Below are 55,295 nucleotides of genomic sequence, written 5' to 3' on the forward strand. Positions count from 1 at the left end.
GGCACGCTGGACGGGACCCCCGCCGGGACCGCCGCCGACCGTGCCGAACGGACCGTCGAACGTGCCGTAAATGTCACGCGCGTCAGGCGGGGACTCGGTCCTCCACCGGCGGGCCGACGATCGCCGGCACGGGGGTGCGCCGCGCAGTCAACCCGGCAAAGCAGCCGATGATCACGATGGCGCCACCGATAATTTCCCAGGGACTCGGTGTTTCGCCGAGGAACATCCAGGCGGCCGTGATCCCGACAACCGGCACCAGCAGGGAAAACGGTGCGACCCGGGATGCGGGGTATCGGGACATCAGATACGTCCACAGCCCCGAGCCGGCCGCGGTTCCGAGGACGATCACATACGCCAGACCGGCGAGTGCGACAAGGCCGGTGTGTGAACCCACGGTGGCGATCGCGTCGAATCCGGCTGCCGGTCCTTCGACCGCCAGGCTGAGCACGTACAGCGGAATCGGCGGGATCACGCACATCCACAGCGTCATGTGCAGGGCGTTGTCCGGGCGTGCCAGACGCGAACCGATGTTGCCGAACGCCCAGCCGAGTCCGGCGACGAGGGTCAGCAGCACCGGCAGCAGAGCAGCGCTGGCGCCGTGGGTGGCCCGATCGGCGCCGATGACGACCATGCCGGCGATCGCAACACTGATGCCGATCACTTGACGCCGGTTCATCTTCTCGCCGAGCAGCAGCACGCAGAGCAGCACGGTGAACGGCGCCGACGACTGCAGGACCAGCGACGCGAGCCCGGTGGGCATCCCCTGGTCCATCGCGAGGAACAGGAACGCGAATTGGACTGTGCCGAAACCGATTCCGTAGAGCAGCAGCCATCGCAACGGAACGTTCGGACGTGGGACGAACAAGATCACCGGCACGGCCATCACGGCAAAGCGCAGGGCGGCGAAGAACAGCGGTGGGAAGTGTTCGAGTCCGGCGTGGATCGCAATGAAATTCAGTCCCCACAGCAGCACCACGGTCAGGCCAAGCATGCGGTCGCGAGTAGTCACTCGTCTATGTTCACGGCAACAACAGTTCAGTTCAATCTAATTATTGTGGATCGATAATGTAGAAGAACTTCACCTTTGCTCAGGCGATCCGCACCGCCCGCAGCACGGTGTCGTTGACATGGCCAAATCCGGCCGACGACGGATCGACGCGACGCGGTTGTGTCCGGTCGACGAGGACCTTCCAGTTGTCGCCGAGGAACGCCGCGAACTCGTGGGAGGTGTAGTAGTCGAGCGGGTTGAAGTCCGGATCTCCCGGATGTGATTGCGCGTGCTTCCTGATGTGATCCTCGGTCATATCGTGACTGACCACGAACAGGGTGCCGCCTGGAGCGACGGCTCCGACGAACGCTCGGGCGGCGACGTCGCCGGGGGTGCGAACCAGCGGGAAGTAGTGCATCGACACCAGATCGAAGGTTGATGGCTCCGGCGGATTCTGAACCGGATCAGCATGCGTCCAGCTGATCGACGGGTGATCGTTCAGCTCCTTCGCCCGGGCGAGCGCGGCGGACGAGATGTCGACAGCGGTCACCTTCCATCCGCGATCGGCCAGCCAGCGTGCATCGGCGCCTTCGCCACACCCGACATCGAGTGCGGTGCCGGGAGTGAGGTCAGTGAGTTCGCCTTCGAGTGCGTGGTTCGGGTTGTTGCTCCAGACGCGGTCAGTGCGTGTGTACCGGGCGTCCCAATCTGCTTCATTCATGGTCTTCAGTGTTCCCGGAGGCGTCGCATCTTGGCAATGTTCCTTGCTGGTTCAGCAATGAGTCTCTTACTATGAGGGACCTAGCAGTGCAAAGCACGCCCGCAATGCGGTGTCTTCGATGTCGGCGACGGGGCGACCGTTCTCGACCGCGTTTGCGGTCAGCTCGTGGAGGCCACCGAGCAGCATGATGGCCATTTCTGTGGTCACCGGGTCGATACCCGCGGCCCGCATCTGGGGCGTGTCGGTGAGGGTGACGAGGGTGTGGACGAAGTCGTTGATGGCTTGCTGCTGGACCGGGCGCGCGCCTTCGCCGAGTGCGGGCAGTTCGCGGATCCAGCACAGCGTCATCGCCGGGTGCGAATCCATCGACCGGACGTAGGCGCCGATGGCCTGACGGATCTGATCGGCCCAATCGGCATCGGGATCCACCGCGGCCACAATGGCCTCGATGCTCTGGTCGTTGGTGACGTGCAGCAGTTCGACGAAGCAACTCTCTTTCGATGCGAACTCTTGGTAGAAGGTTCGCCGCGAGGTCTTTGCGTGCCGCACGATGTCGGCGACCGTCGTTGCGCGGTATCCGCGTTCGACGATGGACTCGCCGAGCGCTTCGAGAAGCCGGAGTCGGAACTCGCTGTTGCCTGGCGGGCGCGTCGGGGCCGGGGTCGGGGCGGGGTTCGGCACACCGCCACGATACGACGCCGCAACCCCTTGTGATGCGTGGTACGTCAGCGTACCGTCGGGATTGATCGAGTGACTCAGAACACTGGCGGGGAGTGGTTCGGCATGAGTGCAGTCAGACATCAGGCAACCGTCGAACACGATCGCGCCGAAGTGCCCGATCTCCCACCCCGCGTTCCGTTGCCACGTGCGCTGCAGGGTTTGCCGTTCATGATCGCCAGAAAGCAGACAATGGCCATGGCGGCCAAGCGTTTTGGTTCGGTGTTCACCCTCAACATTCCGGTATTCGGGACGTCTGTGGTGGTTGCCGATCCGCAATTGGCCAAGCAGGTGTTCACGACACCCTCGGACGTCCTGTGCAACATCCAGCCGAATCTCAGCCGGGTACTGGGCGAAGGCTCGATGTTCTCTCTGGAAGGCGACGAGCATCGCGACCGGCGCAAACTACTGACACCTCCATTGCACGGCAAGGCAATCAAGGTCTACGAGCAGATCGTGGCCGAGGAATTCGCGAGGGAAGCCGCAACCTGGCCGGTGGGGAAGAAGTTCGCGACGGTCGAACCGATGATGCGGGTCACGCTGAATGTGATCCTGCGGACCGTCTTCGGCGCGCAGGGAGAGTACTTCGACTCCCTCCGCCGGGTGATTCCGCCGATGGTCGAAACCGGGTCCCGGTGTGCGACGATTCCCGACTCCGTGCAGAAAGGGCCGATCGGGCCCTGGGCCCGGCACCGTCGACTGCGGACCGAGTACGACGCGATCATCGAGGACATGGTTGCCACGGCCCGGCGGGACCCGAACCTCGAAAATCGCACGGACATCATGGCATTGATGTTGCAGAGTTCGTACGACGACGGCTCGGCGATGACAACCAAGGAGGTTGCCGACGAACTGGCGACCCTGCTCGCCGCCGGACACGAGACCACCGCCAACACGCTGGCCTGGGCGTTTGAACGACTCAGTCGGCACCCGGAGTTGTTGGCGCGCTTGGCAGCCGAGGTCGACCAGGGTGGTTCCGAACTGCGCCAGGCGACCATCCTGGAAGTGCAGCGCAGCCGCCCCGTGATCGACTTCGCCGGCCGGCATGTGCTGTCGTCGATGTATGAACTGGGTCAGTGGCGAATTCCCAAGGGCAGCACCATTCTCGTCGCCATCTCACTGATGCACGACGACAGCGACCAGTTCCGGAATCCGGCGATCTTCGATCCCGGGCGGTTTGTGGGCAACCGGCCGTCGGCCGCGTGGCTGCCGTTCGGGGGTGGCACGAGGCGCTGTATCGGTGCGGCGTTCGCGAACATGGAGATGGACGTGGTGCTGCGCGAGTGCCTGCGGGAGTTCGAGATCGTCGGCACCGATGCCCGCCCAGAACGCTGGCACGGACGGGGCGTCGCGTATTCACCACGGCGCGGTGGGCGAATGGTGATCCATCGCCGTTAGTGTGACGGGTATGGACTTGCAGCGTTTACGGATACTGCGAGAGTTTGCCGACCGCGGCACGATCGGTGCCGTCGCGCAGGCGTTGAACATGACACCGTCGGCGGTGTCGCAGCAGCTCAAGGTCCTCGGCAAAGAGGCGGGCATTGCGTTGCTCGAGCAGGACGGACGCCGAGTGCGACTCACCGATGCTGGTCGGGCCCTGGTGTTGCGGGCAGATGAGGTTGTCTCCGCAGTCGATCGGGCGGCCGAGGAGATGGCGTCCTACCGCGACGATGCGGTCGGTTCCGTGCGGATCGCAATGTTCCCCTCGGGTGCCGCGGTGCTCCTGCCAGGACTCATGGAGCGGATGAGCGAGGCCGGGATCGCACTGATCTCACGTGACGAAGACGTGCGCTATCAGGAGGCCCCGGCGTTGTTGTCGGACTCCGACGTAGTCCTGACGCATCGTGACGAGCGGGCACCGCAGGTCGTCTCGGCCCGGGTGGCCGCGACCTTCGTGATGCGCGAACCCATCGATCTGGTGGTCGGTGCCAATCATCGCCATGCCGGGCGCACCGACGTCACCCTCGGTGAACTCGCCGACGAGGACTGGATCAGTGTGCGCGACGGGTTCCCGATCGACGACGTCCTGCTGTCGCTGGCTGCCGTCACCGGTGTGCAGCCCCGGGTGACACACCGTATCAACGACTTTCGGACCATCGAGGCGCTGGTGGCACGCGGCCACGGGATAGCGTTGATACCCCGCTATTCTGTCTGCGACCCCAATGTGATCCGGCTCGTGCTCACCGGAGTGCGGGCGGCCCGGGTGTACGAGGCGCTCAGTCGCCCGGGGGCGCAGGATCGCGGCGCCGTCCGTCAGCTGGTGAGCGCACTGGTTGCCGAGGCAGGCGCCATCGAAAGCTTATCTCTCCCAGGGGGATTCACCGCAGGATCTTGACTGTCTCCGCTGGAATCGGCTGGGGTGCACCGGAATCGCCGATCAACACGTAGACGGTGTCGACCGCGCAACACAGCTTGCCTGCGACCTTCACCTGGAAACTCACCGTCAAGCTGGTCGTCCCGATCCGAGTGCACGACGCGTACACATCGACGACGTCGCCGTGGCGCACCGGGGCATCCCAGGTCAGAGTGGAACTCTTCAGCCGCACCCGCTCCGCAAAAGAATCGAGTCCGCGGGACGCGCAGAACGCGCCCATGGCCTCATCGCAATAAGTCAGGTAGTGCGCGTTGAATACGATGCCTTGCTGGTCGGCCTCGGCAAAACGCACCGGGGCCGACCAGGTCGGTTGTGTCACTTCGAGGATCGATCCGCCACTAGGGTGCCCAGGTCCGAGGTGCCTGTTCGCCGGCCTCGGGAGCGTCGCCCTCGCTGGCGGCGCGCGCTGCACGGTTCACGGCGGAGACCACGGCCCGCAGTGACGCAGTGGTGATCGATGGCGCGATCCCGCAGCCCCACACGGTCTCACCGTTGATCTCGACCTCTACATATGCGGCGGCGTTCGAATCGTCACCCGAGGTGAGTGCATGCTCCGAGTAATCCAGGACCTGGATCGGGTAACCGACGGTCGACAGGGCATCGACGAACGCGGCCAGCGGCCCGTTGCCGGTACCGGAGATCTCCTTCTCCTTGCCGTCGATCTTGACCGTTGCGGTGATCTGGTCTTCCCCACCGTCGATCTCGGCCGCGTCGACTCGTTGCTTCATGCGCTCGAGCGGACGGATCGGCTGCAGGTATTCCGCGGCGAAGACGTCCCACATCTCCTTGGGCGACACTTCGCCACCCTCGCCGTCGGTGATCTTCTGGATCTCACGGCTGAACTCGATCTGCAGGCGCCGGGGCAGCTGCAGGCCGTGGTCGGCCTTCATGATGTAGGTGACGCCGCCCTTGCCGGACTGGCTGTTCACGCGGATGACGGCCTCGTAGCTGCGCCCCACGTCCTTCGGGTCGATCGGCAGGTACGGAACCGCCCAGAGGATGTCGTCGACGTCGGAATCTGCTGCGTCCGCGTCGATCTTCATCTGATCCAGGCCCTTGTTGATGGCGTCCTGATGGCTTCCGGAGAAAGCCGTGTATACCAGGTCGCCGCCGTACGGGTGCCGTTCGTGCACGCCCAGCTGGTTGCAGTACTCAACTGTCCGGCGGATCTCGTCGATGTCGGAGAAGTTGATCTGCGGGTCGATGCCGCGGCTGAAGAGGTTCATGCCCAGGGTCACCAGGCAGACATTGCCGGTGCGCTCGCCGTTACCGAACAGGCAACCCTCGATCCGGTCGGCGCCGGCCTGGAAGCCCAGTTCTGCTGCGGCGACGCCGGTTCCGCGATCGTTGTGCGGGTGCAGACTCAGGATGACCGAATCGCGGCGGGCCAGGTTGCGGTGCATCCACTCGATCGAGTCGGCGTACACATTGGGTGTCGCCATCTCGACGGTGGCCGGCAGGTTGAGGATGATCGGCTTCTGCGGTGTGGGATCGATGACCTCGGTGACCGCGTCGCAGACCTCTTTGGCAAACGAGAGCTCGGTGCCGGTGTACGACTCCGGTGAGTACTCGTACCGCCAGTTGGTGTCCGGGTACTTCAGCTCTTCGGCGCGGGCCTTGTGGGCGGCGTCGGTGGCGATTTTCTTGATCGCCTCCTTGTCGGCCCGGAAGACCACTCGACGCTGCAGGACAGACGTCGAATTGTAAAAGTGCACAATCACATTCGCGGCACCGCGGCAGGAATCGAAGGTGCGCTCGATGAGCTCGGGACGGCTCTGCGTCAGCACCTGGATCGTGACGTCGGCAGGGATGGCGCCGTCTTCGATGATCTCGCGGACGAAGTCGTAGTCGGTCTGGCTGGCCGAGGGGAAGCCGACCTCGATCTCCTTGTAACCCATCCGCACCAGCAGGTCGAACATGCGGCGCTTGCGGGCCGGGCTCATCGGGTCGATCAGCGCCTGGTTGCCGTCGCGGAGATCCACGGCGCACCACATCGGTGCACGGTCGATGACCTTGTCGGGCCAGGTGCGGTCGGGGAGCGAAATGGTCTCGACCTCGTCGGCGAACGAACGATATCGGTGCGCGGGCATCGCTGAATTGCGCTGGGGGTTCCAAGCGGGCTGATCAGCGGGAATGGGTCCGGCCGGTTCTACGATTCGGCTGGCATTGGAAGTGAAAGCATCTGCGGCAGGCATTGGTCAATCTCCGGGTTGGTGGGGCAAGACCGGCGCGTCACAAAACCCGCGACGGGAAGCCGGTCTGGATCAGACCCCGCCGCGGCAGAGGAGAAGGAGCACGCGCTGCATGTTTGCGACTCTACTCCCGTCGTTCGCGAACTCCAAAGTGGGTCTCGTCAGGGCTCTGACGTGTATGAACTGCCCCACGAGTCGCTGAAGGCGACCTGGTGCAGCGGCAACCGGGTGCGCTCGCGGCTGTCACGTTCTGCGATCTCGGGTGTCAGCGAGGCCGGGTCGGAGAGCCTGCCGATGGCCACCATGAGAAGTGGTCGACGGCCGGGCGGTATCGCAAATCTCTCGATCATCGCCTCGGCCCGGAACCCGCCCATCGGATGAGCATTCCAGCCGTCGACCTGTGCTTGCGTGATCATCTGCGAGGCCGCGAGACCGACGTCCATGGTTGCGTAGTCCTGCATCTTCGGTTCGTCCGGAACGTCGGCGGTGCACAACAGGATCAGCGCCGCCGCGGCCGGCGCCCAGGATTGGTTGCCGCGCTTGAGGCCGTCGACAAGCCCGTCGAAGGTGTTGTCGCCGCGCACCCCGACCACAAAACGGACCGGCTGGTTGCCGCCGCCGGTGGGCGCCCATCGACCGGCCTCGAGAATGTCGCCGAGGTGTTCGCCGGAGATCGTGGCGGTCGCGTCGTAGCCGCGGGCGCTCCACCGCCCGGACAGGATCGGGTGTAAGGGCACGGTGAAACTCCTTTGGGGGCAACGCCTTGTGGTGGAGCCCTTTTGGCTTACTGGGCCGGTTGCTTGACCGACGTCCGGGTGCGCAGCAAGACCGCGACGATGACGGCCATCGCAGCCAAGAGTGCCACGTTGACGGTGGCCGTGACGTGCAGGCCGTCGACAAACGCGTCGCGCGCGGTATCGGCCAATGTGCTCTGCGCGGCCGGGTCGAGGTCCTGTGCGTGATGGAGCGTCTCCGACAACGTTTCCTGGGCCCCGGACCCTTCGGTGTTCTTGCGGAACACCATCGTTGCCACCGAACCGAGGATGGCGAGGCCGAACGCGGTCCCCAACTCGAAACTGGTTTCGGAGATGCCCACGGCCGCACCGCTCCGTTCGACCGGCACCGACGACACCGCGACGTCGGACACCAGCGAGAAGATCATGCCGTAACCGATGCCGGCGATCGCCGAACTGACCAGGTACACCCCGACACCCTGGTCGACGCCGAGGAAGATCATACCTGCGTTTCCGGCGGCGGCGAACACCATGCCCAGGACAAACGCCCAGCGCACCGAGACGTATGCCGCGATCCGGGAGGCGCTCATCGAGAAGGCGGCAACGGCGATGGCCATCGGCAGGCCGAGGAGGGCGGCTGTCATCACGTCTCGTCCGAGGACGGACTGCAGGTAGATGCCGGTGAGGTAGCTCAATGCGCCGAGCGTCATCATGCCCGTCAGTGCGCTGCCGATCGCTGCCGAGAAACGCGCGTTGCCAAACAGTTTCAGCTCCAGCAGCGGGAACGGGGTGCGGCGTTCGTGGCGGATGAACAGCCACATGCCGACGATTCCGATCGCCGCAAAGGTTAGCGTGGTGGTGTCGAGGCCTTCTGCCGCACCATGTTTGATCGCGTACACCAGTGGCAGGATGCCGAGCATCGACAGCGCGATACCGAGTACGTCGAACGGATCGGTGATGCCGGAACGATATTCCGGGACCAGACGCGGTGCGAGAACCAGCAGGACCAGTAGGACCGGAACGTTGATGAGGAACACCGAACCCCACCAGAAGTGGTGCAGCAGAACGCCGCCGATGACCGGTCCCAGTGCTGAACCGCCGGCGAAGGCAGCCGTCCAGACGCCGATAGCCTTGGCCCGGGTCACAACGTCGGGGAACATGTTGCCGATCAGCGACAGGCTCGACGGGAGCAGGGTTGCGCCGCCGATACCCATGATGGCGCGCGCGGCGATCAATGCCGAGGCGTCCGGTGCAAAGGCTGCGAGGACGGACGCGACACCGAACAGCGTCGCGCCGATCAGGAGAAGCCGGCGCCGGCCGAAACGATCGCCGAGGTTGCCCATCGTGATGAGCAGGCCCGCGATCAGGAAGCCGTAGATGTCGACGATCCAGAGTTGTTCGGCCGCTGATGGGGCCAATTCGGCACTCAGGGTCGGGATGGCGAGGTACAGGACCGAGAAGTCCATCGAGACCAGGAAGACAGGGAGGGTGAGGACGGCCAGTCCGAGCCATGCCCGGCGGCCAGAGCGATGTTCTTTCGCCCCGGATCCGCTGTTGGCCGGTCGGTCGATGATGCTCACTGCACTACTCCTGGTCGATGCTATTGGGTACAACGTACGCATATGGGTACGTTGTACGCAAAGCGTTTATTCCGGCGCTCTCGTCGATCCCGGACAACGAATGAGCAAAGGAGGTCTGCCCGATGACTGATGCCGCACCCGAACGGGGCTCCGAGGGGAACAAACTGACCCGTGCCGCAGTGGTCAACACCGCCATCGAACTCGCCGATGTCGACGGCTTCGGCGCGGTCACGATGCGCAAGATCGCCGACCGGCTCGGCGTCGGGACGATGTCGCTCTACCGGCACGTCTCCGACAAAGATGCCCTGCTCATGGCCATGTCGAATGAGATCGGCGTGCGGTTTCCGTACCCGCCGGCCGGTGATGCGACCTGGCGGGAGCGAGCCAAGATCGCAGCCGAAGTCGACTGGACGCTGTACCAGCGACACCCCTGGGTGCTGCTGGCATTCGCTTCCCCCCGCACCAGCATGGGGCCTCAGAGTCTGAACTGCCTCGACTGGCTGACCGAGGGCTTCATGGAGTTGAAAGTCACCACCGCCGACGCGACCGAAATGGCGTTGTCGCTCTGGAATCACATCGCCGGCACCGTGCTGGGCGTTGTCGCGGAGCGGCTGTTGCACGACCGCGCCGACGACGACAGCGAAGGCCAGAGCGGATTGACACGGCTGCTGGCCGGCAAGCCCGACGGAGTGCCCCCGCCGCACCTGGTCGAACTCGTCGGGACGGGCAATCCGCAGTTGAACGATCCGAGGTACCTACTCGATCAAGGCGTCGAAGCACTCTGCGACGGCTTCGAGGCAAGGGCACACCGCCTCCGCTGATCCCCTCGACCGTGCCCTCGTTACCGCCGAGCGTGCCGAAGCCACCGCCGACCGTGCCTTTAAGACCGCCGAGTGTGCCGACGATGTCGTCGCGCTCGCGGTCGCCAACAACTTGGGCACGTTCGACGGCCCGTTTGGCACGCTGGGCGGCAACGAGGGCACGCTCGGCGGTGGCACTGGGCGGCAACGAGGGCACGTTCGACGGCCCGTTTGGCACGCTGGGCGGTGGGGCGGCGTCACATGGCGTGTGGATACACGGTGAGCATGTGTGCGCCGAACCAGGAACTGAATGTGACCATGATGATGACGACGATCACCTGGGTCGATGTCCGCCGTTTGGCGAGTCCGATGGCCACCGGTACGAGCAGGACGAATGCGGGTAGGAGAAGTCGCGGCCGGCTCATCATCAGTCCGCTGGATGCCACGATCGAGACCACCACCAGCGCGCCGTACACCGACACCGGCCAGGGCACCCGTTCGATGAAGCTGTAGATCGCCAACGCGATCGTGATGACGATGATCCAGGCGGTGAACACCGGGGCCACCTCGGGTGAGTTCACCAGTGCGAAGTTGACGAAGTCGAAGGCGGCTTTGCCGTAGTCGATCTCGGTGTTCCAACCCTCGGTCTGGATCCGGAACCATCCCAGCGGTTCGCCGGTCTTGTGCCATACGACCGCCAGATATGCCAGATATCCGAGCGGGCTGATCACGATGGCGACCCAGGCGCGCCACCCGTCGCGATGACGCAGTGCGGCCGCCAGGATGACAACAGCGATCAGCACAACAGCTGTCGGACGACTGAGCCCGGCAATCATCGTGCAGGTTCCGGCCAGGAGCCAACGTTGCTGGAGGACGCCGACCAGCGCCCACGCGGCCAGCGCGCAGAACAGCGCCTCGGTGTAGGCCATCGACAGCACGATGCCCATCGGGGCCGCGGCGAAGAACACCGAGAGCAGCAGCCCTGCCCGCGCCGGATCGGCTTTCGAGAGGCGGGTCCCGCCGGAGTCGCCGAGCTCCTCGGTGAACCAGTTGGTGATGCGGGCCGGAATCCAGCGAGGGGGCCTCGGCCGACTCTGCATCTGCTCACAACAGATGGCACCGATCCGCGCCACACCGACGGCGGCAAGCGCGCCGAGGACCACGTTGACGGTGAGTGCGGCACCGAGCGGGCTGAAGCCGGGGATCTTGTCGACGGCACCGGCCAGAAGCGGATACCCGGGAAAGAACGCGTACGGGGTGTCGGAGTTTCGCAATCCCTGTGCGTCGGTCTGGGTGAGGGGAACGCCACCGTAACCGTGCTCTGCGATGGCCAACATCCATTTGCCATCCCAGGCGGACAAGACAGACCCGAGTCCGCGGCCGTCGCGGAGGTGATCGAACCGCTGCAAAGTCAGCAGTCCGATCAGGCGGATAACCAGGAACGCCGTGATCGGTTCGATCCAGCTGCGGTGCTTGTACAACCGGTCGCTGACGGTTTCAAGTGTCGATCGGCTGAGCACCTCACGGATCCTAGTGCCGGGAGAGCCAATACATCGGCAATGAGGCCGCGTCCGATGCGTCGGCGCACGAGAAGATGCAGGTCGCTATCCTTGCACGAGGCGGTCGACGGTTCGTGCCGTTCCCCGCTGCCCGAATTTAGGCAGCTTGATGCAAGCGAGAGAAAGGAAACTGCGTGGCTCTGGTCGTGCAGAAGTACGGTGGCTCGTCAGTGGGCGACGCCGAACGGATTCGCCGGGTGGCGGAGCGCATCGTCGCGACGCGCAAAGCTGGCAATGACGTCGTCGTTGTCGTCTCTGCGATGGGTGACACCACCGATGAACTCCTCGATCTGGCGGAGCAGGTGTGCCCATCACCGCCACCGCGGGAAATGGACATGCTGCTCACATCGGGTGAGCGGATCTCCAACGCCCTGGTGGCGATGGCGATCAGCTCTCTGGGCGCCGAGGCGCAGTCGTTCACCGGGTCTCAGGCCGGTGTGATCACCACCAGCAGCCACGGCAACGCGAAGATCATCGACGTCACGCCGGGGCGCGTCCGCTCGGCACTCGACGAGGGCAAGATCGTGCTCGTCGCCGGTTTTCAGGGTGTCTCGCAAGATACAAAGGACATCACCACACTCGGTCGCGGTGGTTCCGACACCACAGCGGTTGCCCTGGCCGCCGCGCTCAATGCCGACGTCTGCGAGATCTACACCGACGTCGACGGCATTTACACCGCCGACCCCCGGATCGTTCCGAACGCCAAGCACCTCGACACCGTCTCCTTCGAGGAGATGCTCGAAATGGCTGCCTGTGGCGCGAAGGTCCTGATGCTGCGCTGCGTGGAATACGCCCGCCGCTACAACGTTCCCGTTCATGTGCGCTCGTCGTACTCAAACAAACCCGGCACCATGGTGTCGGGATCGATGGAGGACATTCCCGTGGAAGAAGCCATCCTCACCGGCGTTGCCCACGACCGCAGCGAAGCCAAGGTGACCGTTGTCGGCCTCGATGACAAGCCCGGCTTCGCCGCAAAGGTGTTCCGTGCGGTCGCCGATGCCGAGATCAACATCGACATGGTGCTGCAGAACGTCTCCAAGGTCGAGACCGGCAAGACCGACATCACCTTCACGTGCCCGAAAGAGGTCGGTCCGCTGGCAGTCGAAAAGCTGACAGCCCTCAAGGACGAAATCGGTTTCAGCTCCATCCTTTACGACGACCTCATCGGCAAGGTGTCGCTCGTCGGTGCCGGGATGAAATCGCATCCGGGTGTCACAGCGACGTTCTGTGAAGCGCTGTCGAAGGCCGGCATCAACATCGAACTGATCTCCACCTCGGAGATCCGGATCTCGGTGCTGTGCCGCGACACCGAACTCGACGAGGCCGTCCGCGTGCTCCACGCGGCATTCGATCTCGGTGGCGAAGAAGAGGCCACCGTCTACGCCGGAACGGGGCGATAGCCGTGGGTGTACGTGTAGGAGTTGTCGGCGCGACCGGTCAGGTCGGAGCCGTCATGCGGAAGCTGTTGGAAGAGCGCAACTTTCCGGCCGACGAGATCCGGTTCTTTGCATCCCCGCGGTCTGCGGGCAAGAAGCTGCCGTGGCGCGGCGGCGAGATCGTGGTGGAAGATGCCGCGACGGCTGATCCCTCCGGCCTCGACATCGCGCTGTTCTCGGCCGGTGCCACCATGTCCCGCGAGCAGGCGCCCCGGTTTGCCGCGGCCGGTGTCACGGTGATCGACAACTCGTCGGCGTGGCGCAAGGATCCCGATGTGCCGCTGGTCGTTTCGGAGGTCAACGGTGAGGAGGCGAAGAATCCCAAGAAGGGCATCATCGCCAACCCGAACTGCACCACGATGGCCGCGATGCCGGTTCTCAAGCCGTTGCACGATGCTGCCGGATTGCGGCGCCTGATCATCTCGTCATACCAGGCTGTGTCCGGTAGTGGCCTGGCCGGCGTCGAAGAATTGGTCTCGCAGTTGCGGGCCGGCATCGACGATGCCGAGAAGCTGGTCCACGACGGATCCGCGGTGTCGCTGCCTGCTCCGGTGAAATACGTTGCGCTCATTGCCTTCAACGTGCTCCCGTTGGCCGGTTCGCTCGTCGACGACGGCTCGGGTGAGACGGACGAGGATCAGAAGCTGCGCAACGAATCGCGCAAGATCCTCGGACTTCCCGAGTTGCTGGTCAGCGGAACCTGCGTGCGGGTTCCCGTGTTCACCGGCCACTCCCTGTCGATCAACGCAGAGTTCGAGCGACCATTGTCCGTCGAGGAAGCCACCAAGCTTCTCGAAGGTGCTCCGGGCGTCACGGTTACCGAGGTACCGACCCCGCTCGAGGCCGCCGGCAAGGACAACTCACTGGTCGGTCGCATCAGGCAGGATCCGGGTGCTCCGGAAGGCCGGGGCCTGGCTTTGTTCGTCTCGGGTGACAACCTCCGTAAAGGTGCGGCGCTCAACACCATTCAGATTGCTGAGCTGTTGGTCTAGTCGGGCGATGGTGCCCCTGAAAACTGTTGAATAGATGGGCGGCGAGGGTAAATCTCCCTCGCCGCCTTCCTATTTGACAGGTTTCAGGGCCGTGGGAGCTTGCGGTGGCGATCGGGTCTGGTGATCGCGCGGATGTCGGCGAGCACCCCGTCCCAGCCGTAGAGCACGTCGTCGTATGTGATCCGCATTGTCAGCCACCCGTCGACCAGCGCTCGCCTGTCGCGCCGGCGATCATTCCGGTAGTTCTCCAGGCTGGTGTGATGTCGGATGCTGTCGCACTCGAGAAGTAGCCTTCCGACCCCGAGGTCGACCCGCCCCACGCCCGGGATCGGTGGCTGGACAACGACCGCGAATCCAAGCGCCCGTAGTCGGAGGCGGGTGATCGATTCGGTGCCCGACTGTGAGGCCGGATCGCATTTTTCCAGTAGCGCGGCCACCCGCCGAGCCGATGGGCCCATGTCCGAGGCCATCTGTGCCACGGTCAACTTCTCCGTGTTCAGCGCCGAATCGCAGGTGGCGATCCAGTGTTCGGGGCTTAGACACCGCGCGGCATATAGCAGTGCCGTGGGAATCTGATCGACCGCAGTCAACGCCGGAGGTGGGCTACCGAACCCTTTGCACTTTGGACGGGTCGTCGGCTCGCCGTGCCGGGTGGATCGGGTGTGCACGTGGCTGGAACCGGGGGCTACCCACAGGCCATGTTTGCGCAGTGCAGTAACACAGCCGAGCACGCCCCCGGCCCGGACCGCTGCAACCACCTCGGGATCAGCTGTTGGCGTCGCATACCAACCGTGCCGTAGTCCGACGAGCGATCCGGTCTGGGTTTCGCGGCGGATCTGCCATGCGTTCATACCGTACCGGTGCAGTTCTTTCGTCGAATAGACACCAAAATCCATGATGATCAGACGGATGACAGGCGGCTCCGGCTTCGGTCGCCCCGGAAACTGTCACGTATCAGACCTCCGAGGGCAAATCTCCCTCGGAGGCCTGATATTCGACAGTTTTCGGGGGCATCAACCTGGTTCGTGTTTGTATATGCAGGTGACGCGCGCTGGCGGTTCGACGGTGGTGTTCTTTGCGGTGCTTCTGTTGTTGGTGATGGCAGCACCCGCCGCGCAGGCCGATGTGGGTGCGCTCGATGTCGGTCCGGCCGGAACTTCACTCATCCACGGGGATCCCGCATCCACCGATTCCACACCCAATGCCGGACCTGGAACCGATGGAACACTGGTTGCCTCGTCGCTGCCGGGTGGAGTTTGCGCAGCGACCTTCATCGGGAGCGACGGCCTGCCGGTTGCCCTGTGTACCGGCTACGTCGGGGTGGATCCCGACATCTGGTCGAGCTCCGCTTCGCTTCGTCTCCCCGGGTTTGCCGTCCCGACTGTGAAACTGTTCGATCCGGCCACGGCCCAGCCGATCGCGTCGATACAACTCACCAAAGGTGGGCTGCTGGGCGGGGTGTACGGCTACCTCGACAACCAGGATCGGGTGGTGATGGCCGACGGGTCGGGCTCGATCCTCAAGATCGCTCACCGCAAGAACCCGGACGGACAGTGGCAGTTGTTCATCGATGAGCGTCTGGACGTCGGTGATCAGATCCCCGCCGATGACGCGATCACCGGTCTCGCGCCGGACTTCGATGGGCGCATCTGGTTCGCGACCACGGGCGGTGTCATCGGCACCGTCGAAGCCGGTGGTGGCCGGGTCGGATCCACGCAATTGCCGGCCGGCGAGAAGCTCACCAACGGTCTCACCATCCGTCCGGGCGGTGCCTCCATCCTGACCAGCCGGGCGCTATACGAAATGCGTGCCGATGAGCAGGGCGTGCCGCTGATCGTCTGGCGGGCCACGTACGAGGCCGGAAGTGTTCGTCGGCCAGGTCAGCTCGCGCCCGGATCGGGCACCACGCCAACGTATTTCGGGCCGAACGGCGACGAATGGGTCGCGATCGTCGACGACGCGCCCCGGCCCAAGTTGTTGGTCTATCGCTCCGACAACGGTTCGCCGGTCTGCAGCACCGATGCGTTCGGAACGTCGGGGCAGGGCACCGAGAATTCGCCGATGGCATCGGGAAACTCGATAGTCATACCCAGCACGTACGGATTCCAATATCCGCCGCTCGCCACCTCGGGTCCGAGCGATCCGCCGTCGGCGCCGTTCGCGGGGGGCATGACTCGAATCGATGTGTCCGAGAACGGATGTGAGCGAGTATGGGAGAGCAATGACCGGATTGCCACCCTGCCCAAGCTCTCTCGCGCGGACGGTCTGATCTATGCGCTGACCTACGGTCCGCAGGCACCCGGTGGGGGAGTGCAGCAGATCGGTCCGGTCTACTACACGGCCGTCGACTTCCAGACCGGACAACGAAAGGCGTTCGCTCAGGTGGGCGTGGCGCCCGTCGACGAACCACTGCAGCTCACCGGAACGATCAGCTCTGACGGCGCGCTGTGGCAGGCGACGGTCGGGCGGATGCTGAAGATCGGTTGACGCTCGGCCACCATGTTTCCCGTGAAACTGAACCGGTTTCGGTTTCTGATCGCAGGCTGCGGGGGCGCGTGAGCCTGCGGATGCAACAATCGACAATGTGACGCAGGACCCAGGGGATCAACCGAACGAGCCGAAGCGCGACCGCCCGAACCTCGAGAAATCAGAGACCGGGCCGGACGAGTCTGTGATCGTGCCGCCCGACCTGGAAGGTATGCCGTCGCTGGCAGAACTCGATGCGGCCGACATGGCCACAATCGCGCAGGGCCGGACGTCCAAAGACAAGGACCACGCCAACTTCGACGAGGACGTTCCACCACCGGCGTCGCTGTACCACGCCTGGCTGTTGTGGCTGGGTGCTGCGGGTGCGGCGGCGATCGGGGTGATCTACGGATTCCTGAATCTGGGTGCGATCACCGATCTGCTGACCGAGCGACTGCAGGAGGGGGTCCGGGACGACCCCGCCAATGCCGCACCCGCCGATCGGATCGATTCGATCGCCGGGTTCTTCCCGCCGGCCATGCTGATCACCACGCTTCTCCTGCTGGCCGTCCAATACCCGCTGCTGGTTGCCATCGGCCGTCGGCGCAGTCGCGGAGCCCGCAACATCTACGTGACGATGGCGCTGGTGATGCTCCTGTGCATCCCGATGGGCATAGATCTGCTCTTCGACTACTCCGCCGTGCCCGCGGCGATCCGGATCGTCGGCTGGCTGCAGTTCGCGTTGTTGCTGCTCTCCGCATTGTGCACGCTGCGTCGCGGGGTGAATCAGTGGCTGCCGCCGTCGAACCGGATGAAGCCTACGCAGATCTTCCGGCCGGGTAGTCGCTACTCCTGATCGGTGTCGGGCTCGGAGACTGCGGCGGCGGCCTCGACGATGATCTCGCGCATGGCCTGCTCTGCGCCGGCCGGATCCCGGAGTCGGATGGCCCGGGCGACCTGATCGTGCAGGTCGATCGCCGCGGGGTTGGGCCGGGTGGGCATCATGCCGTGGTGGGTACGTCCGGCGAGGACCTCTCCGACCACGTCGCTCAGAGCCCGGAACATCTCGTTGCCGCTCGCCTCGAGCAGGGTGCGATGAAAGATCTTGTCGGCGAGCAGGTATTGATCGAGGTCGCCGGAACGGCCGTGCATCACCATGTCCGACACCGCGGCGGCGAGGATGCGGCACTGATGTTCGTCGGCGCGGTCGGCGGCGAGCGCGGCTGCGACCGGCTCGAAACCCCGGCGCAACTCTGAGAGCGTCAGCAGGAAATCCGTGCGCTCACCTGCGTCGAGACGCCAGCGGATCAGCCGTGGGTCGAAGACGTTCCACGTCTCTTTGGGTTGAACGGTGATCCCCACCCGGCGGCGTGAAGCCACCATGCCCATGGATTCCAGGACCCGGATGGCCTCGCGGGCGACGGTCCGCGACACCCCGTAGTGAACGCCGACGGCGTCGAGTGTCAGCACGTCCCCGGCAGGATGATCGCCGGACACGATCCGGGTCCCGAGATCGGTCAGCACGCTGCCGTGCAATTCGCCCACTGTTGTGTCAGATGCCACGCATTTATCTTCCCATTCACTTGCCGGTGTAACAAAGAACTGGTTTTATCTCGTCTGGTCTTGCAAAAGTATGACTATTGAAGCAGTATATGTGACGGTCAACACAATGCGGCGATGGAGAAGGTATGAACACAGCTCTGGTTGTGATGGGGGTATCGGGTTCGGGTAAGTCGACGGTCGGGGCAGCCCTTGCACAACGACTGCGCGTTCCGTTCGCGGACGCCGACGACTTCCACCCTCCGGCCAACATCGCAAAGATGTCCGGCGGACACGCACTCGACGACGACGACCGATATCCCTGGCTCGAGACGATCGGTCAGTGGCTCACCGCGCACAGCGACGGTGGAGTGATGAGTTGTTCGGCGCTCAAGCACAAATATCGCGACCAGCTCCGTGCGCACTGCCCGACGGTGCGGTTTGTGTACCTCTCCGGATCTCCCGAGGTGATCGGACGCCGTCAGGCGAGCCGTCCCGGGCATTTCATGCCGCCGGCGCTGTTGGCGTCCCAGTTCGAGACCCTCGAGCCTCTCGGTCCCGACGAGCAGGGTTACGAGATCAACATCGACCAATCCATCGACAAGATCGTCGAGACATACATCGTCGCCGCCGGCGTCGATCCGAGCATCACTGAGGAGAACTGATGTACGCAGCATCTGGAGCTGTGCTGGCAGCCGATGTGGAGTTGCCTGAACCCGTCGCGCCCGGCTGGCAGCTGATCCTTGCCGCCCTCTTGGGCATCGCGGTGATCGTTGTCCTCATCACCGTGGCGAAGGTCCACCCCTTCCTCGCACTGGTCGGCGGTGGTCTCACGGTGGGAATCGTTGCCGGTGAGGCGATCCCGGATGTGCTCAAGTCCTTCACCGGTGGATTCGGAACCACTGCAGCCGGCGTGGGTATTCTGATCGCGCTCGGCGCGATGTTCGCCAAACTACTCGCCGATTCCGGTGGCGCGGACGAGATCGTGGACACGATCGTCGGACACGCCTCACCGCGGATGTTGCCGTGGGCGATGGCGCTGGTCGGCGCCATCATCGGTCTGCCGATGTTCTTCGAGATCGGCCTCGTGCTACTGATGCCGGTCATCTACCTGGTCGCGCGGCGGTCCGGACTGTCGCTGATCACCGTGGGTATTCCGGCGTTGGCCGGTCTGTCGGCGATGCACGGGTTCGTCCCACCACATCCGGGCCCGCTGGTCGCCATCGATGCTCTCGGCGCCGATCTGGGCACCACGCTCGCTCTGGGTGTTGTTGTTGCGGTCCCGACGATCGTCGTCGCCGGACCGCTCTTCGGGAAACTGGCCGGCCGCTGGGTCGTGCCGCCGATTCCCCACACCTTCGACGCCGATCCTGCGGACGGTGTGACCACCAAACGGCCGTCCTTCGCGATCACGATCTTCAGCGTTCTTCTCCCGGTTGTCCTGATGCTGGGCAAGGCAATTGCCGAGATCTTCATCGAGGACGATGACTCGATCGTGCGGGAGATCCTCGATGTGCTGGGCACGCCGATCATCGCCTTGCTGATCGCTGTCGTTGTTGCGATGTTCACCCTCGGCCGCGGCTCCGGCATGGACCGCGACACCATTTCCAAGGCCACGGGCGCAGCGCTTCCGGCGATCGCCGGCATCCTGCTGATCGTCGCGGCCGGTGGCGGATTCAAACAGGTCCTGGTCGACACCGGTATCGGTACGCTGCTTGCCGATTGGGCAACGGACGCCAACATCTCGGTCATCCTGATGGGCTGGACCCTGGCCGCTCTGATCAGACTGGCGACCGGTTCGGCGACCATCGCGACCATCACGGCATCGTCGTTGATGCTCGGACTCGTCGATGGCCTCAGCAGTGGGGAACTGTCACTGGTGGTCTTGGCGATCGGTGCGGGTTCGGTGTTCTTCTCGCACGTCAACGACGCCGGCTTCTGGCTGGTCAAGGAATACTTCGGGATGTCCGTCGGCGAGACCATCAAGACGTGGTCGATCATGGAAACCATTCTCTCGGTGGTCGGTTTGATTGTGGTCCTGCTGCTGGGGTTGGTCATTTAAACACCAAGTAAGGGGACACCAACTCCGTTGACCGTGCCCATCCCACCGCCGAGCGTGCCGAAATCGCCATTGACCGTGCCGATATCACGCTTGATTCCGTTGCCGTTCAGTATCTTTGGCACGGTCGGCGGTTGGATGGGCACGCTCGACGGGGCGATTTTCGGTACGGTCGGCGGTTGGATGGGCACGGTCGGCGGTTGGATGGGCACGGTCGACGGGTCAGGGGGTGGCGGCGGTTGCGTTCGGGTCGAAGGCGCCGGGGATCTCGTAGATGTTGCCGTCGAAGCCGGCGCGGAACAATCGTCCTGCCGAGAATCCGGTGTTGCCGCGGCCGTAGGACACCACACTGGATGCCGGTAGCCCAGATGCCAGGGCACAGAACTGGTTGGGCCCGTCGACGCGCAGGATCTCACCACTGATGTCGGTGGGGACGATCGGCCGGTCCTTGGAGTCCAGTGTCAGACCGTCGGCGGCCGCGATCACATCGGTGCCGCCGAAGGTGACCAAAGACTGTGGTGCGCCGGGATTGTTGACCGGAATCCGGCTGACACCCGGATTGACGAATGTGCGGGAGACGTAAAGGTAGCCGTCGTTGTTACCGAGTACCGCACCGTTGGCACTCGGTAGTTGGGCCCAATCAGGTTGCACCGCACCGTTGGGGAACACCCGCCCGACCAGCGCGCCGAAATCGTTGGTGGCGTAGATGGTTCCGTTGCCCGCCACCGCCATGCCGTTGGCAGCGCTCAAGCCGGTGACGAATGGGGTCAGACGTCCGGTTGACGGCTGATACTTCGCGATCGAGGCAGCTCTGACTGCATCGCCGACGAAGACCCGGGCATCGGCGCCGTAGCCGACGAGGAGGGTGCCGTCCGGGGTCCAGGCCAGGGCTCCGGCGCCCCCGCTGGGGACGGTCGCCACCGGGACCGCACCGGCACCGGGCCGGTCGATGCGGAACAGACGTCCGCTGATCAGATCGGTTGTATAGAGGCGGCCACCGGCATCGACGGTGAGGCCTTGGAGCGCGCTCCCGGGGACGCCGGCAACCAGGACCGGGGCTTGCCCGGCACCCGGGCAGATCGCGGCGGCGCCGGCGCCCGGAGCGGTGAACGTGGTGATCGCTGCGGTGACCAGCGCGGCCGCAGCGGCAATCCGGACAAATCGGTTAGATAAAAACTTCGGCATGCCGAACCTCCCGGTGATGGGTTCAAGCCTAGGTGACCGCGGTCACATTTGCACCCGCGCTCAGCACCGTCTGACGGATCTTCCTGGGCTTTTGTGCCATTAACTGGAACTATTCCAGATTAGAGTGTACGGTTGTCAGCATGAACGAGACGCATTCCGGCAACCCGCGGCAGCAGCTGCGGGATGCCGGCCTGCGGGTGACAGCGCCGCGACTTGCGGTGCTCGATCTACTCGACGGATACCCACACTCCACGGCTGACTTTGTGGCGGCGCGGGTCCGTGAGCAACTCGGTGGCGTGTCGACACAGACCGTGTACGACGTGTTGCGAGTGTGCGCCGAGCGCGGCTTGTTGCGTCGCATCGAGCCGGCCGGGTCTGCGGTCCGGTACGAGCGCCGGACCGGCGACAACCATCACCATCTGGTCTGCCGGAGTTGTGGCGAGGTCCACGACATCGACTGTGTGGTAGGTGTGGCACCCTGCTTGCAGCCGGATGCAGATCACGGCTTCATGATCGACGAAGCCGAAGTGACATTCTGGGGTCTGTGCCCGCAGTGCCGAGCGGAAACTGGTCCGAGTTAGAAGTCTCGAAGTTCCTTGTCGTCCAACTGTGTTCGATACCACAGATGCGTATCGCGTTGAAATACAGCATCTTTCGATGGACGTACGAAGAAGGGTTGGTGGAGATGGGAATAGATGCCACGCCGGACATGTTGAACAGACCAGAGCGCCGAACCCCTGGGCTCGAATCCCCAAGTGTCGCACCACGGGGGATAGCCGGGTTCAGCGCAGACCGAATGTAAATTTCTCGAACCAGGAGGTAGTGGAATGAACAATCCGATCACGAGCACATTGAACAATGACCAGCAGGCTGTTGCAGGTAAGGCGCTTCAGGAGACCGTTGTCGACATGATCGACCTGTCGCTCATCGCAAAGCAGGCCCACTGGAACGTCGTAGGTCAGCAGTTCCGGTCGGTTCACCTCGAACTGGACGAACTGGTGACAGCGGCCCGCGACTTCACCGATGCCGCGGCCGAGCGTGCCACCGCCATCGGCGTCAGCCCGGACGGCCGGGCCGAAACCGTCGCAAAGACCGCGGGTACCAAGGGTTTCGGTGAAGGATGGACCAAGGACGTTGACGTGGTCACCGCGATCGTCGCCAACATCAAGACAGTTGTCGACGGACTCCGGTCCCGCATCGAAGCGACTGAGAAGGCCGATCCGGTCACCCAGGATCTGCTGATCGGATTTGCCGCCCGGTTGGAGCAGCTGCACTGGATGTGGCAGGCGCAGGTCGCCTGACCGAAGCCCCAGGTGGCGCGCAGCCCGCGCCGCCTGACGCAAAGCCCCCCACGGCCTACACCCCTCGGCCGTGGGGGGCTTTTGCGTGGGAATCGCCATGTGAATTGTGCGGGCAGTACATTCTTGGGATGGCTGCCCGTCCATTGCATCTGCGCCCGAGTGCGTTGATCCCGATCTTCGTCGGTGGCCTGCTGGGTACCGGAGCCCGGTACCTGTTGGAGAAGGCCTATCCCTTCGAACCGCCGGGATGGCCCTGGACCACGTTTCTCATCAACTTGGCCGGGGCCTTTGTGCTGGGCGTGATCTTGGAAGCACTGGTTCGCATGGGGGATGACTCCGGATGGCGTCAGCGAGCTCGGTTGTTCGCAGGGACCGGCTTCTGTGGCACCTTCACCACCTACAGCGCTTTTGCGCTGGAATCGTCATTGCTCTTCCGGCACGGCAATCTTGCTGCGGGCGTGGGATATATGGTGGCGACGGTGGTCGCCGGCGGCCTGCTGGCCTGGGCCGGGATCTCGATCGCAGCAGCCGTCCACACCGGAGGGGGACGGCGCCGGTGATCGTCTGGGTGGCACTGGCCGGCGCGATCGGCGCGATCGTCCGGTTTGTGGTCGATTCGGAGTTCAAGCGCCGGGTCTCCGTGAAGTTCCCCTGGGGCACCGGCTTCATCAACGTGACCGGTTCTCTGATCATCGGGGTGGTGGCCGGGACGGTGATGTATCACTCGGGCGCCATCGAACTGCAGGTCATCATCGGTACCGGATTCTGCGGTGGCTACACCACATTCAGCACCGCCAGTGTCGAGACCATCGAACTGATGAGGCAAGAGCGACGAGGTGCCGCAATGGCCTATGCCGCCGGTTCTTTGGTCATCTCGGTGGTCGCCTGCGCGGCCGGTCTCGCGTTGGCCTACCTGCTCTGACAGGCTCCACCGAATCGTGGGCTCAGTAAGTTTGCTGCTGCTGCGCCAACTGCGTCTGGATCTTCTGGTTGAGTCGCTGGAGGCCGACCGACGACAGGCCAGGGATCTGACTTTCCAGACTGCGCACCAGGTTGACGTCGTTGATGACCTTCTCGCTGGACTGGATCAAGACCGTGCCCGAACCGGTGAAGTCGAATTGCTGCTCTTCGCCACTGGCCGCACCCATCATCGCCGCGCCTGCAGCCATGAAGCCGGTGATCCAGGTCTGGTCGTAGTGATGGCTCGGTGAGGGGCAGTCCGCCCATCCGACAAGGGCTTCGGGGTCGACCCGCAGCGGGGGCTCGGCGAACATGACCGGCCCGTTCGACGACGCGAGGAACTTGCCGGTGCCGATGAGCGTGAGGTATCCGGGGACGATCGACTGGTTGAGCTGCAGTCCGGGTTCGAAGGCCAGCAGGTTGGCCGCGCGCACCGTGAGGTTGCCGTCGTCGAGGTCGTAGGAGTTGATGTCGTAGCCACGGTCTCCGATGATCAGCGTGCCCTGGCCCTGGGCGATGATGTAATCGCCCATGTAGAGCGGTGCGCTGATGGTGCCGGCGAGGCTCTGCATCATCGCGGTCTGCATGCCCTGGATGAGCGCCTGGAACTGCATCTGCCCGTAGTAGGCGATCATCGCGCCCTTGGACATGATCCAGGGTTTGGTCATCTGCATGTAGTACGCGTAGGTGTTGCCGGGTATGTTGTCGTCGCCCTGCAGCATTGACGGATTGAGTATGTCGCTCATGGCTTTTCCCCTACAGCTTCTGCTCGGACGCTTGCACGAACACGATCCCTTGACCCTGGCACTCCATCTGCATCGCCTCGCCGGCTCCCTTTCCGACGGCGTCACGCCAGCCCACTTTCGACTTCAGCTGGGTCTGGACATTTCCGAACGTGCCGACAAATGCCTGGGGATCGACGAACACCGGGTACTGGCCGCCGACCTGGATCTCCAGCACCTCACCGTGGGCGAGCAACACCACAGAGCCCATCCCTTGCAGTTGCGTCGTGAACATCCCGTCGCCCGTCAACGCGCCCGTTGCCGCACCACGGAGGGCGCCCATGAACCCGCCGCCCCGTCCGCCACCACCTCCGCTGCTGTGAGCGGTCATGGAAATGATGGACGCCTGGATCCCGGCGGTGTAACCGAGTGTCCGGGACGCATCCGCGGTGACGGTACCGCCCTGGGGCATGTCGATGACATGTACTGCGAGTCCCGCGAATCCGTAGTGGACCTGGCCGTGGCCCTCCGCCAGCATGGTGGCTTCGTGTTCACCGCGCATCATCCGGCCGGCCATGCCGGCGATGGCACCCATACCGCTCATACCGGGCATGCCGCCGGCTCCCGGAATCTGGTGCGGGGTGAAGTGCACCTGGCCGGTGTAGAAGAGCATGGCGCCTTTTCGGGCGACCACACCACCGGCTTGGCCGACATCGACCTTGACGACCTTCGAATTGATCTTCTCAAAAACCATGTCGCTCACCGTTCTGCCGGCTGGATGGACACAACACCCTGGCCCTGCCACCGCAGTGAAAAGGCCTCACCACCGTCTTGGCCGATCATCGACCGCCAGCTGACGTCGGTCACAAACGATTGCTGTAGTTGACCTTTGGCGGAGACGAATGCGTCCGGATCGACCACCAGGGGGAGGTTCGGATTCACTTCGAGGTGGATCAGTGGACCTCCGGCCGACAGCAGCGCGACCTGGCCGCTACCGGTCACTGTGGTGGTGAAAAGTCCCTGGCCGCTGGACATCCCGCCAACTCCGGCAAATTGGACATTGGTCTGCAGATTGCCGGCCATTGCCAACAACTGTCGTGACTCGACCTGGATGGTCTCGTTGTTGAGTTGCAGGACCGTCGTGTACTGGGCGTCTTGCGCCAGGTGCACGATGCCGTTGCCGGTGCACTCCATCAACTTCAGCGATTCGCCGGTCGCTTTCTGTTTGAGCCCGGCGAGAACGCCTGCTCCGCCACCGAATCCGGCCGATTTGAACTCGACCTGCCCCTGGTACGAGACCATAGATCCGCTGACTGCCTTGATTGAGGTGTTGTTGAGTCGTGCTTCGACAACACGCTTGGTCAATCCGATCAACTCGGCCATCTGACCTGTTCCCCTATGAGTTCGATCCTGCACATGGTGGCTTATCGTATGCGCCGCGGGCCCGAGGTGAACAGTGAAATAGACAGTTCAAATGATCACGGCGGTTCGGCCACGACTCCCGGTGCCCTGGCGTGGTAGCGGCGTTTCTGTAACGTGTGTCAGGTGAATGACACATCGTGGGCGGCAGTTGGTGTTGGGATCTTTGTACTTGCGGTGGTCCTCGGGGTGGGCCTGTACGTCTGGTACCGGCAGGCCGAGTCCGTACGCCTCGAGAAGGATGTCGACCTGGCGGTCAAACTACGGTCGGTGGCCGGCGATGATCCGGTCCGGGCGGCCGCCGTCGACGAGTTCGAGACGGCCATCTACGAGCGTCTGTTCTATGTGTCGACGGTGGGTCCACGGGCCAGGGGAGCGGCCTGGGCTCTGCTGGGAACCGTGCTCTCGGCGTTTGCCACGTTGTGGGTGACCGGCGACAGCAACGTCGAGCGTGCCGTTCACTACGGTTTTGCCGCAGTTGCAGTTGGTTTCGCGCTGACGTTTGTGGTCTTCCTGGCGTTGACGGTGTACGCGGCGACCACCATGCCCAGGATTTCTTTCGCCGATTCCTATGAATCGGAAACCTCTGGCGACTGAGAATCAGAACCCGGGATATCCGCCGGGTCCGGTGGTTGCCATAGGCGGCGGATAGATCTTTTTGCGGCCCAGGATGATTCCCGTGATGCTCGTCCCGACCACGATCAGCAGCGTCACGGTTGCCAGGATGGCGCCTGGCCCGGTCGAGAAATCGTTCAGTCCTTCGAACAGAACCGAATCCTCGTCCTCGTCGAAGATGACGCATGTGCTGGGTACAAGAAGAAATGCCAGCGCCACGATGAGATGTAGGACGGCCAGGACGAGGATCGCGATCGAGTTGCCGAAACGGCCTATGTTGCAGACGATCAGCAGAGCCAGGACGAAGACCGGTAACACGAAGAACGGGATGAACGTCGCTGCGAATGGCGTGCCGGTGGTCCCGGGGTCCATGGTTATCTGCGAACCATCCTGGAAAACCTGACCCCAGCCGTTGACTGAAATCGTCGGTGCCTCGGTATATCTCGGTTCGAATGAAGCCCAGGTCAGCCAGCCGTACGCGATGAACAGCAACGCGCCCACCATCGCGACTGCCCCGAGGATGCGGGTTGCTCCGACCGCGGCGGGTTGTAGATGCACCGCCGGCGAGTGATCACTCACCGAGAACTCCGGCACCGGATAGTGGTGCGGATACGGCGGCACTGCGTATCGCTGGTCAGAGTATTGCTCTGCCGGGTACTGGGTTTGGAGCGGATCCCCGTACTGCGGTGGCGTATACGGCACGAACTGATCGGAGGACGGTGACGGATACGCCGGATAGGGATTGACCGGCGGCGCGTAGGTGGGTGTCGCTTCGGTGTGGTCCGGTTGCTTGGTCAGATCCGGGCGGTAGCCGCCTTGATCGCCTGAGTTACTGGTCATCGTCTCCGCTGCTTCCGGGTCGGGTTCGGACCCATCGTAGGGGAAAGGGCGTGTCAGCCGACGCAGCCGAAGCGTGATCTGAACGCGGTGGGTGTGATGCCGACGGCTGTCGAGAAGTGGTGACGCAGCAGCGTTGCCGATCCGAATCCCACCCGTCGCGCGATCTCTTCGATGCCCTGACTGCTTGATTCCAGCAAGCCCTGTGCGGCCAGCACCCGTTGTTCGGTGAGCCATCGAAGCGGGCTGGTGCCCACCTCGTCTCGGAATCTGCGAGCAAAGGTTCGCGGCGACATATTTGCCTTGGCGGCCATGTCGGAGATGGCGATGTCGGCGTCGAGGTTGCTCAGCATCCAGCCGAGGACCTGTCCGAATCCGTCGTTGTCACATTCGGGCACAGGCTCTTTCACGAACTGGCGCTGTCCACCCTCGCGATGCGGGGGCACCACCATCCGCCGTGCGATCTTGTTCGCGACGGTCGGCCCGAGTTCGGTGCGCACCAGATGCAGGCTCGCATCGATACCGGCCGCGGTGCCGGCGCTGGTGATGATGTTGTCTTCTTGGACGTAGAGGACGTCGGTGTTCACGTCGACTTCGGGAAAGAGTCCCCTCATCGCCGCACCGTACTTCCAGTGGGTGGTGGCGGATCTGCCGTTGAGAAGTCCGGCGGCGGCCACCACGAATGCGCCGGTGCACACCGACAAGATGTACGCGCCCCGTTTGTCGGCCGCACGGAGGACATCGAGCACCGCTTCGGGATAGTCGGCACTGACCCGCCCGGCCGGAATCGCCACGAGATCGGCATCGGCGCAGGCTTCGAGTCCGTACTGGGGGACGATCTGGGCTCCGGTGGTGAAGTTCAGGGGCTTGCCCGGTTCGATTCCGCACACCCGCAGGTCGATTTTGGGTACGCCTTCGTCGGTGCGGTCGACACCGAAGACCTCACACACAACGCCGTATTCGAACGCTGCGACAGGTTCCTGCAGGATGACCGCGACTGACTTCAACACTTACCAAGTATGGCAGAAAATTTGCGGGGATGGTCAAATCTGCCACTGTTGGCACGATCTTTTCGGGCGCATAGTTTCGGACATGGATATCGAAGCAGTCATCATCTCGGCGCTACTCGCCGTGGCGCTGGTCGCGGCTTTCGCCGTGATCTACCAGAACGCAATGAAAACCGCCCACCTGCCGCGTGCTCCGTTCGGCGCCGACGTGGAGGTCGGGCTCGAGGAGCAGCAGAGGTGGGCGGAATCAGACGTCGTTAACTCGGAGCGATCAGATGACCTGGAAGTTCGTGACCCCGCGCTGGGGTAGGTCGTCGAGAATCGGTTTGATGTTGGTGCCGGTCTCGGGACCGATGCAGCCGAAGAAGTAGTACGCATTGACCATGCCGACCAAGCGGTCCCCGACAACGACGGGGCTGCCGGAATCACCTTCGACAACACAGATCTGGCTGAAGTGGGCAAATCCGTCCGAGAACCAGGTCACGCCGCAGGTGTTGCCGGTGGTGCGGCCTTCCTTGCAGCCGATCTCGGGGAATTGTGGCGCTTGTGTTCGGATCCCCCGGATTGTCACCCCGCCGATCCGCTCGACGGGATTGACCAGGGCTGCGTCGAATCGGATGAGCGCATAGTCCAGGACGTCGTTCGAGAACACGATCACGCCGAGTTGCCCTGCGGCCTTGGACGATTCGGACAGGACCGGTGTGCCGGCTTTTCCGCAATGACCGGCAGTCAGACCGACCAGGGCGTTGTTCTGATCGTGTCCGATGGTGGTCAGGGTGCACGCGTTGTATCCGCCCCCGCCCGTCGGGAACAGGATTCCGGACCCGCCGCCGAGGGTGACCTTCGCCGGTGCTGCCGTGGCGGTCGATACCCCAAGGGTGGTGAGTGCGAGCAGAGCGAACAGGGCTGCGATGACCGTGCCGAGCTTTTTGAACATCAATTCCTCACGTGAACCCATGACGATGACACGAGAACCTGAGATCAGGGCCTCGTGTCATCGCCTTTGGAGCAGAGGGTAGCGCAGATCGTGGATACGTCGATGTCGCTCGGCGTATCTACCTGCGACCGGCCTTGATCATTTCGGCGGGCTTGCCACGCACTGTGCGAGGTAGAGCTGCTCGCCCAGCTTTTCCATCAATTCGAGTTGCGTGTCGAGATAGTCGAGATGCTGTTCCTCGTCGGCCAGGATCCCCTCGAGCAGGATGGCCGTGGTGGTGTCCTGTTTCTCGCGGCACATCGCGATACCGGGCTTCAGTCGGTTGATGACGTCCACCTCGATGCTCCGATCGCTGACGAACTGCTCGCGCAACGTCTGTCCGACCTTCAGCGAGAACAGTCGCTGATAGTTCGGCAGGCCGTCGAGCAGAAGGATCCGGTTGGTGATCGCTTCGGCGTGATTCATCTCGTCGAAGGATTCCGCGCGGGTCGTTGCAGCTATTTCCGTGAAGCCCCAGTTCTCCTGCATTTTGGAATGCAGGAAATACTGGTTGATTGCCGTCAGTTCACTGGTCAACTGCTCGTTGAGCAGCTTGAGAACCTCGGGATCTCCTTGCATGGTTTCTCCTCACGTCAAAAGAAGCGCGTGATTTCATCACCGGGAGGGCTGGTCCTGGTGGGGCTGTATGAACCCGCGCGCTGCATTCAATTTACCCGGTAGCATGGCGATTCGACCGACAATGATGGACCTTTGACAGCAAGGACGGATCTGATGACCGAGCATTCGCGAATCCTGGCCTCGGATTTCTCCGTTTCCAACGAAGCCGGAATCATGGAACGCCTTGCGGAGAACAATGATTCGCTGGCCCGCCTGGGCGCGCATCACCTGGTCGTCTATCGGGCATTGCATGACGACAAACGTGTTTTTGCCACGCTGGGCCTCCGGGACCGCGGGTCGATCGACAAGCTTTTGCGCAGTCCGACGGTGATGGAGTGGTACGACGCCGCCGGCGTTGATGAAATTCCGCCGATGTTCGCCGGTGATGTCGTCGAGAAGATCGAGCTCGAATCGGCGGTGTCAGAGGATTCCGGGATCATCGTCGCTGCGATTGCGCCGGTGGAAGACGTGGACGCGCTACTGGAGAAGGTGCGTCGGAGTCTGCGCCGCTTCATTGCCGCCGGTGTGCGCCGGGTTTGGATATACCGGGCGTTCGATGACGGCCACGAGGTGATGATCCTGCAAGAACTCGACACCGAAGAGCATGCCATTGCATGGGTCGAGCATCCTGACGCCGCCGCCGAATGGATGTTGGGTGCCGGCGTCGGCGTCTACCCCCCGCTGTTCGTCGGGAAATTGGCGCGGGTCATGGAACTTCAGCTCGCCGGATAGCCGCAGGTATCCACGATGTATGTATGTCTTTGTCATGGAGTTACGAGTCACGTTGTCGAACAGGCCGTGGCCGATGGTGCACGCACGTCCAAAGAAGTCGCGAACGCATGTGGTGCCGGCAGTGACTGTGGTCGCTGCCGTGGCACCGTCCGCGCGATCATCGAGACGCACTTCGCAGGAGCGCCGGCCACCCACCGATAGTGTGGGGTTTTGGCGGCTTCCACCTGGGGAAATGCTCGCCAAAACCGCACATCATCGGGTGTGGGGGCTACTGGTTAAAGGTCCATTTCGCGATCTCGGTCTGATCGGCACCGGGCCCGAGGTCCTTGTCGGCGTCGGCCCAGACCTCGACCGCTCGTTCACCGAGCGGCGCGGAAACACCGATCGCGGATGCGAGGCCGGTCGCGATCCGCATGTCCTTCAGCATCAGTTCGAGCCGGAAGCCCGAGTTGTAGGTCTCCGGAATGACGAACTTGGGGAACTTCACCTCGGTGGCGGCATTCTGGCCGCTCGATGCGTTGAGCATCGACACCATCAGTTCTTGATCGAGCCCGAAACGTCGTCCGATGGCCACGCCTTCGGAGGTGACCAGGAGCCCGACCGCTGCCATCAGGTTGTTGATCGATTTGAGCGCATGGCCGGCGCCGGTGTCACCGACCCGGGTCATCACACCCATCGGTGCCATCAGGTCGGCGATCGCGGCGACGGATTCTTCACTGCCGCCGGCCATGATCGTCAGTTTTCCGGCCTGTGCACCGGCAACGCCACCGGACACCGGCGCGTCGACGAGGATCGCTCCGGTCTTCTCGACCGCCTTGGCGAGTTCGACCGTCGACAGTGGTTCCGACGAGCTCATGTCGACGACGGTGGTGCCCGGGGTCAGTGCGGCGAGCACGTTGTCGTCGCCGAGAACAGCCTCGACAACACGTGAGCTGGGCAGCATCAGGATGACGTATCGGGCACCGGCGATGGCTTCGGCCGCGGTCTCTGCGGACTTACCGCCGGCGGTGACGAGTGCCGCACGCGCGGTGTCGGCCGGATCGAATCCGACGACGTCGTAGCCGGCGTCGAGGAGCCTGATCGACATCTGTGCGCCCATGTTGCCCAGACCGACAAACGCGACGCGGTCTTTCTGCTGTGTGCTCATGCGATGTGCTCCGCAACGATTTCGTTCGCCACCCGGAAGGATTCGAGCGCGGCGGGTACGCCGACATAGATCGCGGTCTGCAACAGGACCTCCTGGATTTCTTCGGGGGTGACCCCGTTGTTGAGGGCGCCACGGACGTGGGCGGCGAGTTCGGTGGGCTTGCCGAGTGCGGTGAGCATCGCCAGATTGATCATCGAGCGCTCGCGGCGGCCGAGTCCGTCGCGGGTCCATACCGCGCCCCAGCAGTACTCGGTCACCAGCTCCTGCATCGGGCGGGTGAAGTCCGTGGTGGCCGCGACAGCACGCTCGACATACTCGGCTCCGACCACCTCCTGACGGACCTTCATGCCGGCGTCGTATGTCTCGCGGCGGGTGGCTTCAGTGGTCATCTGGTCCCGGTCCTCTCTCCGATTGGCCCGTTGCCACTGCGTTGAGCAGTAGTTCAAGGGTCATTCACGCCAAATGGTATTGGCATTCTCATTTTTTGCAAGTACGGTATTCACATCATGAACGAGAACGTGGAAACCTCCTCTGGCATCCCTCTTGAGTCGGTGTATGGACCGAGTCCTGACGGGTCGACCCCACCCGCCCCAGGCGAGTTCCCCTTCACCCGCGGAAATTTCCCGTCGGGATATCGGGGGCGGCTCTGGACCTTCCGTCAGTACTCCGGATTCGGAACTGCCGAAGAGTCGAACCAGCGCTACAAGTATCTGCTGGGACAGGGTGGCACCGGCCTTTCGGTCGCCCTCGACCTGCCGACACAGTGTGGCTATGACTCCGACGATCCGGAGTTCACCGACGAAGTCGGTCGCGTGGGCTGTGCTGTCGACACCCTCGCTGACGCCGAGATCTTGTTCGATGAGATCCCGTTGGACAAGATCAGCACCAGCTTCACCATCAACGGCACCGCCGCCATCCTCTTGGCACTGTATGTCGCTGCTGCGGAGAAGAAGGGTGTGCCCCGCGAAAAGCTCACCGGCACAATTCAGAACGACGTGCTCAAAGAGTATGCCTCGCGTGGAACCTGGATCTGGCCGCCGGAGCCGTCGCTGCGACTGATCGCCGACACCATCGAGTTCTGTGCCGCCGAGGTCCCGCGTTTCAATGCGATCTCGGTCGCCGGCGCACACTTCCGCGACGCGGGCGCAAATGCCGTGCAGGAGATGGCATTCACGCTGGCCGACGGAGTCACCTACTGCGACACGGTTGTCGAGCGCGGACGGATGACCATCGACCAGTTCGCCCCGCAGATCTCGTTCTTCTTCTACACCCACGGTGACTTCTTCGAGGAGATCGCCAAGTACCGGGCCGGCCGCCGCCGTTGGGCGACGATCGTGCGCGAGCGGTACGGCGCCAAGACCGAGAAGGCCGCGATGTTCCGCTTCGGCTGTGTTGCCGGCGGCGCCTCGCTCTACGCACCGCAGGCCCAGAACAACCTGGTCCGGGTGGCTTACGAGGCAATGGCCTCGGTCCTCGGTGGTGTGCAGTCGATGTTCACCGCTGCCTGGGACGAGCCGTTTGCGCTCCCCAGTGAGGAATCGGCGACGATGGCGCTGCGTACCCAGCAGATCCTCGCTCTCGAGACCGGTGTGACCAAGGTTGCAGACCCGCTTGGTGGTTCGTACTTTGTCGAGGCGCTCACCGACGCCACCGAGAAGAAGATCATCGAGATCATGAGCGACCTCGAGAATCACGGTGGCATGGTCGCCTCGATCGAGGACGGCTACCTGCAGGGTCTCATCGCCGACGAGGCGTACAAGATCCACCAGGACATCGAGCGGGGCGATCGTCCCGTGGTCGGTGTGAACCGTTTCGCCTCCGATGAGGCCGCACCGGACATCGCGACCTACGAGCTCGACGCCGAAGGACGGGACCTGCAGCTCAAGCGTTTGGCGAAGGTCAAGGCCGAGCGTGATGACGAGGCCGTGAAGAACACGCTGGCGAAACTGTCGCGAGCCGCGGAAGGGACAGAAAACCTCATGCAACCCCTGATCGATTGTGCAAACGCGTATTGCACCGTCGGAGAGATGACCACCGCACTCAAAGACGTGTGGGGCGAGTTCACGCAGCCGGTGGTCTTCTGATGACCGCTCGTATTCTCGTCGCGAAGCCAGGCCTCGACGGCCACGACAAAGGCGCCAAGATCGTTGCCCGTACCCTGCGTGACGCAGGATTCGAGGTCATCTACACCGGTATCCGGCAGCGGATCGAGGACATCGTCTCGATCGCACTGCAGGAAGACTGCACCGTGGTGGGTCTGAGCATTCTGTCGGGTGCGCACGTCGGTCTCACCAAGCGGGTTGTCGATGCGCTTCGTGCGGCAGATGCCGGTGACATCAAAGTGATTGTCGGCGGCACGATTCCGCAGTCCGACGTACAGAAACTGCTCGACATCGGCGCCTCGGCGGTGTTCCCCACCGGTACGCCGCTCGAGAAGCTCGTCACCGATATGCGGGAACTGACCGGTACCGCGGCACCGGCATAGGGCCTTTCGAACACAAAGCTATGACCAACCCCGCCACGTGAATGAAGAAACCATGTGGCAGAACTAATTTCGTCAACTTGGAGGTATCGTGCGCGTCGGGGTAATGATCGGACCGGAGCGCGGTGACGCGACCAAGAAGGTCGAACGGATGATGGCCGACATCGTCTGGGCCGAAGAAGCCGGGTTGGATTCGGCCTGGGTGCCGCAGATTCCCACGGACTTCGACGCGCTGATCACCGTTGCGTTGATGGGTACCAAGACCTCTCGCATCGAGATCGGTACCGCCGTGGTGCCGCTGCAGGCGCAGCATCCCATTGCCCTTGCCCGCCAGGCACTGTCGGCGCATGCGGCAACCGGCGGCCGGTTGGCGCTGGGTGTGGGACCGTCGCACCACTGGATCATCGAGGACATGCTCGGCCTGCCGTATGAGAAGCCGGCCAAGCTGACCCGCGACTACCTCGAAGTGCTCAACGCCGCGCAGCAGGCGCCGGGCGAGGTGAACGTCGTGAACTCGACCTACAACGTTCACAACCCACTCGACCTGGGACCGGTCGCCCCGATGCCGATCTTGGTCGCGGCACTCGGACCGGTCATGCTCGACATCGCCGGCCAGCACACCGACGGCACCATCCTGTGGATGGCCGACGAGCGCGCCATTGGCGATCACGTAGTTCCCAAGATCACCGCTGCCGCAGAGAAGGCCGGACGCGGTGCCCCTCGCATCGTCGCCGGAATCCCCGTCTGCCTGTGTGCACCTTCGCAGGTCGAGGTGGCCAAGGAGCGGGCAAACCGCATCCTGGCTGAAGCCGAGGTCTCGCCGAACTATCAGCGGCTGCTCGATCAGGGCAACGCGAAGGATGTCGGCGACCTGTGCGCGGTCGGTGACGAAGAGGCGATCATGAAGCGCTTCAAGCAGTTCGAAGACGCCGGTGTGACGGACCTGTCGATGCGTCTGCTCCCGATCGGTGACACCCGTGACGAGCTGATCGCATCCAAGTACCGCACCCGGGAAGTGATCGCCGGGCTCGTGGCGGACATGCGATGAATGCCGGACCCCTCGCCGGGATCCGGATCCTCGAGGTCGGACACATTCTGGCCGGCCCGTACGCGACCATGATGCTCGCGGATCTCGGTGCCGAGGTGACCAAGATCGAACCGGCCACCGGTGATCTGTCGCGGCAGGTGAGCGACGCCTATTTCGCGAGCCTCAACCGAGGCAAGCGGAGTATCTGCCTCGACCTCACCACCGAGGCGGGCCAGGCGCGCCTCGGAGAACTGGCCTCCGAAGCACACGCTTTGATCGTGAATCTGAAGCCGTCGGCGATCCGAAAGTTCGGGCTGACTTACGAAGCTCTGCAGAAGTGGAACGACAAGATCGTCTGCGTCGCACTGACCGGATACGGACTCGACCAGGGCGACGATCCGGCGTTCGACTACGTCATCCAGGCGGTGACCGGTGTCGCATCGCTGACGGGTGATCCCGACGGTCCGCCGACCTTGCCCGGATACTCCGCCGCCGACAACTCGACGGGACTGACCGCCGCGTTGGGTCTGCTGGCGCAGATCATCTCCGGCAAGGGTGGCCAGGTGGACGTCTCGCTGCGTGACGTGATGCTCTCCCAGCTGAACTACCGGGCGTCGGCCTACCTGAACGAGGGCACCGAACCGCGACGGATGCCCAATGGTGCGCACTCGTACTACGTTCCGGCGCAGCTCTTTCCGACAGCGGACGGATATCTGGCGCTGTTCGTGACCCACGACGGCTTCTGGCGCACCTTCTCCGCGGAGGCGGGCATCGAGGGGTTCGCGACCATGGCCGAACGGGCCGCGAATCGCGACGAGGTTCTCGCGGTCGTGTCGGCGGCGCTGGCCACCGACACCGCCAAGTCCTGGGAGGCCCGGCTTCGTCCCCTCCAGGTCCCGGCCGCCGCCATCCGGACACTGCCCGAGGCGCTGGCCGAGAATCCCGGAATGGTCGTCAAGGCAGGGACTTTCAGCCTGGTCGGCAACCCGATCCGGATCAGTGGCTACGAACCCGAATACGGTGCACCACCCGCGCTCGGCGAGCACGGCGCACTGCCGTCCTGAATCACCCCAACAGCCATAACCACACGCTCCAGTCACCTCCAGGTGCTGCAACACCTGGAAATGACTGGAGCGTGTGGTTTTTGGGGCGGATCAGGTGGCGCGCTCGAAGATCGCGGTCAAGCCCTGGCCTCCGCCGATGCACATCGTTTCCAGGCAGTAGCGGGCCTGACGCCGATCGAGTTCGTGCAACATGGTGGCGAGGATCCGGACACCGGTGGCACCCACGGGATGGCCGAGGGAGATGCCGGAACCGTTGACGTTGGTCCGTTCGAAATCGGCCGGCCCGAAGTTCCATTCGCGGGTGACGGCCAGCGCTTGGGCGGCAAACGCTTCGTTGAGTTCGATCAGATCGATCTGACCGAGGGTCAGTCCGGCCCGGTCCAAAGCCTTCGCGGTCGACGGAACCGGTCCGATACCCATCTCGGCGGGGTGGACACCGGCGGTCGCCCAGGTCACCAGGCGGGCCAGAGGACGCACACCCAGTGTCTCCGCGTTCGCGCGGGTGGTCACCAGAGTTGCTGCTGCTCCGTCGTTTTGGCCGCTGGCGTTGCCTGCGGTGACCGTCGACTCCGGATCTTGGTCCTTCAGGATCGGACGCAGGCGGGAGAGGGATTCCACGGACGTCTCGGGGCGAGGGTGCTCATCGCGGTCGACGACTCGCGTCGTGCCTTTGCGGCCCGGAACGGTGACCGGCACGATTTCGGATTCGAACAATCCCGCATCGATCGCTGCCGTGGCGCGTTGATGCGACGTCGCGGCGAGTTGGTCCTGTTCTTCGCGCCCGATGTTGTATGTGCGACGGAGATTTTCGGCGGTTTCCAGCATGCCGCCGGGAACCGGATAGTTCTTTCCTCCGGCGGTCACGCGGCCCCGTGCGAGCCGATCGTGCAGTGCCGCAGGAGCGCCGCGAGCGCCCCACCGCAGGGATTCGGTGTAGTACTCCGATCGGCTCATCGATTCGACGCCCCCGGCGATCACGAGATCGGCCACTCCGGTCTGTACCCGCATCGCGGCGTCGAGCACTGCCTGCAGGCCCGAACCGCAGCGCCTGTCGAGTTGCAGACCGGGCACCGTCACCGGAAGTCCGGCATCGAGTGCGGCAACCCGCCCGATGGCGGGTGCCTCCCCGTTCGGATAGCACTGACCGAAGATCACGTCGTCGACGGACGCAGGATCGATGCCCGTTCGCCTGATCAGTTCTGAGATCACCAGTGCGGCAAGGTCGGTGGCGGGCACATCGACGAAATCACCCCCGTAGCGCCCAACCGGTGTTCGCAGGGGCGAACAGATGACAACGTCGGTGGCGGAATCAGTCATGGCGGAAGTCTCTTTCCCGATCGGACCATTGTTGCGCGTAATCGCGCAGCACCACGGCCCGGATCTTGGTGCCGTTGCCACCGACTGTGGTGGGCATGGCGTTGATGATGTGGATGGCGGAGGGAACCTTGAACGCGGCAAGTGTTTGTGCGCACCACGTGCGCAGCTCCGCGGATCCGGTGGTCGCGGCATCGTCGGAGTCGGTCTCGGCGGGCACAACGAAGCCGACGGCCTGGGTGTATCCGGCGGCATCGGTGATGCCGACGACCTTGGCGGTGTGCACGTCCGGATGCTGTGCGAGGCGGTGTTCGATTTCGGCGGGGTCGACGAGGAAGCCGCGCAGGCGCAGCGCATCTCCCATCCGGCACACGTAGGTGTAACCACCATCGCCGGTGGCGACGCCGAGGTCGCCGCTTCGGAACCAGCCATCACGGGTGAAGGCGTTTGCTGACGCATCCGGATTCCCGAGATACGCGTCGACGACGTTGGGGCCTCGGAACTGTAGCTCGCCCTGCTCACCCTCGGGTACAACGGTGTCGGTGACGGGGTCGGCGATCCGTACTGTCATAGCTGTATCCACCGGTCGACCGCCACCATTCCACCGGACGTCTTCGGGATCGGTGTCGCGCCAGAGCAGGGCGAGGGCAAACACTTCGGAGGAGCCGAAGACACCGGTGGTCTGAGTGCCGAACTCGTCACGCAGCCAGGCGGCTATCTGACCGGAGCGGCCCAAGAAGTCGGCGATACCGATCCATCGCAATGCCGACATCTGGTGGTGCTCGCCGGAATGCCAAGTGTCGTAGAGGCGGCCGAAGAGATCATCGCCGCCGGCACAATGTGTGACCTGCAGTTGTGTCATCCGTCGCAGGGTGTCGCGGGCGTCGAAGACCGGTACCATCAGCAGAGCCCCACCACCGGCCAGCATGGCCATCGCGAGGCTGTAGCCGAAGACCCCGGACACCGGCAGCACGCACAATGCCACGTCACCCGGGACCACGCCCATGATGGCCGCGTCAGCCCGCGCATGCCGAACCACACCACTTTCGCTGTGCGCAGCGAGCTTTGGCGTCCCGGTGGACCCTGACGTGGTGAACGCGACCGCCAGCCGCATGTCGTCGACGGACCTGCCGGCCGGGGTCAGAGCAGTTGTATCCGGGGTGTCGGGTACCCGTGCACCGTTGATATCCGAACTGCCGCTGAACCAATGGCCACTGCCGAGGTTCAGATCTGCGTGGTGCTCGGCGTTTCCATCGGGGCCGGCGACCACTGCCACCACCGGAGGCGCCACCGACGGTGTGGCGGTGACAGCGGTGGACAGTGTGCCGAAGAGGTCGAGGCCGTGAAAGTTCAGGGCGACGGCGACCACCGCCGGCCGGGCGCTGGTGAGAATGTGCGCGACCTCGGCCGTGTTGTACCGCGTATTCAGACCGATCACGTGGGCGCCGATCGATGCCGCCGCGAACTGCCACACCAGAGCATCGGACCAATTCGGTAGCAGCACAGCCACACACTGGCCCGACCGCAACCCGACCTCGGTCAGTTCGTGGCTCAGACACTCGACCCTGGTGCCGAACTGTGCCCGGCTGCACGACACCGGTGCCCCGTCGACGACGTCGTACGTCAGGGTTGCATCGGGGTCGAGCTCGATCAGCTCTGCGAGCAGGTGCTGTAGCGACGCGGCGTGCGTGGTGATCATAGTGTCACCGCCGCGTGCTCCCGTACCGGCCGGCGAAGGTCGGCGAGCCACCGGGCGGCAACGCCGGCAAAATCGTCGATCTCCTCCATAGGGTAGTGGCCGACCGCTTCGAGCCTGCTGAAGCGGGCCCGGCCGGGGGCGGACGCGTTGATCTGATCAGCGGCCTCGCCGACCGCATCGGCATTGATCCAGGGATCATCGGTTCCGGCGACCAGATGGATCGGGCAGGTGAGATCGGTCAGGCGGTCGCGGACATCGTGCCCACCCCAGCCGAGGAGGTCGGAGGAGGAGATCTCGGGATCTTCCCGCTTGTGCATCAGTCCGGCGAGATGTGCCGCGGCCGGGTCCATGGCGCGTCCCACCGAGGCAAGGGTTCCGAGGTACGTACGTTCTGCGCGGGACGGCCCGGCGACGTCCTCGAGTTCGCGGCGAAGACCGGAGAGGCCGACCCGGCCCGGGCCTGTTTCGGCGGCCATGGCGATCGCACCCGAGAGCGGACGATCGGGGCGGGTGGCCATCTCCAGGGTCAGTTTGCCTCCGATGGAACACCCCAGTACGTAAGGCTTCTCGATGTCGAGGATGTCCAGCAATCTTCCGAGCCAGTCGCCGTAGGCGACCAGATCGGTCACCGGTCCGGACAACGCGGGTTCGGATCGTCCGTGCCCTGGAAGGTCGGGTACCACGACCCGGTAGCCGCGCGCGGTGAGACCGCCGCACACTCGTCGCCATTGCACGCCACTCTGACCGGCGGTGTGCAGGCAGAGCAGCGTCGGGAGCTTGTCCCCGGGTAATGTTCCTTCGGGCGTGTGTATTTCGACGAATCCGAGTGCGCTGTCGATGTCGAGGTAACGGGCTTCGATCATGATCGCGCCTCCCGGGCGATGTGGCGTATGTGACCCATCAGGATGTTGAGTGGCTTCGTCAGCCGGAGGTACTCGTATCCGTCACCGGTGGAGGAGAATTCGCCGCAGATGACACGACGCATGAAGTTGTCGTCGGTGTCGAAGGCGAGTTCGGTCCACAGACGCGGTGATGCCGCGAATGTGAACGTGGCGCCGTGGGGCACCCGCCGGGTGACGTCGATGATGCGCCCGCGGTAGATGCGTAGATGGAGTTCGAGTTCGCCGCAACGCAATCCGATGGTTCCGTCCCAGGTGGACAACGACGATGTGAAAGCACTGTCGGAGCCGAGTCTGCGGGCGAGCATCTGACCCCAGGCGACGGTGCAGAAGTCGACTGCCTCCGATACCGGGGCGATGTCCGCGGTGGTCGGCTTCCATACCTGGGTGCCTTGCTCGCACACCCGCCCGAAGCCGTCGACCAGATGCACGGACAGTTCGATACCGTCGGCGGTGATGGCCGTGATGAGGACGTCGGCGTGCACCGTGTCCGATGTCGTGACCAGATGACTTGTGGCCCAGTTCATTGTGGTCAACGCGCAGGTCGGTGGCGGCGGCGACAACAGTTCGGCCACGACACGACCGGTGCTCGACAGACCGGCGGGAAGGGTGACTCCGCCATGCGCCAAGATCTCCCCGACCACACGGGCCTCGGAGACGAGCTGATCGCCCACAGCGAGGATGCCGGGGCTCGAGGCGGCGGTCATCACGACTCCACCCGGCCGAGGATTTCATCGGAGATGATGCGCATCTGAATCTCGCTGGTGCCCTCGAAGATCTTGGTGAGCCGAGCATCGCGCCAGTGCCGCTCGACCTGAAAGTCGGTGGTGTACCCGGCGCCGCCGTGAATCTGGACGGCCTCGCTGGTGACTCTTTCCGCCATTTCGGTGGCGACGAGTTTGCACATCGACGCCTCCAGCGAGCAGCGCCGGCCGGTGTCGATATCGGTGGCGACCGAGTACATCAATTGCCGTGCGGCCTCGATGTCGGCGGCCATCTTGGCGATTTTGAACCGCAGGTACTGGAAGTCGCCGATCGGGTGCCCGAATTGGCGGCGGGTGTGTACGTAGGCGATGGAATCCTCGAGTGCGGCGCGGGCCAGTCCGATCGCCCGCGCGGCGGTGTGGGCGCGGCCCACCTCGAGTCCGGACACCGCGAGGTAGAAGCCCTTGTTCTCTTCTCCGAGCATGCGGTCGTGCGGGATCCGGAAGTTGTCGAAGGCGACTTCCCAGGTGTTCCAGCCGAAGTACCCGATCTTGCGAATCTTGGTGCCGGATATGCCCTGTGGAAACCTGTTTCGTTCCTTGTCGATCAGGAAGGTGCTGATACCGCGATGGGGTTTGGCGGGATCCTTGTGCGGATCTGTCCGGGCGAACAGGACCATGTAGTCGGCTTCGTAGGCGTAGGTGCACCACATCTTGGTGCCATTGACGATCCAGTCGTCGCCATCGCGGGTGGCACGGCAGGAGATGTTGGCGACGTCGGAGCCGGCCTCTGCCTCGGAGAGCGCGTACGACCCGAGGTATTCGCCTCGCGCGACGCGGGGGAGTAGATCTGCTTCCTGTTCCGCGGTGAAACCGCCACCCATCCCGTTGCCGCGGGCGAGCAGGCCGGCAACGCTCATCCAGGCGCGGGACAGCTCTTCGGCGACCAGGCAGTATTCGAAGACCCCCAGGCCGAGACCACCGAGCTCCTCGGGGATCATGATCCCGAAGAATCCGATCTCGGACATGGCCTTTTTGAGCTCGTCGGGGATGGCGCCCTGGAGCGGATCGAGTTCGTTCGCGACCGGAAGTACTTCCTTCATGGCGAACTCGCGGGCCAGATCGCGAATGGCCAGACGTTCCTCGGTCAGATACCGGGGTGAATCAGTGCGGGGTTGCGAGGGTCGATGAGTCATGGACGCTCCTCATTCGAGTGGATCGACCGTGTCCGTTTTCGGGTATAGGTGTGATCCGGGTAATTAACGCTCGTTCACCAAGTAGAGCATGGAACCGTCCGAAGCGTCAATCCTTGACGGGCGTGTGCGCTGTGATCAGGCCTGCCGATAGCCCATCAAGTTGAGTGCGTAGCCGGCATAGGTGTCGGCGACCTGCTGTGCCGACAGTGAGCCCGACTCGCGGAACCACAGGGCGATGCCCGCAGACATCGTCAAGACGGCGGTGACCGCCTGGTGTACGTGCTCGACCTCGAAGTCTCCGTTGGCCACCCCGCGTTCGGCGATGGTGATGAACAGCTGTTCCTGGGCGTCGCGTGATCCCACCACCCGCTTGCGATCGAGGTCTTCGAGATAGCGCAGTTCGGTGTTGGCCACCAGGCAGGCCCGTTGGTTGCGGGCGGTGTACAGCGAGTGCGCGGCCACTGCGGCGGTCCACTGTTGTGCGGGCGCGGGCCCGGCCTTTTTCAACGCGTTGCGAGTTGCGGTGAACTGCTCGTCGCTTGCCGAGCGCAGGATCTCCACGAGGAGTTCGTCCTTGTTCTGGAAATGGTTGTAGACGTTTGCGGCGCTGCAACCTGCATGTTTGGCGATATTCCGGAGTGTGGCCGCGTGGAATCCTGCTGTGTAGAACTCGTCGAGTGCAGTGTCCAGGATTCGTTGCCGGGCGTCGCCCGCTGGCCGCATGTTCATGGATGCAGATTAGGCTGTACCGCCTGAACAGGCAAGATGTGCAGTCTTGACGCCCTCGCCTGGGAACGCTATGGTCCACATCACATGAACAAGCGTTAACCAAGTTTGGCGTAGCTGTTCGTCTGAACTTCGACCCTGTGGAGGTACTCCATTGATGACCACATTGGAAGAACGAATCCAGCGCCTCGAGGACATCGAGGCAATCCGGCAACTCGATGCCCGATACTGCCGCCATCTCGACAACGGTGACTGGGACTCGCTGATGGACCTGTTCACCGACGACGGTGTCTTCGACGGACTATCCCGTGTCGAGGGCAAAACGGCGATGCGGACATTCTTCGCCGGTCTCGAGGAAGGTGGTCTTACCTCGTTCTGGCATTTCATCACCAATCTCGAGATCGACATAGACGGAGACTGCGCCACCATCCGGTCTTTCCTGTGGCAGCCCTGCGTGAGCGGCGGCAGTGCATCCATCGCGGCGGGCCGCTACACCGATCAGGCCGTCCGCCTCGACGGCCGGTGGCGGTATCTACGGAAGCAGGTGCGGTTCCACTTCTTCGGACCGCTTCAAAGCGGTTGGGACGAGAACCTCTTCGCCCTCGATTCGGCTCGTCGAGCGGCGGTGCACCCATGAGCGCCGTATTCGAGACCGAACTTGCGTCGTGGCGCGCGATGGCGGAATTGCCCGAGGTCGTCGAACTGAGGCGCAGGCGGCGGCTCGTCACGAACGTCTTCTGTTCGCTGACGGCCGTGTTGTTCACGTTCTTTCTCGTTGCCTTCATCGGCTACCCGCAACAACTGGGAGAACACTCGTTCCTGAGCATCCCGCTGTCGTTCTGGGTGGTCTTCTCCCAGTTCGCCGGCACGTGGGTGCTGGTCTATTTCTACTTCCGCCTCTCGCGAACATATCTCCAACCGGCTGCCGATGACGCGATTCGCGTTGTCACCAACGGCCGGGTGGGTATCGACAACAAGGAGCGCATTGCATGACCGGCGACACCGACTACCTCGCGATCGCGGTATGCACGGCTGTGATCTCATTGACCCTGTGGGTCACTTTCGCCGTGTCCCGGCGTTCACAGAGTGCTGACGGATTCTTCGCGGCCGGCCGCTCGATCACCGGCTGGCAGAACGGGTTTGCCATCGCGGGTGAGTTCATATCGGCGGGCAGCTTCCTCGGAACCACCGGCCTGATCTTCTACAAAGGGATCGATGGCACCGTGATCCTCTTTGCATCCGTGATCTCATTTCTGCCAATCCTGTTCCTGCTCGCCGAAAGAATGCGGAATCTCGGCAAGTACACACTCGCAGATGTGCTGGTCTTCCGGACTGGTGCGCGGCGGGTGCGGGTGGCCGTGGCGCTCAGCACCATCACCACGGGGGCGTTCGTGCTGCTGGCGCAGTTGGTGGCAGCAGGAGTTCTCCTCGAAACGGTGTCCGGGATCCCGTTCTGGGTGTCGGTGATCGTGGCCGGCAGCTTGATGGGCGTCTACGTGTTCGTTGGTGGAATGCTCGCGACCACCTGGGTCCAGGTCATCAAGTCATCGATCCTGGCCGTGTTGGCGATGATCGTCGCACTCGGTGTTCTGACGAAGTTCGGGTACAGCCTGCCCGGAATACTCGGAGCCGCGGCCACCGGCGCACCTGCGGGCGAAGCTGTTCTGGCCCCGGGTCTGTCGTTCGGTGATTCGTCTCTCAACCTCGTCTCGTACGCACTGACCTTCGCGCTGGGCACAGCCGGTATGGCGCACATCCTCATTCGGTTCTTCACCGTGCCGGAGGCGGCCACCGCCCGCCGATCACTCGGCTGGACGATCGCGCTGTGCAGCATGTTTTATCTCATCGTCATCTTGATGGGATTCGGCGCCATGGCAGTCCTCGGCGAGAACGGTGCCGACATCGTCGGTCCCGGTGGCAACCTGACAGCACCGGCGCTGGTCACTGAATTGGGTGGTGGAGCCGGAACCTTCGGCGGATCAATGGCATTGGCCTTGGTTGCCGCGGTTGCTTTCGCCAGCATCGTCGCCGTTGTGGCAGGAGTGGTCATCTCGGCTGCGGGTACGTTCGCCCGAGATATCTGGCCCACCTTGCGCCGCGCGGACTCCGTGGAAGAAGTGGACGAAGATCCGGCCGCCACAGAGCGGGCCGACGCCGCACAGGCTCGCGTCGCCCGATTCGGTGCGATCGCCTTCAGCGTGCTCGCCATCTGCCTGACCTTGATGATCGGCGACGAAACGAATATCACCTATTTCATGGGGATGGCGTTCATGGTGGCCGGCAGTGCGCATCTGCCGGCCCTGGTGCTGAGTATGAACTGGAAGCGCTTCAACGCGGTCGGGGCAGTGTCCGGTGTTCTCACCGGCCTGATCTCGACGGTTGTCAGCCTGATGTTCACTTCGGCTCTGTGGATGGGCGACGGACCGGCACCGCTGGAGATCCAGTTACCGATCATCTTCACACTTCCGCTGGGCGTGGCCGCGTGTGTATTCGGCTCCCTGATCGGTGAAAAGCGCCACGGCCGAGGCTATGACGCGGATGAGAAGTTCGCCGAGATGATGGTTCGCGCGGAAACCGGAATCGGTGCTGAAGGAGTTTCTGTCCCGGTTCACTGACTGCGGAAAAGTTCGGTGAACACCGACTGCCCGACCACTTCGGTGGCGGGCAGTCGGCGACGGTGTCAGGTCGTGTTGTGGGCTGCGCGGCAATTCAGTCCGTCGGATCGGCCGGTGGCTCGGGCGTCTCATCGAAAGATGCTGTGTTCCTTTGGTAGAGGGCACCGACATCACCGTCCAGCATTGCGACGAAATTGTCAGGGAAGCGGGGCGTTTCGATTGCGTTGGTCATGATCAGTCCTTCATGGGTCGGATTCGAACAACGTTGCGTATCCAGGTGGCGATTTCGTGGACGACTCGGTCGGGGGCCTCTGGCAGCAGGGCATGGCGGGCATTCGGGACCACCGACACGCTGACGACATCCCCGAACCGGTCGCGTAGCTCTTCTGCCGTGTCCCGCGGACGGAAGGGATCCAGCTCTGCTTGCAGGTCGAGAATCGGCTGGCGCGCGATATCCCACCATTGATCCTTGGGAGTGGCTGCGGCAGCGGCCAACTGACTCCTCGATACGTCCGGGTACCAACCGTCGAGCCATCCGGTGGGGTCGTTCCCGGGGGCGAAGAACGCGGTGTTCAACAGCGCGCATCGCTCGTCGTCCGGAAGCGACGAGTCAGCACATTTCACTGCGATCTCGGTCAGTTCGACGGGATAGTCTCGGGCACCGCCGGCGGCGACCACCACGCCCCGCACCAGATCTGGCCTGTCGGCGGCCAGCGTGCGGGCGACGTAGTGACCAAACGCGTGGCCGACCACAATTGCTTCGGGGGCGCCGAGGAATTCGATGACCGCCCGGACATCGTCCGCGAGATCATGCAGGGTTATGTCCTCGGTGGGGCCGACGCTGCGCCCGATCCCGCGGGGTTGTGGCCGGGCCACCGAAAAGCCCTTGGCGGCAAGCCCTTCGGCGACGTCGCCGTAGTCGTACGATTCGCGGCCGAGGGAGGGTAGTAGGACCACGAGAGGACCACTGCCCTCGAGAACCACTTCGATGTCGGAATCATCGGTCGGCACGAGGAGGGTCGTTCTCGGATCGGTGTGGTCGGTCATGAGATCTCCTGTGAAGGTGACACTGCAGGCGCCCCTTGTTCAGGAGCGCCCGCAGGAGTCGGGCTAGGCGTCGAGTGGGTCGAGCGTGAAGTCGTACCGAACCACATTCCGGCCGCAGTCGTCCGTGTGTGGATTCAGCAGGAGCTCCGGCTTGGTAGCGTTCGCCACATCGCTGTCCAACCATTCTCCACCCGCGAAGTAGAGCTGGGTGATGATCGGGTGCTGGTTCTCGGCGGACACCCGCAGATGTAGATGTGCGGGCCGCCAGGGATGCCATCCGGCTGCTTCGATGAATTGCCCGGTGGGACCATCGGTCGGGATCTGGTATGGCGCAGGCGCAATCGTGGTGAGCTCGTACCAGCCCTCGCTGTCGGTGACGATCGTCCCGCGGAGGTTCCAGTCGGGAATGTGCGGTGCGAATCCGGAGTAGTAGCCCTCCGCATCCGCGTGCCACAGTTCGATCGTTGATCCCGCGAGGGGTTTGCCCTCGAGGTCGGTCACCCGACCGCGCATGATGAACGGCGTCTGCTTGCGGTCCTCCGGGCGCATCGGGAGCGTGGCGGGAGAAGACAATTCGGGAGCTCCGGGGAGATAGTAGGGGCCTTCGATACTGCCTTTGGTTCCCTTGAACTTGCGTGAGTTCACGTCTTCGATCTCGTGTTCGACGAAGACGTCGAGCAATAGTGGCCATTCGCCACCCTCGCCGACCTCGATGAGCCACTGCTTGAGGACGCGATACTCGTCGTACGTCACCCCGAACTTCTGGATCAGCGCACTGAATCCGGCGAGTGCTTCAGAAGCCATGGCAGACAGGCGTTCCGGTGAGGTGTCCGCGGTGAAGCGTTCACCCTTGAAATTGTCGGTGGCAGCACTGCCCGAGCCGATGGCGGTGGGACTGTCGATGATGGTCATAGTGAGTATCCGTTTCCGTGGATGTCAGTGCTTGCCGAAGTACGAGACGTCGCTGTTGCCGATCAGGTCGGGGACGGTCCAGCCGTCCAGGTCGTACTCGTTGAGGCATTGCTCCGCGAGACCCTTCATCGAGCTGACCGTGCCGCGGGCTTCGGCGAACATGAGGAGCTCGGCCTTCACGCCCTCGTGGTTGCCTGCGTAATTGCGCTCGTAGAGTTCGTGGCGGCCGCCGAACTCGGAACCTATCGAATCCCACAGCGCCTTCATGACTTTGACGCGGTCGACGGCCTGCATGCCCTCGGAGCCGCGGACATACTTGTCGAGGTACGGGCGCACATCGGGACTCTTGAAGTCAGCCGCCGACGACGGCAGGTAGATCAGCCCCGATGCGACGTCCTGCTCGATGATCTCCTTGACGCGTGGGTAGCCCTGCTGCATGAACATGCGATAGGTCAGGCCGTACTCGAGCTTGGGGATCACGGTGTCACCGACCCACGGCTCGGGATCGCGAACCATCGATTCGGTCAACGACCAGAACAGGTTTCGCCAGCCGATGACCTCGCCGACTCGTGTCTGCACCCCGCGGAATCCACCGGCACCGGTGGCGTCGAGGGCCTTCATCAACAGCCCGGCGATGAAGTCGAGCTTGACCGCCAGGCGGGTGCAACCCTGCAGGGTGAAGCGGGGCAGGAAACCGGACTGTGGGAAGAATGCGTTGATCTTCTCGACGTCGCCGTACATGAAGACGTTCTCCCACGGGACGAGCACCTTGTCGAAGACGAAGATGGTGTCGTTCTCGTCCATGCGCGATGACAGCGGGTAGTCGAACGGGCTGCCCATCACCGCCGCCTGCTGTGTGTACGACGTGCGGCAGATCAGCTTCACACCTGGCGCATCCATCGGAACGGTGCAGATCAGTGCGAATTGCTTCTTCTTGATCGGCAGACCGTAGTGGGCGACGAAGTTGTAGTTGGTGATCGCCGATCCGGTCGCGACGACTTTCGCCCCGCTGACGATGAGGCCGGCGTCGGTTTCCTTTTCCACCTTCATGAACACGTCGCCGACCTCATCCGGCGGGAGATGGCGATCCACCGGCGGGTTGATGATGGCGTGGTTCCAGTAGAGGACTTTCTCCTGCGACTCCTTGTACCAGCGCTCGGCATTGGCCTGGAACGGCGAGTACAGCTCCGAGTTGGCGTGCAGCGTTCCGAGGAATGACGCCTTGTAGTCGGGGCTCCGGCCCATCCAGCCGTAAGTCATGCGGGCCCAGGTGGCGATCGCATCGCGGTCTTTGATGAGGTCTTCGGACGTCTTGGATGCACGGAAGAACGGCATGGTCACGCCACCGTTTCCGGTGTCGGTAGGTGTGGTGAGCGCGTCGACATGTTCTCCGGTGTGCATCCCGTCGTACAGCCGTGCGGTCATCCGGATGGGATTCCGGAAGGCGGGGTGGGTGGTGACGTCCTTGACGCGCTCACCGTGCAGCCAGATCTCGCGGTCGTCACGTAGCGATTCGATGTACTCGTCGCCGGTCATCGGCTTGGACGCGAAGTTCGCCTTCGTGTTGGCGTCACAGTTCTCGGCGACGTTGACCTTGCTGCGATCGACATCGGTGCTGGCGGGACGTTCTTCGATGGTGGTCATGATGCTTCCTTCGTGGTCGGGTGGAGATCGGGATGGGTTGTCAGGCGGTGGCGGCGACGAGTGGCCGGTGAAGGGGCGTGAATTGGGCCGTTGCGTCGAACCATCCACTGTGCGGATCGTCGAGACTTCCGTTGTAGGCGGCTGTTCCCGAGGTATCGCCGAGGTCGTGAAATGTGCTGCGGTAAAAGAGCAATGGCTCCCTGGACGTGTCGACGTCGGCGTCGACGATTTCGCCGATGTAGATGACGTGGTCGCCGCCGTCGTAGGACGCCCACGGGGAGCAGACCAGGGTGGCGGCATTACCGGCGAGCACTGGTACGGAGCTCGCCGAGTTCCACTCCGGCTCCGGGTTCTGGGGTTTTCCGGCGAAGTGCATGGCGGTGTCGATCTGGTCCGATGCCAGGATGTTCACTGCGAACGGTGCATCGTTGAGGTATCCGCACGCTTTAGATCTTCTGGTCAGCGTCACCTGGCACAGCCTCGGTTCGAGGGATATCGCGGTGAAAGCGGTGACCGTGGCGCCATGCGGGGTGCCGTCGACGTTGGTGCAGGTGATCACCGTGACGCCACTTGCGAACTGGCCGAAGATGTTTCGGATCATTCGTTGGTCCATGATGTGAGCTCCTGTTGGTCGGATGACTCGGTCGGTCCGGTGATTTTCGAACCGACTTGCTTGCGCTGTGGACACAACGTATGACGGCGGTCACAGCCCGTCGATCCGCTGAGCGAAGCCGCAATCCGGATTCCGCAACGTTGCTGCGTGGGTCTCCGCGGGGTAGGCATGGTGACGCCGATCACAGTTACCCTGAAGGCGCTGGACCATGACAGATCCTCGGTTGGCGGAGGAGTGAGAGCAGGAGCAATGCCGGAACGAGTTGAACGCTCTGGCCTCACCGACTGGGATGAGGTCCACGAGGTGGTTGCCGATGCGTACTTCCCGCATGAACTCCGGCCGATATCACGGGATGATGCAACCCGATATCGGCTGAAGTCGTCGCCGGTCGGGCCCGCGGTCCTGGCCCGGATCGGGTTCGGTGCGGCGGTCTCCATCGAGTCCGATCACCCCGGAGCGTGGGGCATCAACATACCCCTGACCGGGCATCTCGAGTCGACGACCGAGGGGCACCACATCATCTCGACGCCCGGCCAGGCGACGGTCTGTCCACCCGACACCAGGACGGTGATCACCGATTGGAGCCGATCCTGCGAGATCATCGGATTCAAGATCGACCGCGACTACCTGCAGCGAGAAGTCGATCGCATCTGCGGCCGTCCCGGACGGCACCTTCCCCATCAGCTGGATTTGCGGTCCGGCGCCGGCGCCGAATGGATGACCTTGCTCAATTCGGTCGGTGACCAGGCCTTCGGGGAAAGTGTGCTGTTGCGCAATGAGCACATGGCGCAGCAGGTCTGCGGAATGCTCACCACTGCGCTGGTCCTGGCAGCGATACCCGCTGACGAGAACGACCCGGTCGGTACCCGTCCACGCATCGTCAAGCGGGTCATCGACGCGATCCACGCCGATCCCGCGCGCCCCTGGACCGCCGGTGAACTGGCGGAGATCGGAGGAGTCAGCGCTCGGCGATTGCAGCAGGGTTTCCGCGAATACGTGGGCCTGACGCCGATGGAGTATCTACTCGATGTGCGTTTGGAGTGCGTTCACAACGATCTGCTCCACGGTGTCGCCGGCACCAACATCACCTACATCGCAAACGGTTGGGGCATCATGCACAGCGGCCGGTTCGCGGCTGCGTACCGCCGTAAATACGGCGTGCCGCCATCGGACACCCGCCGTCTCGCGGAGGCGTGACAGAGTCGGAATCCGCCCGCCTGGTTCTTGCGGTCATCAAGGCAGGCGCCGTGCATGTGTCTGGTTAGGGAGTGGAGACCAGCTTCTTCTGGACCACGGTCAGTGGGAAGTGGCAGGCCGCGAACTGGCCGGGGCGCGTCTGACGCATCTCGGGTTCTTCTGTGACGCAACGGTCTTGCACGTTGGGACAACGGGTTCGGAATCGGCAACCGGTGGGTGGGTCCAGCGGCGAGGGAACGTCACCCTCGAGTGCCGGGCCGGCGAATGCCTGGTCGGGGTCGGTCAGGGGTACCGAGTCGAGCAGCGCCCGGGTATAGGGGTGGGTGGGATTGGCGTAGACCTGGGCTGAATCCCCGAACTCACAGACCTTTCCGAGGTACATGACCATGACGTTGTCGCTGACGGTGCGCACGACGCCCAAATCGTGGGCGATGAACACGACGGTGAGGTCGAACTCGGCTTTGAGTTCTTCGATGAGGTTGAGGATCTGGGCCTGTACCGACACGTCGAGGGCGGAGACGGGTTCGTCGCAGATGAGCAGGCGTGGGCTCAGGGCCAGGGCGCGGGCGATGGCCACGCGTTGGGCTTGGCCACCGGAGAGTGCGCGGGGTAGGACGTCGGAGTAGCGGTCGGGGGGTAGGCCGACGGAGTCGAGGACCTTCGATGACTTTGCGACGCGGTCGGCTTTGGGGGCGCCGGCGACGGTCATGCCTTCGACCACAATCTCTTTCACCGACCGCCGGGGGTTGAGGGAGCTGATCGGGTCCTGAAAGATCATCTGCATGTCGCGGCGCAGTTGCCGCATCTGCTTCTCGGGTGCCTTCTCGATCCAGTCGGTGCCGAATCTGATCCGGCCGGCGGTGACCCGGTCCAGGCGTAGGACGGCGCGTCCGGTGGTGGATTTGCCGCAGCCCGATTCGCCGACGATGCCGAGGGTTTCACCGGGCATGACGTCGAAGCTGATCTTGGAGACCGCCTGGACGGTCCCGGCTCGGGTGGGGTATTCGACGACGAGGTCCTGCACGCTGAGCAGTGCGTCGTCGCCGCGTAGGTGCGCGTTTCCGCTGCCGGCCATGGGTTTACCTTCCGGAGGGGGTCAAAGTTTTGACGGGCTGGGGGATCACCGGGTGCAGGCACGCGACGTCGTGGTCGGAGCCGACGCTCGCCAGTTCGGGGCCGGGTGCGCGGCAGTCGTCCTGCACGTGCGAACAGCGTGCTGCGAATCGGCAACCGATCGGCGGGGAGGTCGGGTCGGGCAGGGATCCGGAGATCACCCGCAGCGGTGCGTGGCGAGCGTGGTCGATCGTCGGGGTGGCGCCCAACAGGGCGTGGGTGTAGCGGTGCCGGGGGGCATCGAAAACCTCTCGGGTGGAACCGACTTCGGCCAGTCGGCCGGCGTACATGACCGCGACGCGGTCGGTGCGGCCGGCGACCACGGCCAGGTCGTGGCTGATCAGCATCATCGCCATGTCCCGTTCACGTTGCACGTTCCGCAGCAGGTCGAGGATCTGTCGTTGGATGGTGACGTCGAGGGCGGTGGTGGGTTCGTCGGCGATGAGCAGGTCGGGTTCACACGCCAAGGCGATGGCGATCATCACGCGCTGGCGCATACCGCCGGACATTTCGTGCGGGTAGTTGCGCAGCCGCCGCTCCGGATCGGGCACTCCCACCTCCTGCAGGAGGCGAAGTGCCCGATCATGAGCTTCGGAACGGCCGATGCCCAGGTGCTTGCGCATGCCTTCGGTGAGCTGACGCTCCACCCGGACAACAGGGTTCAGTGAGCGGCCGGGATCCTGGAACACCATCGCGATCTGGGGACCCCAGATCTCGAGCTTTTCTTTCTTGGTCAGGGCCAGCAGATCTCGGCCTTGAAAGGTCACCTCGCCTGAGCGTGCCGAGCGCGGTGGCATCAGGCCCATGATGGCTCGGGCCATCACGGACTTTCCGGAGCCCGATTCACCGACGATGCCCAGGGCTTGTCCTGTGTCGAGTGTGAGCGAGACGTCGTCGACGGCGCGGACGGTGCCGCGTGTGGTGCCGATGTAGGCGCGCAGATTGTTCACTTCGAGCAGTGGCTTCGCGTTCATGGTGATCGGGCTCCTTCCTTGACCTGTTGGGTCAGTTCATCCAGATGTTCTCGGGCAATGGCGATGCGAGGGTGTAGAGGTCGACGCCGTGCACGTTTTTGCCGTAGATCACAGCAGGCACCGCGCGGGTGTACCAGACGCCGGGGATCACCTCGACGAGACGCTCCTGCACCGTGTTGTACGCGGTTTTGCGATCTGCATCGGACGTCGCGATGCGGCCGGCATCGAGCGCCTTGTCGAGTTCGGGATCATTGGTGCCGACGAAGTTGCCCGATGAATTGGAATGGAAAGCGGTCCACAGCGGGAAGTCGGGGTCCTGGATGACGGCCGCCGTGATGATCATGTCGAAATCGCGTTGTCCGGCGCGGGCGGTTGCCGCTCCGAAGTCGAGCACCTCGACCTTGACCTCAACATTGTCGAAGGCACTGAGTTGTGTCTGCAATCCCTCAGAGAGCGTACGACTATCGGTGGTCGGGTAGGAAAGGACGGTAAATGAGACCGGTTTACCTTCGGCGGCCAACTCGTTGAACAATTTCTGTGCTTCGTCCTTGTTGGTGGACTGGAGCGGGACGTCGGTGAAGAAGGGCGACTCCTCGGGGAACAAGGTCTGCGGAACTTCGTTTTCGCCGTTGTAGACGATGGTGTTCAGGCCCTCGGTGTCTGTGGCCAGCATCACCGCGCGGCGGGCGCGGACGTCATCGAACGGTGCTCGACGGTGATTCATACCCAGGAACTGTCCGCCGCCGGTGGGCACGATCTCACTCTGGAACCCCGCGGCAGTGGCCTTGTTGACATTGGCCATTCCGCTCTCAGAAGCGAGGTCGGCGCCACCGGTGGTGATGGCATTGATGCGCTGATTGCTATCGGGGATCGTGCTGATTGTCAGCGCGTCGAGGTACGGCCTGGGAGCGTCCCAGAATCCCGGATTCTTCTTCAACTCGATGGACGCCTGGCGGGTCCAGTTGGTCAGCGTGAACGGTCCGGCTCCGACAGGTGCCTGGTCGTAGGCTTCCCGGCCTTTTTGCAGTGCAGTAGGCGAGGCGATCCAGTTGAGTGCGCCGGCTACCAGGGATTCCGCAAAATGGGGATTGGGCGCAGCCATTGTCACCCTGAGGTTCGTCGGATCGACGACTTCTGTGTTCGCCACCTGGCTCGCCTGGCGGGTCGATGTCGATCCGAGTGCGGGATCCTTCAGTCGGTCCCAGTTGAACTTCACGGCTGCGGCGTCGAGCGGCGTGCCGTCGGTGAACATCAGGCCCGGACGGAGTGCGAGGTTGAAGGTGGTACCCCCGTCGGTGGTGGAGAAGTCGGTGGCCATCTTGTACTCGATCTCGAACGTCTCGATGTTGTTGATCATCAAGGTGCCGTACAGGGCGTTGCCCAGCACCGGTTGGTGTGCCCAGGTGTTGGAGAGGGCGGCGGGGTCCAGCGACCGCGGCTCGCCCGTCTGCAAGACCCGAGCGGTGCCGCCGGGAACGGGATCACCTTCGTCGGCGGATGGTCCGGCGCCAGGGGTGCTGCTGTCACCCCCACAGGCGGCGACAAAAAGGAATAGGACAGCGGCCAGCGCCACTGCGACGATCTCGGAGAAACGTCGTTTAGATCTCATCAATTGACCTCTCGAACAGAATTGCTTGGGGTTGTAAGACGAAGTAGATGTATCTGGATGGGTGCCTCAGTGCCCGATTGTCTTGTCGAACTTGGTTCGGAGGTGATCACCCAGCTGGTTGAGCGAGAAGACGGTGAAGAAGATCGCGGTCGCGGGGACGAAGACCAGGTGTGGGGAGGTCGAGAGTGCGTCTTTGCCTTCGCTGATCATTCCGCCCCAGCTCGGGGTGGGCGGTGGGATGCCCAGGCCGAGAAAGCTCAGTGAGCCTTCGGCCACGATCAGGGCGGCCATCACGATCGGCAGGTAGGCGGCCAGCGGTGCCAGGACATTCGGCAGGATTTCTTTGAACAGGATCCGGGAATGCCCGGCGCCCATGTTTTTTGCTGCTCGGACGAACTCGCGTGAGGACCAGGCCAGGGCGTTGGCGCGGGACAGCCGGATGAACGCCGGAATGACTACGAGGGTCAGGCCGAACAGGATGGTGCCGGCACTGGGTTGGAAGATGGAGGCCAGCGCGAGCAGCAGGATCAGTGGTGGGAAGGCGAGCATCGCGTCGGCGATCAGGGAGATGCCGCTGTCGAGGTGTCGGCCGAAGTAGCCGCCGGTCAGGCCGATCAGGGATCCGATGAGGAATCCGAACAGCCCGGCGACGGTGCCGATCACCAGCGAGACGCGGGCGCCGTAGATGATCCGGGACAGTTCGGAGCGGCCGAAGGTGTCGGTTCCCAGTAGTAGATCGAGGGATCCGAACGCGGGGCTGAGGCGGGGGGCGCCGACCGGGACG

Annotated in this window: 60 protein-coding genes (1 of these 60 cut by a window edge); 25 read left to right on the forward strand and 35 right to left on the reverse strand. The window is 63.6% G+C overall.

What is annotated here, in order from left to right; genetic code table 11:
- Window positions 1–82: 82 nt before the first annotated feature.
- The 3 genes from H290_RS28290 to H290_RS0110245 form a co-directional block, all read right to left on the reverse strand.
- Window positions 83–1,009, reverse strand: coding sequence for an EamA family transporter (locus H290_RS28290; RefSeq protein ID WP_081631545.1), 927 nt, complete (start codon window positions 1,007–1,009; stop codon window positions 83–85).
- A 79-nt stretch (window positions 1,010–1,088) separates the two neighbouring features.
- Window positions 1,089–1,709, reverse strand: a complete 621-nt coding sequence (locus tag H290_RS0110240) for a bifunctional 2-polyprenyl-6-hydroxyphenol methylase/3-demethylubiquinol 3-O-methyltransferase UbiG (RefSeq protein WP_020106705.1) — start codon at window positions 1,707–1,709, stop codon at window positions 1,089–1,091.
- Between the two features lie 69 nt (window positions 1,710–1,778).
- On the reverse strand, window positions 1,779–2,510 hold the full coding sequence (locus tag H290_RS0110245) for a TetR family transcriptional regulator (protein WP_020106706.1): 732 nt from the start codon (window positions 2,508–2,510) through the stop codon (window positions 1,779–1,781).
- Between H290_RS0110245 and H290_RS0110250 the strand changes: the two genes are divergently transcribed.
- Entirely contained in the window at window positions 2,493–3,824 is a 1,332-nt protein-coding gene (locus H290_RS0110250; protein ID WP_020106707.1) for a cytochrome P450, read from the forward strand. The two genes, H290_RS0110245 and H290_RS0110250, sit on opposite strands and share 18 nt — an antisense overlap.
- A gap of 10 nt (window positions 3,825–3,834) precedes the next feature.
- Entirely contained in the window at window positions 3,835–4,761 is a 927-nt protein-coding gene (locus H290_RS28295) for a LysR family transcriptional regulator (protein ID WP_020106708.1), read from the forward strand.
- Here the strand turns inward: H290_RS28295 and H290_RS0110260 are convergent.
- From H290_RS0110260 to H290_RS0110275, 4 genes are all read right to left on the reverse strand, one after another.
- Complete coding sequence (locus tag H290_RS0110260; RefSeq protein ID WP_020106709.1) at window positions 4,745–5,119, reverse strand: thioesterase family protein; 375 nt, start codon at window positions 5,117–5,119, stop codon at window positions 4,745–4,747. The genes H290_RS28295 and H290_RS0110260 overlap by 17 nt on opposite strands.
- A gap of 19 nt (window positions 5,120–5,138) precedes the next feature.
- Window positions 5,139–6,995: a 2-isopropylmalate synthase gene (gene leuA / locus H290_RS0110265; protein ID WP_028463019.1), complete on the reverse strand. Its 1,857-nt coding sequence runs from the start codon at window positions 6,993–6,995 to the stop codon at window positions 5,139–5,141.
- Between the two features lie 158 nt (window positions 6,996–7,153).
- Window positions 7,154–7,729 (reverse strand): nitroreductase family protein, encoded by a 576-nt coding sequence (locus tag H290_RS0110270; RefSeq protein WP_020106711.1) that lies wholly within the window; start codon window positions 7,727–7,729, stop codon window positions 7,154–7,156.
- A 47-nt stretch (window positions 7,730–7,776) separates the two neighbouring features.
- Complete coding sequence (locus H290_RS0110275; protein ID WP_020106712.1) at window positions 7,777–9,306, reverse strand: MFS transporter; 1,530 nt, start codon at window positions 9,304–9,306, stop codon at window positions 7,777–7,779.
- 122 nt (window positions 9,307–9,428) lie between these two features.
- Between H290_RS0110275 and H290_RS0110280 the strand changes: the two genes are divergently transcribed.
- Entirely contained in the window at window positions 9,429–10,127 is a 699-nt protein-coding gene (locus H290_RS0110280) for a TetR/AcrR family transcriptional regulator (RefSeq protein WP_020106713.1), read from the forward strand.
- A gap of 236 nt (window positions 10,128–10,363) precedes the next feature.
- On the opposite strand, the gene H290_RS0110285 is transcribed toward H290_RS0110280, so the two are convergent.
- Window positions 10,364–11,626, reverse strand: a complete 1,263-nt coding sequence (locus tag H290_RS0110285; protein ID WP_020106714.1) for a hypothetical protein — start codon at window positions 11,624–11,626, stop codon at window positions 10,364–10,366.
- Window positions 11,627–11,799: 173 nt separating this feature from the next.
- On the opposite strand from H290_RS0110285, the gene H290_RS0110290 reads away from it, so the two are divergent.
- Window positions 11,800–13,065 (forward strand): aspartate kinase, encoded by a 1,266-nt coding sequence (locus tag H290_RS0110290; RefSeq protein ID WP_020106715.1) that lies wholly within the window; start codon window positions 11,800–11,802, stop codon window positions 13,063–13,065.
- 2 nt (window positions 13,066–13,067) lie between these two features.
- Window positions 13,068–14,093, forward strand: coding sequence for an aspartate-semialdehyde dehydrogenase (locus tag H290_RS0110295; protein ID WP_028463020.1), 1,026 nt, complete (start codon window positions 13,068–13,070; stop codon window positions 14,091–14,093).
- 83 nt (window positions 14,094–14,176) lie between these two features.
- On the opposite strand, the gene H290_RS0110300 is transcribed toward H290_RS0110295, so the two are convergent.
- Entirely contained in the window at window positions 14,177–14,989 is an 813-nt protein-coding gene (locus tag H290_RS0110300; protein ID WP_020106717.1) for a hypothetical protein, read from the reverse strand.
- 139 nt (window positions 14,990–15,128) lie between these two features.
- Between H290_RS0110300 and H290_RS0110305 the strand changes: the two genes are divergently transcribed.
- Together H290_RS0110305 and H290_RS0110310 are read left to right on the forward strand one after the other, a co-directional pair.
- A complete protein-coding gene (locus H290_RS0110305; protein ID WP_020106718.1) occupies window positions 15,129–16,580 on the forward strand; it encodes a hypothetical protein in 1,452 nt (483 codons plus the stop codon).
- A 97-nt stretch (window positions 16,581–16,677) separates the two neighbouring features.
- Window positions 16,678–17,415 carry a hypothetical protein gene (locus H290_RS0110310; RefSeq protein ID WP_020106719.1) on the forward strand — a complete coding sequence of 246 codons (738 nt, stop codon included), beginning with the start codon at window positions 16,678–16,680 and terminating at the stop codon, window positions 17,413–17,415.
- Here the strand turns inward: H290_RS0110310 and H290_RS0110315 are convergent.
- Window positions 17,406–18,122 carry a FadR/GntR family transcriptional regulator gene (locus H290_RS0110315; RefSeq protein WP_036518481.1) on the reverse strand — a complete coding sequence of 239 codons (717 nt, stop codon included), beginning with the start codon at window positions 18,120–18,122 and terminating at the stop codon, window positions 17,406–17,408. The two genes, H290_RS0110310 and H290_RS0110315, sit on opposite strands and share 10 nt — an antisense overlap.
- Before the next feature lie 125 nt (window positions 18,123–18,247).
- Between H290_RS0110315 and H290_RS0110320 the strand changes: the two genes are divergently transcribed.
- Together H290_RS0110320 and H290_RS0110325 are read left to right on the forward strand one after the other, a co-directional pair.
- Window positions 18,248–18,763 carry a gluconokinase gene (locus H290_RS0110320; RefSeq protein WP_020106721.1) on the forward strand — a complete coding sequence of 172 codons (516 nt, stop codon included), beginning with the start codon at window positions 18,248–18,250 and terminating at the stop codon, window positions 18,761–18,763.
- Window positions 18,763–20,160 (forward strand): gluconate:H+ symporter, encoded by a 1,398-nt coding sequence (locus H290_RS0110325; RefSeq protein WP_020106722.1) that lies wholly within the window; start codon window positions 18,763–18,765, stop codon window positions 20,158–20,160. Before H290_RS0110320 ends, H290_RS0110325 begins: the two co-directional genes overlap by 1 nt.
- 219 nt (window positions 20,161–20,379) lie before the next feature.
- Here the strand turns inward: H290_RS0110325 and H290_RS0110335 are convergent, their stop codons facing one another.
- Complete coding sequence (locus H290_RS0110335; RefSeq protein ID WP_020106724.1) at window positions 20,380–21,342, reverse strand: SMP-30/gluconolactonase/LRE family protein; 963 nt, start codon at window positions 21,340–21,342, stop codon at window positions 20,380–20,382.
- A gap of 140 nt (window positions 21,343–21,482) precedes the next feature.
- On the opposite strand from H290_RS0110335, the gene H290_RS0110340 reads away from it, so the two are divergent.
- The 4 genes from H290_RS0110340 (at window position 21,483) to crcB (ending at window position 23,565) form a co-directional block, all read left to right on the forward strand.
- Window positions 21,483–21,923: a Fur family transcriptional regulator gene (locus tag H290_RS0110340; protein WP_020106725.1), complete on the forward strand. Its 441-nt coding sequence runs from the start codon at window positions 21,483–21,485 to the stop codon at window positions 21,921–21,923.
- 246 nt (window positions 21,924–22,169) lie between these two features.
- A complete protein-coding gene (locus H290_RS0110345; RefSeq protein ID WP_020106726.1) occupies window positions 22,170–22,643 on the forward strand; it encodes a DNA starvation/stationary phase protection protein in 474 nt (157 codons plus the stop codon).
- Window positions 22,644–22,771: 128 nt separating this feature from the next.
- Window positions 22,772–23,203: a CrcB family protein gene (locus H290_RS0110350; RefSeq protein ID WP_020106727.1), complete on the forward strand. Its 432-nt coding sequence runs from the start codon at window positions 22,772–22,774 to the stop codon at window positions 23,201–23,203.
- Complete coding sequence (gene crcB, locus H290_RS0110355; protein ID WP_020106728.1) at window positions 23,200–23,565, forward strand: fluoride efflux transporter CrcB; 366 nt, start codon at window positions 23,200–23,202, stop codon at window positions 23,563–23,565. The genes H290_RS0110350 and crcB overlap by 4 nt, the downstream gene beginning before the upstream one ends.
- A gap of 22 nt (window positions 23,566–23,587) precedes the next feature.
- Here the strand turns inward: crcB and H290_RS0110360 are convergent, their stop codons facing one another.
- Genes H290_RS0110360 through H290_RS0110370 form a run of 3 tightly spaced genes read right to left on the reverse strand, consistent with a single transcriptional unit; the run spans window position 23,588 to window position 25,708 of the window.
- Window positions 23,588–24,349, reverse strand: a complete 762-nt coding sequence (locus tag H290_RS0110360; protein WP_020106729.1) for an AIM24 family protein — start codon at window positions 24,347–24,349, stop codon at window positions 23,588–23,590.
- Window positions 24,350–24,359: 10 nt separating this feature from the next.
- A complete protein-coding gene (locus H290_RS0110365) occupies window positions 24,360–25,079 on the reverse strand; it encodes an AIM24 family protein (RefSeq protein ID WP_028463023.1) in 720 nt (239 codons plus the stop codon).
- Between the two features lie 5 nt (window positions 25,080–25,084).
- Window positions 25,085–25,708 carry an AIM24 family protein gene (locus tag H290_RS0110370; protein WP_020106731.1) on the reverse strand — a complete coding sequence of 208 codons (624 nt, stop codon included), beginning with the start codon at window positions 25,706–25,708 and terminating at the stop codon, window positions 25,085–25,087.
- Between the two features lie 162 nt (window positions 25,709–25,870).
- On the opposite strand from H290_RS0110370, the gene H290_RS0110375 reads away from it, so the two are divergent.
- Window positions 25,871–26,341 carry a hypothetical protein gene (locus H290_RS0110375; protein ID WP_231373554.1) on the forward strand — a complete coding sequence of 157 codons (471 nt, stop codon included), beginning with the start codon at window positions 25,871–25,873 and terminating at the stop codon, window positions 26,339–26,341.
- 3 nt (window positions 26,342–26,344) lie between these two features.
- Here H290_RS0110375 and H290_RS0110380 read toward each other — a convergent pair whose 3' ends face one another.
- Window positions 26,345–27,199 (reverse strand): hypothetical protein, encoded by an 855-nt coding sequence (locus H290_RS0110380; RefSeq protein WP_020106733.1) that lies wholly within the window; start codon window positions 27,197–27,199, stop codon window positions 26,345–26,347.
- Window positions 27,200–27,252: 53 nt separating this feature from the next.
- Window positions 27,253–28,206, reverse strand: a complete 954-nt coding sequence (locus H290_RS0110385) for a helix-turn-helix domain-containing protein (protein ID WP_020106734.1) — start codon at window positions 28,204–28,206, stop codon at window positions 27,253–27,255.
- 82 nt (window positions 28,207–28,288) lie between these two features.
- Here H290_RS0110385 and H290_RS0110390 point away from each other — a divergent pair, with 82 nt between their 5' ends.
- Entirely contained in the window at window positions 28,289–28,513 is a 225-nt protein-coding gene (locus tag H290_RS0110390; protein WP_020106735.1) for a hypothetical protein, read from the forward strand.
- Here H290_RS0110390 and H290_RS0110395 read toward each other — a convergent pair.
- Both H290_RS0110395 and bfr read right to left on the reverse strand, forming a co-directional pair.
- The gene (locus tag H290_RS0110395) at window positions 28,475–29,161 is read right to left on the reverse strand and encodes a hypothetical protein (protein WP_020106736.1); all 687 of its coding nucleotides are present in this window, start codon (window positions 29,159–29,161) and stop codon (window positions 28,475–28,477) included. The genes H290_RS0110390 and H290_RS0110395 overlap by 39 nt on opposite strands.
- A gap of 117 nt (window positions 29,162–29,278) precedes the next feature.
- Window positions 29,279–29,758 (reverse strand): bacterioferritin, encoded by a 480-nt coding sequence (gene bfr / locus H290_RS0110400; RefSeq protein ID WP_020106737.1) that lies wholly within the window; start codon window positions 29,756–29,758, stop codon window positions 29,279–29,281.
- A gap of 153 nt (window positions 29,759–29,911) precedes the next feature.
- On the opposite strand from bfr, the gene H290_RS0110405 reads away from it, so the two are divergent.
- Both H290_RS0110405 and H290_RS0110410 read left to right on the forward strand, forming a co-directional pair.
- Window positions 29,912–30,529 (forward strand): hypothetical protein, encoded by a 618-nt coding sequence (locus H290_RS0110405; protein WP_020106738.1) that lies wholly within the window; start codon window positions 29,912–29,914, stop codon window positions 30,527–30,529.
- A gap of 15 nt (window positions 30,530–30,544) precedes the next feature.
- On the forward strand, window positions 30,545–30,730 hold the full coding sequence (locus H290_RS0110410; RefSeq protein WP_028463025.1) for a bacterioferritin-associated ferredoxin: 186 nt from the start codon (window positions 30,545–30,547) through the stop codon (window positions 30,728–30,730).
- A gap of 67 nt (window positions 30,731–30,797) precedes the next feature.
- On the opposite strand, the gene H290_RS0110415 is transcribed toward H290_RS0110410, so the two are convergent.
- On the reverse strand, window positions 30,798–31,676 hold the full coding sequence (locus H290_RS0110415; protein WP_020106740.1) for an NAD(P)-dependent oxidoreductase: 879 nt from the start codon (window positions 31,674–31,676) through the stop codon (window positions 30,798–30,800).
- Window positions 31,673–32,065 (reverse strand): 4-carboxymuconolactone decarboxylase, encoded by a 393-nt coding sequence (gene pcaC / locus H290_RS0110420; protein WP_020106741.1) that lies wholly within the window; start codon window positions 32,063–32,065, stop codon window positions 31,673–31,675. The genes H290_RS0110415 and pcaC overlap by 4 nt, the downstream gene beginning before the upstream one ends.
- A 117-nt stretch (window positions 32,066–32,182) precedes the next feature.
- Here pcaC and H290_RS0110425 point away from each other — a divergent pair, with 117 nt between their 5' ends.
- From H290_RS0110425 to H290_RS0110440, 4 genes are all read left to right on the forward strand, one after another.
- Window positions 32,183–33,760 (forward strand): methylmalonyl-CoA mutase family protein, encoded by a 1,578-nt coding sequence (locus H290_RS0110425; RefSeq protein ID WP_020106742.1) that lies wholly within the window; start codon window positions 32,183–32,185, stop codon window positions 33,758–33,760.
- Complete coding sequence (locus H290_RS0110430) at window positions 33,760–34,161, forward strand: cobalamin B12-binding domain-containing protein (protein WP_020106743.1); 402 nt, start codon at window positions 33,760–33,762, stop codon at window positions 34,159–34,161. Before H290_RS0110425 ends, H290_RS0110430 begins: the two co-directional genes overlap by 1 nt.
- An 88-nt stretch (window positions 34,162–34,249) precedes the next feature.
- On the forward strand, window positions 34,250–35,206 hold the full coding sequence (locus H290_RS0110435) for a TIGR03564 family F420-dependent LLM class oxidoreductase (protein WP_028463026.1): 957 nt from the start codon (window positions 34,250–34,252) through the stop codon (window positions 35,204–35,206).
- Complete coding sequence (locus H290_RS0110440; RefSeq protein ID WP_020106745.1) at window positions 35,203–36,249, forward strand: CaiB/BaiF CoA-transferase family protein; 1,047 nt, start codon at window positions 35,203–35,205, stop codon at window positions 36,247–36,249. The genes H290_RS0110435 and H290_RS0110440 overlap by 4 nt, the downstream gene beginning before the upstream one ends.
- Window positions 36,250–36,339: 90 nt before the next feature.
- On the opposite strand, the gene H290_RS0110445 is transcribed toward H290_RS0110440, so the two are convergent.
- The 6 genes from H290_RS0110445 to H290_RS0110470 form a co-directional block, all read right to left on the reverse strand.
- Window positions 36,340–37,566, reverse strand: a complete 1,227-nt coding sequence (locus H290_RS0110445; RefSeq protein WP_020106746.1) for an acetyl-CoA C-acetyltransferase — start codon at window positions 37,564–37,566, stop codon at window positions 36,340–36,342.
- Complete coding sequence (locus H290_RS0110450) at window positions 37,559–39,262, reverse strand: AMP-binding protein (RefSeq protein ID WP_020106747.1); 1,704 nt, start codon at window positions 39,260–39,262, stop codon at window positions 37,559–37,561. Before H290_RS0110450 ends, H290_RS0110445 begins: the two co-directional genes overlap by 8 nt.
- A complete protein-coding gene (locus H290_RS0110455) occupies window positions 39,259–40,125 on the reverse strand; it encodes an alpha/beta fold hydrolase (RefSeq protein WP_020106748.1) in 867 nt (288 codons plus the stop codon). Before H290_RS0110455 ends, H290_RS0110450 begins: the two co-directional genes overlap by 4 nt.
- Window positions 40,122–40,868 carry a hypothetical protein gene (locus H290_RS0110460; protein WP_020106749.1) on the reverse strand — a complete coding sequence of 249 codons (747 nt, stop codon included), beginning with the start codon at window positions 40,866–40,868 and terminating at the stop codon, window positions 40,122–40,124. Before H290_RS0110460 ends, H290_RS0110455 begins: the two co-directional genes overlap by 4 nt.
- Window positions 40,868–42,061: an acyl-CoA dehydrogenase family protein gene (locus tag H290_RS0110465; protein WP_020106750.1), complete on the reverse strand. Its 1,194-nt coding sequence runs from the start codon at window positions 42,059–42,061 to the stop codon at window positions 40,868–40,870. Before H290_RS0110465 ends, H290_RS0110460 begins: the two co-directional genes overlap by 1 nt.
- A gap of 135 nt (window positions 42,062–42,196) precedes the next feature.
- Complete coding sequence (locus H290_RS0110470; RefSeq protein WP_020106751.1) at window positions 42,197–42,790, reverse strand: TetR/AcrR family transcriptional regulator; 594 nt, start codon at window positions 42,788–42,790, stop codon at window positions 42,197–42,199.
- Between the two features lie 154 nt (window positions 42,791–42,944).
- On the opposite strand from H290_RS0110470, the gene H290_RS0110475 reads away from it, so the two are divergent.
- Genes H290_RS0110475 through H290_RS0110485 form a run of 3 tightly spaced genes read left to right on the forward strand, consistent with a single transcriptional unit; the run spans window position 42,945 to window position 45,402 of the window.
- Window positions 42,945–43,424: a nuclear transport factor 2 family protein gene (locus H290_RS0110475; protein ID WP_020106752.1), complete on the forward strand. Its 480-nt coding sequence runs from the start codon at window positions 42,945–42,947 to the stop codon at window positions 43,422–43,424.
- A complete protein-coding gene (locus H290_RS0110480) occupies window positions 43,421–43,780 on the forward strand; it encodes a DUF485 domain-containing protein (RefSeq protein WP_020106753.1) in 360 nt (119 codons plus the stop codon). The genes H290_RS0110475 and H290_RS0110480 overlap by 4 nt, the downstream gene beginning before the upstream one ends.
- Complete coding sequence (locus H290_RS0110485) at window positions 43,777–45,402, forward strand: cation acetate symporter (RefSeq protein WP_020106754.1); 1,626 nt, start codon at window positions 43,777–43,779, stop codon at window positions 45,400–45,402. Before H290_RS0110480 ends, H290_RS0110485 begins: the two co-directional genes overlap by 4 nt.
- A gap of 94 nt (window positions 45,403–45,496) precedes the next feature.
- Here the strand turns inward: H290_RS0110485 and H290_RS31130 are convergent, their stop codons facing one another.
- The 5 genes from H290_RS31130 to H290_RS0110510 all read right to left on the reverse strand — a co-directional run bounded on the left by H290_RS31130 (window position 45,497) and on the right by H290_RS0110510 (window position 49,618).
- Window positions 45,497–45,634, reverse strand: coding sequence for a hypothetical protein (locus H290_RS31130; protein ID WP_020106755.1), 138 nt, complete (start codon window positions 45,632–45,634; stop codon window positions 45,497–45,499).
- A gap of 2 nt (window positions 45,635–45,636) precedes the next feature.
- Window positions 45,637–46,449, reverse strand: a complete 813-nt coding sequence (locus tag H290_RS0110495; protein ID WP_020106756.1) for an alpha/beta fold hydrolase — start codon at window positions 46,447–46,449, stop codon at window positions 45,637–45,639.
- 63 nt (window positions 46,450–46,512) lie between these two features.
- On the reverse strand, window positions 46,513–47,361 hold the full coding sequence (gene catA, locus H290_RS0110500) for a catechol 1,2-dioxygenase (RefSeq protein ID WP_020106757.1): 849 nt from the start codon (window positions 47,359–47,361) through the stop codon (window positions 46,513–46,515).
- 24 nt (window positions 47,362–47,385) lie between these two features.
- Window positions 47,386–49,005, reverse strand: coding sequence for a 4-hydroxyphenylacetate 3-hydroxylase family protein (locus H290_RS0110505; RefSeq protein WP_020106758.1), 1,620 nt, complete (start codon window positions 49,003–49,005; stop codon window positions 47,386–47,388).
- Window positions 49,006–49,045: 40 nt separating this feature from the next.
- Window positions 49,046–49,618: a flavin reductase family protein gene (locus H290_RS0110510; protein WP_020106759.1), complete on the reverse strand. Its 573-nt coding sequence runs from the start codon at window positions 49,616–49,618 to the stop codon at window positions 49,046–49,048.
- Window positions 49,619–49,867: 249 nt separating this feature from the next.
- Between H290_RS0110510 and H290_RS0110515 the strand changes: the two genes are divergently transcribed.
- A complete protein-coding gene (locus tag H290_RS0110515; RefSeq protein WP_020106760.1) occupies window positions 49,868–50,815 on the forward strand; it encodes an AraC family transcriptional regulator in 948 nt (315 codons plus the stop codon).
- Between the two features lie 64 nt (window positions 50,816–50,879).
- Here the strand turns inward: H290_RS0110515 and H290_RS28300 are convergent, their stop codons facing one another.
- The 4 genes from H290_RS28300 to H290_RS0110535 form a co-directional block, all read right to left on the reverse strand.
- Window positions 50,880–51,890: an ABC transporter ATP-binding protein gene (locus H290_RS28300; protein ID WP_020106761.1), complete on the reverse strand. Its 1,011-nt coding sequence runs from the start codon at window positions 51,888–51,890 to the stop codon at window positions 50,880–50,882.
- A 4-nt stretch (window positions 51,891–51,894) separates the two neighbouring features.
- The gene (locus tag H290_RS0110525) at window positions 51,895–52,902 is read right to left on the reverse strand and encodes an ABC transporter ATP-binding protein (RefSeq protein WP_020106762.1); all 1,008 of its coding nucleotides are present in this window, start codon (window positions 52,900–52,902) and stop codon (window positions 51,895–51,897) included.
- 31 nt (window positions 52,903–52,933) lie between these two features.
- Window positions 52,934–54,511 carry an ABC transporter substrate-binding protein gene (locus H290_RS0110530; RefSeq protein ID WP_051121939.1) on the reverse strand — a complete coding sequence of 526 codons (1,578 nt, stop codon included), beginning with the start codon at window positions 54,509–54,511 and terminating at the stop codon, window positions 52,934–52,936.
- A 66-nt stretch (window positions 54,512–54,577) separates the two neighbouring features.
- Window positions 54,578–55,295, reverse strand: the 3' portion of a protein-coding gene (locus H290_RS0110535; protein WP_020106764.1) for an ABC transporter permease. It continues 197 nt past the right edge of the window; only the last 718 of its 915 coding nucleotides appear in the window; its start codon lies off the right edge, out of view; it ends in the stop codon at window positions 54,578–54,580.

It is taken from the genome of Nocardia sp. 348MFTsu5.1, assembly GCF_000383535.1.
In the GTDB taxonomy this organism is placed as follows: domain Bacteria; phylum Actinomycetota; class Actinomycetes; order Mycobacteriales; family Mycobacteriaceae; genus Williamsia; species Williamsia faeni.

Excerpts from the sequence above, each read along its gene's own strand:
- H290_RS0110240 (WP_020106705.1), bottom strand. The coding sequence starts at position 1,709 with ATGAATGAAGCAGATTGGGACGCCCGGTACACACGCACTGACCGCGTC.
- H290_RS0110250 (WP_020106707.1), top strand. The coding sequence starts at position 2,493 with ATGAGTGCAGTCAGACATCAGGCAACCGTCGAACACGATCGCGCCGAA.
- H290_RS0110245 (WP_020106706.1), bottom strand. The coding sequence starts at position 2,510 with ATGTCTGACTGCACTCATGCCGAACCACTCCCCGCCAGTGTTCTGAGT.
- H290_RS28295 (WP_020106708.1), top strand. The coding sequence starts at position 3,835 with ATGGACTTGCAGCGTTTACGGATACTGCGAGAGTTTGCCGACCGCGGC.
- leuA (WP_028463019.1), bottom strand. The coding sequence starts at position 6,995 with ATGCCTGCCGCAGATGCTTTCACTTCCAATGCCAGCCGAATCGTAGAA.
- H290_RS0110280 (WP_020106713.1), top strand. The coding sequence starts at position 9,429 with ATGACTGATGCCGCACCCGAACGGGGCTCCGAGGGGAACAAACTGACC.
- H290_RS0110300 (WP_020106717.1), bottom strand. The coding sequence starts at position 14,989 with ATGGATTTTGGTGTCTATTCGACGAAAGAACTGCACCGGTACGGTATG.
- H290_RS0110305 (WP_020106718.1), top strand. The coding sequence starts at position 15,129 with ATGCAGGTGACGCGCGCTGGCGGTTCGACGGTGGTGTTCTTTGCGGTG.
- H290_RS0110320 (WP_020106721.1), top strand. The coding sequence starts at position 18,248 with ATGAACACAGCTCTGGTTGTGATGGGGGTATCGGGTTCGGGTAAGTCG.
- H290_RS0110325 (WP_020106722.1), top strand. The coding sequence starts at position 18,763 with ATGTACGCAGCATCTGGAGCTGTGCTGGCAGCCGATGTGGAGTTGCCT.
- H290_RS0110335 (WP_020106724.1), bottom strand. The coding sequence starts at position 21,342 with ATGCCGAAGTTTTTATCTAACCGATTTGTCCGGATTGCCGCTGCGGCC.
- H290_RS0110340 (WP_020106725.1), top strand. The coding sequence starts at position 21,483 with ATGAACGAGACGCATTCCGGCAACCCGCGGCAGCAGCTGCGGGATGCC.
- H290_RS0110345 (WP_020106726.1), top strand. The coding sequence starts at position 22,170 with ATGAACAATCCGATCACGAGCACATTGAACAATGACCAGCAGGCTGTT.
- H290_RS0110350 (WP_020106727.1), top strand. The coding sequence starts at position 22,772 with ATGGCTGCCCGTCCATTGCATCTGCGCCCGAGTGCGTTGATCCCGATC.
- H290_RS0110360 (WP_020106729.1), bottom strand. The coding sequence starts at position 24,349 with ATGAGCGACATACTCAATCCGTCAATGCTGCAGGGCGACGACAACATA.
- H290_RS0110365 (WP_028463023.1), bottom strand. The coding sequence starts at position 25,079 with ATGGTTTTTGAGAAGATCAATTCGAAGGTCGTCAAGGTCGATGTCGGC.
- H290_RS0110370 (WP_020106731.1), bottom strand. The coding sequence starts at position 25,708 with ATGGCCGAGTTGATCGGATTGACCAAGCGTGTTGTCGAAGCACGACTC.
- H290_RS0110380 (WP_020106733.1), bottom strand. The coding sequence starts at position 27,199 with ATGACCAGTAACTCAGGCGATCAAGGCGGCTACCGCCCGGATCTGACC.
- H290_RS0110390 (WP_020106735.1), top strand. The coding sequence starts at position 28,289 with ATGGATATCGAAGCAGTCATCATCTCGGCGCTACTCGCCGTGGCGCTG.
- H290_RS0110395 (WP_020106736.1), bottom strand. The coding sequence starts at position 29,161 with ATGGGTTCACGTGAGGAATTGATGTTCAAAAAGCTCGGCACGGTCATC.
- bfr (WP_020106737.1), bottom strand. The coding sequence starts at position 29,758 with ATGCAAGGAGATCCCGAGGTTCTCAAGCTGCTCAACGAGCAGTTGACC.
- H290_RS0110405 (WP_020106738.1), top strand. The coding sequence starts at position 29,912 with ATGACCGAGCATTCGCGAATCCTGGCCTCGGATTTCTCCGTTTCCAAC.
- H290_RS0110410 (WP_028463025.1), top strand. The coding sequence starts at position 30,545 with ATGTATGTATGTCTTTGTCATGGAGTTACGAGTCACGTTGTCGAACAG.
- H290_RS0110415 (WP_020106740.1), bottom strand. The coding sequence starts at position 31,676 with ATGAGCACACAGCAGAAAGACCGCGTCGCGTTTGTCGGTCTGGGCAAC.
- pcaC (WP_020106741.1), bottom strand. The coding sequence starts at position 32,065 with ATGACCACTGAAGCCACCCGCCGCGAGACATACGACGCCGGCATGAAG.
- H290_RS0110425 (WP_020106742.1), top strand. The coding sequence starts at position 32,183 with ATGAACGAGAACGTGGAAACCTCCTCTGGCATCCCTCTTGAGTCGGTG.
- H290_RS0110430 (WP_020106743.1), top strand. The coding sequence starts at position 33,760 with ATGACCGCTCGTATTCTCGTCGCGAAGCCAGGCCTCGACGGCCACGAC.
- H290_RS0110440 (WP_020106745.1), top strand. The coding sequence starts at position 35,203 with ATGAATGCCGGACCCCTCGCCGGGATCCGGATCCTCGAGGTCGGACAC.
- H290_RS0110445 (WP_020106746.1), bottom strand. The coding sequence starts at position 37,566 with ATGACTGATTCCGCCACCGACGTTGTCATCTGTTCGCCCCTGCGAACA.
- H290_RS0110450 (WP_020106747.1), bottom strand. The coding sequence starts at position 39,262 with ATGATCACCACGCACGCCGCGTCGCTACAGCACCTGCTCGCAGAGCTG.
- H290_RS0110455 (WP_020106748.1), bottom strand. The coding sequence starts at position 40,125 with ATGATCGAAGCCCGTTACCTCGACATCGACAGCGCACTCGGATTCGTC.
- H290_RS0110460 (WP_020106749.1), bottom strand. The coding sequence starts at position 40,868 with ATGACCGCCGCCTCGAGCCCCGGCATCCTCGCTGTGGGCGATCAGCTC.
- H290_RS0110465 (WP_020106750.1), bottom strand. The coding sequence starts at position 42,061 with ATGACTCATCGACCCTCGCAACCCCGCACTGATTCACCCCGGTATCTG.
- H290_RS0110470 (WP_020106751.1), bottom strand. The coding sequence starts at position 42,790 with ATGAACATGCGGCCAGCGGGCGACGCCCGGCAACGAATCCTGGACACT.
- H290_RS0110475 (WP_020106752.1), top strand. The coding sequence starts at position 42,945 with ATGACCACATTGGAAGAACGAATCCAGCGCCTCGAGGACATCGAGGCA.
- H290_RS0110480 (WP_020106753.1), top strand. The coding sequence starts at position 43,421 with ATGAGCGCCGTATTCGAGACCGAACTTGCGTCGTGGCGCGCGATGGCG.
- H290_RS0110485 (WP_020106754.1), top strand. The coding sequence starts at position 43,777 with ATGACCGGCGACACCGACTACCTCGCGATCGCGGTATGCACGGCTGTG.
- H290_RS31130 (WP_020106755.1), bottom strand. The coding sequence starts at position 45,634 with ATGACCAACGCAATCGAAACGCCCCGCTTCCCTGACAATTTCGTCGCA.
- H290_RS0110495 (WP_020106756.1), bottom strand. The coding sequence starts at position 46,449 with ATGACCGACCACACCGATCCGAGAACGACCCTCCTCGTGCCGACCGAT.
- catA (WP_020106757.1), bottom strand. The coding sequence starts at position 47,361 with ATGACCATCATCGACAGTCCCACCGCCATCGGCTCGGGCAGTGCTGCC.
- H290_RS0110505 (WP_020106758.1), bottom strand. The coding sequence starts at position 49,005 with ATGACCACCATCGAAGAACGTCCCGCCAGCACCGATGTCGATCGCAGC.
- H290_RS0110510 (WP_020106759.1), bottom strand. The coding sequence starts at position 49,618 with ATGGACCAACGAATGATCCGAAACATCTTCGGCCAGTTCGCAAGTGGC.
- H290_RS0110515 (WP_020106760.1), top strand. The coding sequence starts at position 49,868 with ATGCCGGAACGAGTTGAACGCTCTGGCCTCACCGACTGGGATGAGGTC.
- H290_RS28300 (WP_020106761.1), bottom strand. The coding sequence starts at position 51,890 with ATGGCCGGCAGCGGAAACGCGCACCTACGCGGCGACGACGCACTGCTC.
- H290_RS0110525 (WP_020106762.1), bottom strand. The coding sequence starts at position 52,902 with ATGAACGCGAAGCCACTGCTCGAAGTGAACAATCTGCGCGCCTACATC.
- H290_RS0110530 (WP_051121939.1), bottom strand. The coding sequence starts at position 54,511 with ATGAGATCTAAACGACGTTTCTCCGAGATCGTCGCAGTGGCGCTGGCC.